This is a genomic window from Lysinibacillus capsici (assembly GCF_020217405.1).
Classification (GTDB): Bacteria; Bacillota; Bacilli; order Bacillales_A; family Planococcaceae; genus Lysinibacillus; species Lysinibacillus capsici.
The window spans coordinates 980416-1038086 of record NZ_CP084108.1; the positions used below are offsets into that span (position 1 = coordinate 980416).

The window sequence follows — 57671 nt, forward strand, 5'->3', positions numbered from 1 at the left end:
ATATGAAGGAGAACAAGTAAAGGACGAGCACGTTCCTGCCTATTTGAAAAAATGGGATACAACCTTAACCGTGGATTTACTAGAAAAACACCAAGCCTTCTTTAAAGAAGCACAGAGATAAGGAGTTATAGCAGATGAGTAACTATAAATTATTGACGCCAGGTCCATTGACAACAACTGAAGCGGTGAAACGAGAAATGTTAAAAGATCGTTGTACATGGGATGACGATTATAAAAATGTGACACAAGTGATTCGAAAGCAACTCTTAAAATTAGCAAAAGTTGATGAAGCTGATTACACTACAGTACTAATGCAAGGAAGTGGAAGCTTTGTAGTGGAGTCTGTACTAACAACTGTAATTGGTGAAAATGATAAGATGCTGATACTAACAAATGGTGCTTATGGTGAAAGAATTGTTGAAATGGCCAAAGCCTTAAAGTTACAGCATGTTGTTTATAGTGTTCCTTATGATGAACAGCCATCCTTGTTAGAAGTTCAAGCCTTCCTTGAAAGAGATAGAAGTATTACTCATGTAGCTATCGTACATTGTGAGACGACTACTGGTATTTTAAATCCTATTAAAGAAATTGGAGAAGTTGTTCATTCGTTCAACAAAACGTTTATTGTGGATGCCATGAGTAGCTTTGGAGGCGTACCAATGGATTTATCAAGCTTGCACATTGATTTTTGTATTAGTAGTGCCAATAAATGTATTCAGGGTGTCCCAGGCTTTGGTTTTGTTATCGCGAATACAATAGCGCTCGAAAAATGCAAGGGACAAGCTCGAAGCGTTGCATTAGATTTGTATAGTCAGTGGGAAGTAATGAAGCAAGATGGGAAATGGCGTTTCACATCGCCTACTCATGTAGTGGCAGCTTTTGCGAAGGCAATTGAAGAGTTAAATGAAGAAGGCGGAATTCATGCCCGCTACAAACGCTATGCGTATAATAATCAACTACTTCGCTCTCGCTTGTCAGTGCTGGGATTTAAAGCGTATATTTCGGAGGAGCTTCAATCTCCAATTATTACAACATTTTTATTCCCGTATAGAGAGTTTTCTTTTGAGCATTTTTATCAGGAAATAAAAAAGGCAGGTTTCGTTATCTATCCAGGTAAGCTGACGGATGTCGATACATTCCGTATTGGCAATATTGGTGATATTCATGAGGAAGATATGCTTGCATTGTGTGAAATCATTGAAAATTATATGGTGGTGAAAAACAATGAAAATTGAGACGGTTATTTTGGACTGGGCAGGCACAGCAGTTGACTTTGGTTGTTTTGCCCCTGTTAATGTTTTTTTAACAATTTTTGAAGAAGCTGGTGTGACAGTTACACTGGAAGAGGCTCGTAAACCAATGGGGATGCTGAAAATTGATCATATCCGCACCATGCTAGAAATGCCAAGAATTAAAGCAGAATGGCATCGTGTACATGGACAATCCTTTACTGAAAAGGATGTACATGTATTGTATAATCATTTTGAAACAAAATTAATGGAGTCTTTGGCGAACTATACAGATCCTATCCAGCACGTGAAAACAACAGTACAGCAATTAAGAGATGCAGGTATTCGAATAGGCTCTACAACTGGCTATACAGATGCAATGATGGAAGTAGTGACAAAACATGCAGCTGACAAGGGCTATCAACCTGATTTTCTTGTAACACCAACACAGGTTGGTGATAAAGGGCGACCATATCCATATATGATTTTTAGAAATATGGAGGCATTAGGTTCGCAAGCGACGAAGCAAGTTGTGAAGGTTGGCGATACAACATCAGATATAAAGGAAGCCTTGAATGCAGGTGTTTGGGCTGTTGGCGTTATTATTGGAAGCTCAGAAATGGGACTATCCGAAGAAGAATTCAATGCCCTATCTTCAGAAGAACAGCAACAAATCATAGCGAAAACAAAATGTGTTTTTGAAGAATCTGGCGCTCATTATACAATTGAAACAATGGCGGAGTTGCCAGCATTAATTGAAACGATCAGTGCTCGGTTAAATGTGGATAGACAATTAGAATATAAATAAAAATTAACCTCGGCAGAAGTAATAAACTGCCGAGGTTGTTTTTAGTCGCGCTCATATGGGATTGAATCTGGTATTTCCGCAAATGGATTCTTTTCATTAATACGGTCATAAAACATAATGCCATTTAGATGATCTAATTCATGCTGAAAGGCGATAGCTGGCAAGCCCTTAAGGCGCATTTTTTTCTCTTCACCATCAATTGTTTTAAATTTTACTGTGATGCGTGCATGGCGAGGTACATACCCAGGAATATTACGGTCAACAGAAAGACATCCTTCTCCTGCTGATAGGTATGTGTTTTCAACAGAATGGCTAACGATCTTTGGATTTATGGCTACAAAGCTTAATTGTTCACCAGCCTCATCTTTTAAATGAAGGGCAAACATGCGCTGTAAGCTATTTACCTGATTGGCAGCCAAACCTATGCCACTACGCAAATTATATTTTTCTGCCATTTCAGGATCTTGGCTGTTGATTAAATATTGAAGCATATCCTCAGCAAGCTTTTTTGTTTCTTCAGTTAAAGGGAATTTAACTTCCTCTGCTTTTGTGCGTAAAGTCGGATGACCTTCGCGGATAATATCATCCATTAAAATCATAATAGTAATCTTCCTTTCAACTTTGTAGTGCTTACTAATAAGTATACATCACGTTTTCGTACAATCACATGAAAAAAGTCCTTATTTGAATATACTCAAAAAATTTTTCTAATGCTATTAGATTTTCGAGAATGGGGTATTCTACTAGGGGAAAACCTGTTGGAAAACGTAAGAGTTGTATGGTATGAGTAAGGTGTTGTAATACAGAATTTGAATATTAGTAATACAGTATAGGACAGCGGTGTTTGATTGTTATTCTAGAAAAAATCTTTGTATATAGCAGTAATAGATGATTGACCGACAGTATTTTATTCAGTATACTGAGTGTCAAGAATAAGTTGTACTAGTTAAAAAGGTGATTTATTTTAATACAGCTGAAAGGGAGATGTGACAAATGAGCAAGAAAAACAATAATATTTTTGATGCTAAACAAACGCTAACTGAAATCGAAGATAAGTTTGAAATGTTTCAAATTTTGAATGAAGAAGGCGAAATTATAAATAAAGAGGCAGATCCTAAATTATCAGATGAGGAACTAGTTGAGTTAATGACACGTATGGTTTACACACGTATTTTAGATCAACGTTCAATCTCATTAAATCGTCAAGGACGTTTAGGCTTCTATGCACCAACTGCGGGTCAAGAAGCTTCACAACTTGCTTCTCACTTTGCATTAGAACAAGAAGATTGGATTTTACCAGGTTACCGTGATGTGCCACAAATTGTATGGCATGGCTTACCTCTTGAAAAAGCATTTTTATTCTCACGTGGGCACTTCATGGGGAATCAGGTTCCTGAAGGTGTAAACGTTTTAGCTCCACAAATTATTATCGGTGCACAATATATTCAAGCTGCTGGGGTAGCACTTGGTATTAAAAAACGCGGGAAAAAAGCTGTTGCAGTAACTTATACAGGTGACGGTGGTTCTTCTCAGGGAGACTTCTATGAAGGCATTAACTTTGCAGGTGCATTTAAATCTCCAGCAATCTTCATTGTACAAAATAACCAATATGCAATCTCAACACCTCGTGAATTGCAAACAGCTGCTAAAACAATTGCACAAAAAGGTGTAGCAGCAGGCTTACCAAGTATTTTAGTAGATGGAATGGATGCGCTTGCAGTTTATGTAGCAACTCGCGATGCTCGTGAGCGCGCGGTTAATGGTGAAGGTCCAACATTAATTGAAACAATGTGTTACCGCTATGGTCCTCATACAATGGCTGGGGATGACCCAACTCGTTACCGTACTTCTGATACAGATAATGAATGGGCTCAAAAAGATCCTCTAGTTCGCTTCCGTAAATACCTAGAAGCAAAAGGGATATGGGATGAGAAAAAAGAAGAAGCAGTAATTGAGCGAGCGAAAGAAGAAATTAAAGAAGCAATCAAAAAAGCAGATGCTGCTCCAAAACAAAAAGTAACAGAGTTAATGGAAAATATGTATAAAGGCGAAATGCCTTCTAATCTAAAAGAACAGTATGAAATCTATAAAGAGAAGGAGTCGAAATAACCTATGGCACAAATGACGATGATTCAAGCAATTACAGATGCACTTCGCACAGAATTAAAGAATGATGAAAACGTTCTTGTATTCGGGGAAGATGTAGGTGTCAACGGTGGGGTATTCCGCGCGACAGAAGGCCTACAAAAAGAATTTGGGGTTGACCGCGTATTTGATACACCATTAGCAGAATCAGGTATTGGTGGCTTAGCAGTTGGCCTTTCTCTTCAAGGATTCCGTCCAGTTCCTGAAATTCAATTCTTCGGTTTCGTTTATGAAGTTATGGATTCAATCAGTGGCCAGCTAGCACGTATGAGCTACCGTAGTGGTGGCGTGTACAATGCTCCAGTAACAATCCGTTCACCGTTTGGTGGTGGTGTGCACACACCTGAAATGCACTCAGATAGCTTAGAAAGCTTAATGACAGCACAACCAGGATTAACTGTTGTTGTACCATCAACACCATATGATGCAAAAGGTTTACTTATTTCTTCTATTCGTAATGACAACCCAGTTATTTTCTTAGAGCATTTAAAACTATACCGTTCATTCCGTGAAGAAGTACCTGAGGAAGCATACGAAATCCCACTAGGAAAAGCAGATGTAAAACGTGAAGGTACTGATTTAACAATTGTTGCTTACGGTTTAATGGTTCATGAAAGCTTAAAGGCTGCAGAAGAACTTGAAAAAGAAGGACATTCTGTAGAAGTAATTGACTTACGTACAATTCAACCAATCGATGTGGAAACAATTATCGCATCAGTTGAAAAAACAGGTCGTGCAATCGTTGTCCAAGAAGCTCAAAAACAAGCAGGTATCGCTGCGAACGTAGTAGCAGAAATTACAGAGCGAGCAATTTTAAGCTTAGAGGCTCCTGTTCTTCGTGTGGCTGCACCAGATACTGTGTACCCATTCCCACAAGCTGAAGGTGTTTGGTTACCAAACTACAAAGATGTAATGGAAACAGCGAAAAAAGTTTTAACATTCTAATAAAGCTTCTAAACTTGAACAACAGTAAATAGAAAGGATGGGTACACATGGCATTTGAATTCAGATTACCGGATATTGGCGAGGGTATTCACGAAGGCGAGATTGTGAAATGGTTCGTTAAAGCTGGAGATACAGTAAAAGAAGACGATATTCTTTGTGAAGTACAAAATGATAAAGCAGTAGTAGAAATCCCTTCACCAGTTGAAGGAACAGTAGAGGAAGTTTTAGTAGGAGAAGGGACAGTTGCCGTAGTTGGCGATGTTTTAATCCGATTAGACGCACCTGGCTATGAAGACTTAAAGCTAAAAGGTGACGATCATGCCGAAGCGAAAACAGAGGCACAAGTTCAAGCAACTGCTGAATCTGGTCAGAACGTAGAAAAAGCTCCTGCTAAAGAGGAAAAGGCACCAGAAAAAGCCCCTGAAAAAGCGCCAGAAAAAGTGGAGACAGTAGTTGATGAAACAAAACGTGTGATCGCGATGCCTTCTGTACGTAAATTTGCACGTGATAACGATGTAAATATTCGTGAAGTAAAGGGTACAGGCAAAAACGGTCGAATCCTTAAAGAAGATATTGAAAACTTCTTAGAAGGTGGCGGCACTGTAGAGGCTGAAACTGCAAATATCGAAACATCAGAAGAAACAGTTCAACAAGAAACGTCTACACCAGCAGCACCAGTAGTTCTTGAGGGGGATTTCCCAGAAACTCGTGAAAAAATGTCAGGTATTCGAAAAGCGATTGCTAAAGCAATGGTACACTCGAAACAAACGGCTCCTCATGTTACACTAATGGATGAAGTCGATGTAACAGCTCTTGTAGCACATCGTAAAAAATTCAAAGATATCGCTGCCGAAAAAGGTGTTAAATTAACATACTTACCATATGTAGTGAAAGCACTTATTTCAACTTTACGCGAGTTCCCAGAATTTAATCGCTCTTTAGATGATGCAACACAAGAAATTATCCAAAAGCATTACTATAACATTGGTATTGCAGCAGATACTGAAAGAGGCTTACTAGTACCAGTTATTAAGCATGCAGATCGTAAATCTGTATTTGCAGTGTCTAATGAAATTAATGAATTAGCGACAAAAGCCCGTGAAGGAAAGCTAGCACCACATGAAATGAAAGGTGCATCCATGTCCATTACGAATATTGGTTCTGCAGGAGGACAATGGTTTACACCAGTTATTAACCATCCTGAAGTAGCAATTCTAGGTATTGGTCGAATTTCAGAAAAACCTGTAATAAAAAATGGTGAAATTGTAGCCGCACCTGTGTTAGCATTATCATTGAGCTTTGATCATCGTATGATCGATGGAGCCACTGCGCAAAATGCTTTAAATCACTTAAAGCGTTTGTTAAGTGAGCCAGAATTATTATTAATGGAGGCGTAACAAAAATGGTAGTAGGAGATTTCCCAATCGAAACAGATACTCTTGTCATTGGTTCAGGTCCTGGAGGATATGTAGCAGCAATTCGTGCAGCTCAAACTGGCCAAAAAGTAACAATCGTTGAAAAAAATGTACTTGGTGGAGTGTGCTTAAACGTAGGTTGTATCCCATCAAAAGCATTAATTTCAGTAGGTCACCGTTTTGAGCAAGCTAAACATTCAGATGACATGGGAATCATCGCTTCTGATGTGAAATTAGACTTCTCAAAAGCACAAGCATTTAAAGACAGCGTTGTTAAGAAATTAACTGGCGGTGTTGAAGGCTTACTTAAAGGTAACAAAGTTGAAATTGTACAAGGTGAAGCTTATTTCGTTGACGCTCATTCAGTGCGTATCATCAATGGTGAATCTGCTCAAACTTACACATTTAACAATGTCATTATTGCAACAGGTTCTCGTCCAGTTGAAATTCCAACATTCAAATTCACTGATCGCGTATTAAATTCTACTGGTGCACTTTCTTTACAAGAAGTACCTGGTAAATTAGTTGTTATCGGTGGCGGTTATATTGGTACTGAGCTAGGATCAGCTTATGCAAACCTTGGCTCTCAAGTAACAATTATCGAAGGCGGAAAAGATATTTTAGCTGGCTTCGAAAAACAAATGACACAAATCGTGAAAAAAGGCCTTAAAAAGAAAGGCGTTGAAATTGAAGTTAACGCATCTGCAAAAGGCGTAGAAGAAACTGAAAACGGCGTAGTAGTAACTTATGAAGTTGGCGGAGAAGAGAAAAAAGTTGAAGCTGATTACGTGTTAGTTACTGTAGGACGTCGTCCAAATACAGATGAAATGGGACTTGCTGAAATCGGAGTTGAATTCGGTGAACGTGGTCTAATCAATGTTGACAAACAATGTCGTACAAATATTCCAAACATCTATGCAATCGGTGATATCGTAGCTGGTCCACAACTTGCACATAAAGCATCTTACGAAGGTAAAGTTGCTGCTGAAGCAATTGCGGGTGAAAAATCAGTAGTTGATTATCTTGCTGTTCCAGCGGTATGTTTCACAGATCCAGAAATGGCGACAGTTGGTTACAACGAAGAACAAGCAAAAGCTGAAGGCATCGAATATACTGCAGCGAAATTCCCATTCGCAGCAAATGGTCGTGCTCTTGCATTAAACCAATCAGAAGGTTTCGTGAAACTTGTTGCTCGTAAAGAGGATGGCTTATTAATTGGTGCTCAAATCGTAGGTGCTGGTGCATCTGATATGATCGCTGAAATGGGCTTAGCGATTGAAGGCGGCATGACTGCTGAGGATATCGCATTAACAATTCACGCTCACCCAACATTAGGTGAAATTACAATGGAAACTGCTGAAGTATTACTTGGCAACCCAATCCACATTGTAGCTAAAAAATAATTTGAATAAAAGAGTGTAGATAAAGCGGGGTCATTCGCTTATCTACACTCTTTTTTAGCCAATATTTTATTTTATATGAACAATTAAATTTTTATATAATCCTTTTCCCCTAACAGGCTTTAATGACAATGATAAGTAGCTTCTCACAGAAAATATTCCGTCATTATAGCTTTCAAATCGTATTTCTATCATTTACAAGCTCCTTTGATTATTCTGAATAGTCGATAAATGCTATAATGATAGCATTGTAGAAAGTAAGGGAGGATTTATTAATGGAGCTTAATTTAACGGGGAAAGTAGCAATTATAACAGGGTCAAGTAAAGGAATTGGCTATTATACAGCCATGCAGCTTGTTAAAGAGGGTGCACAGGTTGTACTTTGCGCTCGTGGTGAAAAACAACTGCAAGTGGCTGCTGGATGCATAAAAAATGAAACAGGCGTAGATGTTTTAATTGTTCCAACTGATATTACAAAAGAAAAAGATTGTAAGTATCTAATCGAGCGTACCGTCGAACATTATGGACGTGTTGATATTCTTATTAATAATGCAGGTACAGCTTCAGCGAATCCCTTCGAATCGGTGAGTAGTGAGCTGTGGCAGGCAGATTTAGATTTAAAGGTATTTGGAGCTATTCATTGTTCAAAATATGCTGCTCCATATATGCGAAAGGCTGGGGGCGGTGCCATCGTTAATGTGACTGCCGTGATGGCTAAAACGCCACCTGCAAGCTCACTTCCAACTACTGTAAGCCGTGCTGCGGGGCTTGCCTTGACAAAAGCGATGAGCAAGGATTTAGGGAAGGACAATATTCGTGTAAATTCTGTATGTATAGGACTTATTCGTAGTGATCAAATCGAAAAGAAATGGAAAAAGGAAGAACCTAATTTATCGTGGGAAGAATATTCTCGTAAAGTGGGGCAAGCAATTCCGCTTGGTCGTGTAGGTGATACGCAAGAAGCAGCAAATGTTATCACTTTCCTAGTATCTGATGCGGCGAGCTATGTTACAGGAACAGCTGTTAATATTGATGGTGGCTCTGGTCACGCATTATAGACTAGTAAAAATCCACTATACTAATAGAAGTATAGTGGATTTTTAAGAATATTTATCCTTCTTCATTAATAACCACATTTTTACCACGTATTTTCATAATCAGTGGTATAAGTAACCAGGAAATGGCAATCACTAAAAATAGTAATGATAAAGGCTTTGTTATAAAAATAGAAAAGTCTCCATTCGAAATGGTTAATGCACGGCGCATATTATTTTCAATCATCGGCCCTAGTACTAAAGCAAGTACTAATGGAGCTACTGGATAATCATATTTAGCAAATAGATAACCAAGTACCCCACAAGCTACTAATAAAAATAAATCAAACGTGGCAAATTGTACAGCATAAACGCCAAAAATTGAAATGGCAATAATAATAGGCAATAAATATTTTTTAGGTGTTTCGATGATTTTGGCAAAAATGCGGACTAAAGGCATATTCAATGCTAGTAACATTAAATTTCCAATGAACATACTGGCAATTAATCCCCAAGCAACTTGAGGATGCTCATCAAATAATAATGGACCTGGCTGAATATTATACATAATAAGTGCACCCATTAAAATTGCAGTAGTACCTGAGCCAGGAATTCCTAAAGTTAGTAATGGGATCATTGCACCGCCTGATGCAGCATTGTTCGCTGATTCTGGCCCAGCTACACCCGCAATATGACCTTTTCCGAATTGCTCGGGTGTTTTACTGAATTTTTTCTCGGTAATATAAGAAAAGAATGAGGCAAGTGTTGCGCCTGCGCCGGGTAATACGCCGATGAAAAAGCCTAATAAGGAGCCGCGAGCAATAGGAACAGCACTATCCTTTAAATCTTGCTTTGTTGGGAATACACGATTAATTTTGGCTAATTGACCATCCTCTTCTTCTTTTTCAAGAATGGTTTTAAATACTTCGCCTAATGCAAATAAACCAACAGCGATGGTTAAAAATTCAATGCCAGAGAACAACATTGGCTGACCAAATGTAAAACGTTCGATACCTGATACGGCATCAATACCAACTGTCCCAAGCATAAGCCCTAAAACAGTCATAATTAAAGCTTTGGTAATAGAACGTCCTGCTAGGCCACTAACTGCTGCAAGTCCTAATAACATCAAAGAAAAGTATTCTGCGGGTCCAAATTTAAGTGCTAATTTTGACAATGGATTAGCCAATAATATCAGACCTAGTAGTGCTACAACACCCGCACAAAATGAGCCAATGGCCGCGATCGAAAGAGCACTTCCTGCACGGCCTTGTTTAGCCATTTGATAGCCATCCAATGTTGTCACAACTGATGACGATTCACCAGGCGTGTTTAATAGAATGGAGGTTGTTGATCCACCATACATGGCCCCGTAGTATACTCCTGCAAGTAAAATAATTGAGCTTGTAGCGGCAGCCTCAGTAGGTAGTCCAGCTGTAATGGTTGCTGTAACGGGTATTAATAATGCAACTCCACTCATTGGACCTATACCTGGAAGTACACCAACTGCTGTACCAATTATGACACCCACAAGAGCGAATAAAAGGTTTTGCCATTGAAGGGCAACTGCAAATCCATCAGCTAAAAATTGCAATGTCGACATATATTCACTCCTGTACTAGAAAATTGGGAAACTAGGCAATGATCCACCTAGTAAACTTGTAAATAAATAATAGATGCCTAGTGAAAATCCAGCTGCAATAATAATTGAATAAATAAGTTTAGTACGTTCCATTGTTTGGAAACTGATACACAAAAATAAAAATGTTGTTATCATATAGCCAATTTTTTCAAGGAAAAATACATACGCAAGAGCGCTACCTAAAATAATTAAGAACTTTTTGAGTTCTGTTGAAGATATTTTAGAAGAAGTAGTTGGTCCTCCTGTGACTCGCTCTCTCACAGCTTTTTTCCATGATTCATAAAATAATTGAAGACTTAATAAACCTAAAATAATACCTAAACCTAATGGAAAAATTTTGGGCCCAACTGTAGATCCATAAGCACTATCAGAAATCTGAGTTGCTTGAAAAATAAACAAAATGCTAAGTGTTAAGAGGATAATGCTAAATGTTTTATCAAATGTATAGCTCAACCGTTTTACACCTCCATTGAAAATAGAATAAAGTTACACAAGTAGTTCTATATTTAATGGAAATACTTGTGTCTTTTTTAAAAAACGACTCGTTATTTTTGCATACCAAGAGCTGTTAGTAGTTCAATGATTATTTTATTTTGATTGTCTAGATAAGCTGTAAAATCTTGTGCATTACGATATTCTGCTTGCCAACCATTACGGGTCACCTCAGCTTGCCATTCTTTTGATTCAGACATTGCATGTAATTTTTCAGACCAATAGGCAATCGCATCTTTACTCATATTTTTTGGACCAAAGATACCACGCCAAATTGTAAATTCCTCATCAATACCAGCCTCTTTAAATGTAGGAACTTCTGCTAGCTCACCTTCTAAGCGTTCAGAGGAACTGACAGCTAATACACGAACATCTCCGGATTTAACATAAGTAGCAATTGTGGAGGCATCTGTTGCAATAACATCAGCATTGCCACCTAATAATGCTGTAACCGCCTCACCACCACCATCATAAGAAACATATTTAATTGTTTTTAAGTCAATTCCCACTTTATAAGCCGGAATAATTCCTACTAGGTGATCCATCGAGCCCGGTGCAGAACCACCTGCTAATGTGACATCTTTTGGTGAAGTTTTCATAGCATTTAATACATCTTCAAGCGTTTGGAAAGGAGAATCCTTTTTAACAACGATCGCGCCATAGTCCCGTGTTAATTGAGCTAAAGGTGTAGTATCCTTATAGCCAAATTTACTATTTCCTTCAGCCTTTTCATGATTTATAAGGATTGGTGGTGATTTAACCATTAACATATAATCATTATTGGCGTCCTTTGTAGCAAATGTTGCCATGAAGGCAGCACCACCACCACCTGGCTTGTTCTCAACTTGAATGGCCTTATCAATTAACCCTGTGTCACTCATTGTTTTTGCCACTGCACGAGCTGTTAAATCCCAGCCACCACCAGCACCTGATGGAGCAACAATGGTAATATTACTTTTCGGATAATCATTGGCATTCTTTCCCTCTGTTTTTTCTCCAGTTGATGCTGAACAGCCAACTAAACTAGTAAATAATAAGCCTGCTGCCATTATTTTAGAAATGTTCCTCCACATAAAAATCCCCCTTAAAAATAAAATGGTAGCGCTATCAATTTAGCGCTACCCATACTATAACTTAACTCTTAATTTTAGGAATATTGTGATAATAATGTGAATTAACAGCATTTTGTTCATAAAGTTTATGTGGAAATAAAGTATCGTCGCTCAGGACGCCCAACTGTGCCATAAGTCAGTTCGGTATAGACCTGCTTTTGTGTAACTAAAAATTCTAAATAACGACGAGCGGTGGAACGGCTGACACCGATATTCTTTCCCAATAGCTCAGCTGTACTACCATTCTCAATTATGCTTAAATGGTTGATAACATGATTCATTGTTGTTGGATCTATCCCTTTTGGCAATAATAACGGTGTTTCTATAGGGGTGGATGAACCTGCTTTTGGCCAAAGATATTGAATTTTTTCTTGTGTAAATTTCTCATTATTTTTCAGCAATAGATACTTGTAACGGAATTTTTCTATACTCTCTTTTAGCTGTTCGAATGTAAATGGCTTTAAAATGTAATCAGTAACATTTTTCCGATAAGCTTTCTGTACTATATGTGCCTCTGTAGCTGCGGTAATCAAAATAATACTACTTGTTGGGCTCACTTCTTGGATTTTATCAATTAAATCTACTCCCAGTATATCTGGCAAAAAGACATCGAGTAATATAAGGTGTGGTGAAAATGATTCAAGCCAATCTAAAGCTTCTTCTCCCGTGCTTGCCCGTGCAATTACTGTAAAGCCTTCAATTTTTTCTAAAAAACGACAATGTACATCTGCTACACGTACATCATCTTCAATTACTAGCACTTCAATATTGTTCATGGATCATAGTCCCCCTTTTGCTAATAGATACGATAAATAGGGCACCTCCTAAATCTCCTTCTTCAAGAGCAAGAGTACCGTTTAAATCATGGATACTGGAAATGACTTTCCTTAATCCATAGCCTCGATGTTTACTATCTTTCGTAGAAATATTTTCTGAAAATAGTACGTCTAGTTTTTCTTGTGCTAAACCTTGTCCAGAGTCCTCGACCTCAAAGATGATTTCCTCTCCATTATCAAATATAAAAAGCCTAATAATTGGTTGTCGCTCTTTGTTTTTTTCAACCTCTTCAAAAGCATTGGTTAATAAATTTCCCATAATAGAAATAATTAAGCTTTTTTCGATGCTCTCAGGAAATGTTTCTAAATAACTATCTTCATCAAAAACCAACTTGATCTTTAATTCACGTGCACGATTAAAAAATCCGATAATTAAACCATTTAAAAAAGGGTCTTTTACACGCTTTGTTATAAATTGGGTTAGAGAAGAATGTCCTTGTACCTCTTTATGAATAATAGACAGTGCTTCATCAGATGCATGTAATTGAATAAGGCCGGATATTGTGTAAAGGACATTATTAAACTCATGTGTTTGGGCACGTAAAGCCTCTGTATATTGTTTTACTTGTGATAATTCGATAGCCATTTGCTCTATTTCTGATTGTAATCGGAAACTTGCAACTGCGCCGACAACTTGACCATTCACCTTCATAGGTACACGGTTAACAATAATTTCATGACCGTTAACAATCATCAATTTATCAAGTTGTTTTTCACCCTTCATTAATACGTTAAGCAGATGTGTGTTTGGTATATGCTGTTCGATATTATCGCCAATGATAGAAGCTGAATCCGTTAAATGTAAGATTTTTGCGGCAGCATTATTTAGGGTTGTAATTTCACCTTTCTGATTTACCGTAATAATAGCTTCACGAACTGATTCAATTAAAGTATTTTTTTCTGTTAATAGACTGGCAATTTCACTTGGCTCCAGATTAAAAATTTGCTTTTTAATGTTTCGGGATAAAAAAATAGAGCCGATAATACCGATGCCTAGGGCAATAACCATTGTATAAAAAATATTATCAAGATATAAAAAATATAAGCGATCTAATTCACTAGTTAAGTAACCAATTGAAACAACACCAATAATCGATCCATTTGAGTCTAAGATAGGTGCTTTACCACGAATGGATTGTCCCATTGAACCATTTGCAATGGAAATATAAGACTCACCGTTGATTAATGCTCGGTCATTATCATCTCCGACCATCGATTTACCAATACGGTCAGCGATAGGATGGGTGTAGCGTATGCCATTTTTATCTCCGATTACAACATAAGTAGCTTTTGCAGCAAGCATAATCTCTTTGCTAATTTTTTGCAGACTTTCGGAAGGATTATTTGTATCAAACGCTTTAATTACATCCCCCCTGCTAGCCGTTGTTTCAGCCAAATATAGTGCCCGGTTCCCAATTTGTGTTTGCAATGCATCAGATATGGTCATATAAAAGAGGATGCCTGCTAAAATGACAATAATAAAAATTAAAAAACTGCTGTAATAGGTAAAGCGTGCTTGGAGTGTTAATGTTTTAAAGATAATAGTGAATCCCCCTTTGTGTTTGTTTTGGAAATTTTAGTTATTGATAACACGAGTAATCTTTTGTAATTTTCGATTATATAAAAAAATTTTGAAATTTGCTAGATGATCATTAAAAAAGTAATTTGAAGTGGATAGGCACAATATAAAAATTGATAAGTCATAATCATAAAAAGTAAAATCATGAAGTTCTTGTAGAATAGGACTTTGAATACTGTTTCATAGAATTGCTTGGGTATTTCTGTATTTGATTATTATTTTTCTAAAATTATAATAGACAGAAAATTCCTACAGATGTAGAATGAACGATATAGGGGGTGAAAACTGGCGAAATGTTGAACGGGAATTTTGCTGCGTTGTTGTTACGAGTTGTTCGGATTATTGTGCAAATTGGTATACTTACTATTTTCTATTACATGGGGGTTGGCATTGTTTCTTATTTGCACATACCTCTTCCGGGAAGCGTCATAGGATTACTTTTATTAGCACTTTCACTCAATTTTAAAATTATTAAAGTTGAATATATACAAGATGGAGCAGGTTTTTTAATTGGCATTTTAACGTTGTTTTTCATTCCAGCAACGGTAGGTGTTATAGATTATCCAGAGCTCATGTCAATCACTGGTCTGCTCATTATTTTAGCAGTTATTGCTAGTACATTAATCTCTATTTATGTAACAGGACTGCTGACACAACTCATCGAGAAAAGAGAATTGGCCAAAAAAGAAAGCTCGAAGACTCCTGTGGAAGAAGGAAAGGGGGAATTAACTGTTGATTGAAGTAACAGTTGTCCTTAGCACCATTATTATGTTTATTTTATTTACAAAGCTCTATCAACGATTTCCCCATCCTATCATGATTCCTTTGGTCACGACTACGATTGTCAGTGCAGTGGTTTTACTTGTGTTTGATATTCCATATTCAACTTATATGCAAGGTGGGGAATGGCTTCAGAAAATGCTTGGACCTGCTGTTGTGGCACTTGCATATCCTCTCTATAATCAACGGGCAATTATTATGAAATATAAGTATTCTATTTTATCAGGACTTCTAATCGGCATGATAACAGGCTTAGTGACAATTTTTGTGTTACTAAAATGGATTGGTGTAGAACCTAGCTGGATGCTGACAGCCTTACCTAAATCGTTAACAACGCCTGTTGGGATGCAGGTGAGCGAAACGATTGAAGGCATTCCACCTTTAACTGCTGTTTTCGTTATGATTGCAGGGTTTGTAGGGGCCATTATCGGACCGCTAGTCATTAAGTATGGCAAAATCGACTCTGCTGTGAGTAGGGGAGTGGCAGTAGGAAGTGCCTCACATGGGGTAGGTCTTGTGAAATTAAGAGAATATGGGGAACAGGAATTATCAGTTGGTTCATTATCAATGGGCTTAACGGCTGTTATCGGAGCCTTCTTCTGCCCTTTATTTGTATATCTATTTTTATAATAGAATCGTGGAAAAAGGAGCTGTCTCAAAAACGAATGGAACCAAATTCTTTGTTGTAAAAAAATAGTTATTTCTAGAAGCAATTATTCATTGTGAAAATGAATTTAAAAACACTTCAGATAGTATTCTATTATAGCTATTTTGTAAATGAAGAGAATGTTTTCTAGCTGTGTTCAACAAAAAGAATATACTCACATTTTAAATATAAAAGCCAGCTCTTCTTATTGAAGAGCTAGCTTATATTTTTTAGAAAATTGGCTTACGTTCTTTGATAACACGGATTGTTTTTAATGTTGTATCCTCTGGTCCTTGAACGGGTAAACCTGCTTCAATATTCATTTGAATATAATGAATATTTTCTTGAGTAATTATTTCCCCGGGAATAAAAATAGGAATCCCAGGAGGATACACCATAATAAATTCTGCACAAATACAGTTATCTGCTTCTGCAAGGGGAACGACTTCTGTATCTGCATAAAAAGCATCACGCGGAGACATGGCAAGAGCTGGAATTTCCGGCACATTTACTAAAGCCTCTGTTATAGCCGCTTCAGAATCAAATGCTTTTGACATACGAGTTAAAGCATTTATTAAAAGATTAATTTCCTTTTTTGTATCTCCTAAAGTCACTAAACATAAGATATTATAAAGGTCAGACAATTCTACTTCAATATTGGCATTATAACGCAACCATTCCTCAGCTCGATGACCAGAAATACCTAAATCTTTCACACTAATCAGAAGTTTTAATGGATCCATATCATAAGTTGCAGAAGAGTGTAACTTTTCCTTGCCAGCACACTTTAAATGTGGTATCTGATTGATGCGTTTACGAGCATCCTTTGCTAAACGTAATGCATCGTCAATTAAATCGTATCCATGAATGGCTAGCTGACGTCGAGCTGTGTCAAGTGAAGCAAGTAATGGATAGGATGTCGATGTAGTCGTTAACATAGAAAATACAGCTTGTACACGTTTTGCAGAAACAAGACCCTCACGTACGTTTAAAATAGATGTTTGTGTCATAGAGCCACCAAGCTTATGAACGCTTGTTGCTGCCATGTCAGCACCTGCTTCCATAGCTGAATATGGAAGGTCATCATGGAATTTTATGTGTACACCATGTGCTTCATCTACTACTACAGGAATATTACGGTCATGAGCAATCTCCACAATACGCTTTAAATCAGCTGTAAAGCCAAAATATGTTGGATTAATAACAAGTACTGCCTTTGTATCTGGGTAAGCATTTAATGCTTTTTCAACAGCTTCAGGGGATATGCCATGAGAAATCCCATATTCGCTGTCAACTTCAGGATGAATAAAAATTGGAATGGCACCAGCGAATACAATCGCCGACATAATAGATTTATGAACATTCCGTGGCACTAGAATTTTATCACCTGGACCGACGACGGTCAGAATCATCGTCATGATGGCGCCACTAGTACCTTGAACGGAAAAGAATGTATGATCAGCACCAAAGGCTTCAGCTGCTAAGTTTTGCGCTTCTTTTATAGCACCCTTTGGTGAATGTAAATCGTCTAGTGGAGCAATATTAATTAAATCAATTGATAAAACGTTGTCGCCGACGAATTCACGGAACGCAGGATCCATCCCTTGCCCTTTCTTATGGCCTGGAATATGGAACTGAATGGGATGTCTGTTCCGATGTTTTAGTAATACGTCGAACAAAGGAGTCTCTAATTGTGACAACGCAGGTACCACCTCACTTTATAATATCTAAGAAAACAAATGAATTATAGCACCTAACGACACGAAAAAATAGGCTTTTCCTAAAAAATAAAAGGATTTTTTTCTGGGTACCGAGAAAATAGTATTGAACGAAAGGGGAGGTACTATGAATTGGAATACACGTGTGACGGATCTTTTACAGGTTAAATACCCAATTATTCAAGGGGGATTAGCCTATTTAGCATATGCTGATTTAGCCGCAGCTGTGTCGAATGCTGGTGGTTTAGGGCAAATAACGGCTATGAGTTTACGAGATCCTGAATTATTACGAGCAGAGATCCACAAGGTACGAAAATTAACAGATAAACCATTTGGCGTAAATTTTGCGATTGGCATGCATGGTACAGGCTATGAGGATATGGTGCGCGTTGCAATCGAAGAAGAAGTTCCAGTTGTTACAATGACGGGGGGAAATCCAGCGCCTATATTTAATTTGCTGGGAGGCACAGCGATAAAAAAATTAGTACTTGTAGCTGCTCGTAGACAAGCTCAAAAGGCTGAACAGCTCGGAGCAGATGCTGTAATGGTTGTGGGTCAAGAGGGTGGCGGTCATCTGGGGCGTGATGATGTCGGTACAATGGTTCTTGTTCCCCAAGTGGTTGACAGTGTAAGTATTCCTGTCATTGCTTCTGGCGGAATTGGCGATGGGCGCGGCTGGATGGCTGCTCAAGCATTGGGAGCTGAAGGCATTGAAATGGGCACTCGTTTTATAGCAACACGAGAGTGTGTTGATGCTTCACAGGCTTATAAAGAGGCACTAGTTGCAAGTACTGAGGCAGATACAACCATTATTAAGCGCTCAATTGGTGCACCAGCTCGTGCATTACGCAATGACTTTACTACAAAGATTTTGGAAATTGAGGAAAAAACACCAACATATGAGGCGTTGAAAGAATATATAAGTGGTTCAGCAAATAAACGCTTTATTTACGATGGTGATAAGAATCAGGGCTTTGGCTGGGCTGGACAAGTGACTGGAATGATTCACGATATCCCAACCGTTGATGAGCTTATTAAGCGAATGGTTGCAGAAGCTGAAAGTATACGGTTAAAATGGGGGCAATAACGTAAAGGTGGTTTTGTCGAATGGAATACTCTTATCCGTTTTCAACTGATTGGTCCACAGAGGAGATTGTGGATGTTATTCAATTCTTTGAGGGAATTGAGAAAGCTTATGAAAAGGGCATCAAGCGTGAAGTGATGCTCGCTAAATATCGACGCTTTAAAGAGATTGTTCCTTCTCAAGCGGAGGAAAAATCAATTTTTCGCGAATTTGAAGAGGCGAGCGGCTACATTAGCTATCCAGTCGTAAAACAAACAAAGGAAGCCGAAGATGGAATGATTATAAAAGTTACCCCAAGAAATGGCCGTTAAAAAAAGTGGATGTGAGATCAACTCACATCCACTCTTTATTTTTTTGTGTTAAAAAACGACATAATGCATAAACTACATCAATAAAAAACTTTATAAGGTTAGCCTATTTTCCAACAATAATGTTGTAAAGAGGAAGTAAGCTGTTAAATGTGTCCTCTATTAATTGATGTAATTCGCTTGCTGTTAATTTGGTTGCTTGTTCTTTTGCAATATGACGGCCAATTAAGAATTCACCCTTTTTGACATCTCGTAGACGAATAAGAAGTTCTTCAAGCTTGCCTTCTTTTGCCAATTCGAGAGAAACTGCCTCAGGGGACATATGATCTCCTGACACGATAAAATCATCTGGAAGCTGTTCAAATAAAGATTTATGAGCTAGTAAACGCTCAGCCATAACATTTTTTTGAGGCGCTTCATAAATAATAGCTAAGACGATGAATAAATGTGTGTGCCATAGACCAATCTGAAAGTGAGGCAATGATTTATAACCTCTTTTATAAGGTGCGAAGGCAACCCAGCTATCTTTTGGAGGGTTAACAGTTCTTCGAGCATGTTTAGCCACATGCGGGAAGAATTCTTCACCTAATTGACTAGAGAAATAAGCAGAAAAATCTTCACCTAGCTGATTGAATTTTGGACGTACATGTAAATTTAAAGCATCCATTCTCTGTTCTAAACCGTCTATTGTAAAAACCTTAAAGTCTTTGTTTGTCCACTTTATTTTTGGCAATTTTATTTTACTCCTTTCGTTTTATAAGGTTTATTTTACGCTGAATTTGGGAAAAAATCTTATAACAAGAACTTTATCAAATGAGCAAAGTTTTTGTGGAAAAATTAAAAAAAGGAAGTGTTGTTTATGAAACCGTTCGTAAAAATTATACGTAAAGTTGACATTGAAAAGCAATATGAGCACATTTTACAATTAGAATTAGATTATGAATTAGCTTCGCTTTTTGCAGCAATGAATGAAAAAAATGATATGGAAATTGAAAAAAGTAAAAAACGTCTGGCAGAAATTCAGATGGAACTTGAAAGTTTGCACGCCTATGCGTAATCAAAATCTAATACCCATTTAAAAAATCACTTGCTGAATATTCCGACAGCAGGTGATTTTTATTGTGACAAAGGGTAAAATAGAAATTATATCATAAGGTAGTACTAGGTTTTATATAGCAAAAGTTGTGAAGTAGTGGGAAAAGGTATCATAAACATACGGGAGCGATTAATATAGAAGGCCTTTTCTTATATTCGAAGGGTGGGTTATGAGTGGATTTACAACAAATTGATAAATTTGCAAAAGATATTATTTTTGAAGCTGGGCGACGTATTCGGGAGGCTTTTTCGTATAATCTAGTAATTGAGACAAAATCAGGTGCAAATGACCTCGTTACCAATATTGATCGAGAGACGGAGTTATTCTTTATTGAGCAAATTAAAGCTTTTGATCCAACCCACAAAATTCTAGGGGAAGAAGGAATGGGCGAACAGGTTAAATCACTAGACGGTGTAGTTTGGATTATTGATCCAATTGATGGAACGATGAATTTTGTTAAACAGCATCGTCATTTTATGATTTCTATCGGTATTTTTGTCAATGGCGTAGGAAAGTTAGGTTACATATTTGATGTCATGCGGGAGGATTTATTTAGTGCCATCGAGGGGCAAGGGGCATGGTATAATGATTCACCATTGCGTAAACTACAGTCTGTTACAATGGAGGAGTCAGTCATTGGCATAAATGCACATTGGGTCGCACCTAACCGACATATTCACCATGAAAAAGTGATTGATATGGTTCGTAAAGTTCGAGGTACACGGTCCTATGGCTCCGCAGCAATGGAAATTGCATTTGTTGTAAGTGGCAAATTAGATGCCTATGTCTCTATGCGTTTAGCACCATGGGATATTGCAGGAGGAACCATCATTGCTCAGGAAGTTGGAGCAGTTGCTACAAATCTACATGGTGAAGGCTTTGATTTCCTTCATCAGGATACATTTATTATTGCTAATCCCGCTATTCATAAAGAATTATTAGAAAAATATATAGTGCCATATGAATAAAAAGGAGCCGTCTATTTATTAGACAGCTCCTTTTTATGTTCTTTAAAGTAAACCTTGCGCACGTAGTTTACGCTTCATTTTAAAGGCTGTCATGAAAATGACACAAGTAGCCACAATACCAGCTATTACACCAAATACATTACTAGCTGCAACAGAGTAGCCAATAGAGCACATTGCTAATACAGCTGCCAATGCATAGATGGCCATTACGATTTTTGCACGATTCATAGCCTAGCCTCCAATATTAAAAATTTGTCGATCAAATATATTTTTTTAGAATGATGGAAATTCTAATAAGGACATTTCTATCCTTCTTGTGCTATAATATCACAGTTAAACATTCGAAAAAAGAATATGGAGTGGAATAATGACAAACTTACGTCAAGATCTTCGCAATATCGCAATTATCGCCCACGTTGACCATGGTAAAACTACTTTAGTCGACCAACTATTAAAACAATCAGGTACATTCCGTTCAAACGAACATGTTGAAGAACGTGCAATGGACTCTAATGATATTGAACGCGAACGTGGTATTACAATTTTAGCAAAAAATACTGCAGTAAACTATAACGGAACTCGTATTAACATCCTTGATACGCCTGGACACGCCGACTTCGGTGGTGAGGTAGAACGTATTTTAAAAATGGTAGATGGCGTTTTACTAGTTGTCGATGCGTATGAAGGTTGTATGCCGCAAACACGCTTTGTACTGAAAAAAGCGTTGGAACAAAAGTTAACACCGATTGTAGTTGTAAACAAAGTTGATAAAGACTCAGCTCGCCCATTAGAAGTAGTAGATGAAGTATTAGAATTATTTATCGAGCTAGGCGCTGATGATGATCAATTAGATTTCCCTGTTGTGTATGCATCAGGTGTAAACGGTACAGCTTCTCTTGATGCTGATCCAACAAAACAAGAAGAAAATATGCAATGTCTATTTGAAAAGGTAATTGAAGCAATTCCTGCACCAGTAGACAACTCAGCAGATCCATTACAATTCCAAGTGGCATTACTTGACTACAATGATTATGTTGGTCGTATTGGGATTGGACGCGTATTCCGCGGAACAATTGAAGTAGGACAACAAGTTGCTTTAATGAAGTTAGATGGGACTGTGAAACAATTCCGTGTTACGAAACTATTTGGTTTCTTTGGTTTAAAACGTGAAGAAATCCAATCAGCAAAAGCTGGTGACTTAATTGCTGTTTCAGGGATGGAAGACATCAATGTTGGGGAAACAGTATGTCCGGTGGAACATCAAGAAGCTTTAACACCATTACGTATTGACGAACCAACATTACAAATGACTTTCTTAGTGAATAATTCACCGTTTGCAGGTCGTGAAGGGAAATGGGTAACTGCTCGTAAAGTAGAAGAGCGTTTACGTTCACAACTTCAAACGGACGTATCTCTTCGTGTAGAAGATACAGATTCACCAGATGCATGGACAGTTTCTGGTCGTGGTGAGCTACATTTATCAATTCTTATTGAAAATATGCGCCGTGAAGGCTTTGAACTACAAGTATCAAAACCTCAAGTTATCATTCGTGAAATTGATGGTGTAAAATGTGAACCATTTGAACGTGTACAAATTGATGTTCCAGAAGAAAATGTAGGTTCGGTTATTGAATCGATTGGTACGCGTAAAGGTGAAATGTTGGATATGGTGAACAATGGCAATGGCCAAGTACGTTTAACATTCCTTGTTCCTGCTCGTGGTTTAATTGGATATACAACAGAATTCATGTCTATGACGAAAGGTTTTGGTATCATTAACCATACATTCGATTGTTACCAACCATATATTCCAGGCCGTATTGGTGGACGTCACCAAGGTGTTCTTGTATCAATGGAAACTGGTAAATCGACAACTTATGGTATGATGCAAGTAGAGGACCGTGGTACACTATTTGTTGAGCCAGGTACTGAAATTTATGAAGGTATGATTGTTGGTGAAAATACACGTGATAATGATATCACTGTAAACATAACAAAAATGAAGCAAAAAACGAATGTTCGTTCTGCGACAAAAGATGCAACAAACGTTATTAAAAAGCCACGTCTATTAACACTAGAAGAAGCATTAGAGTTCTTAAATGATGATGAGTATTTAGAAATCACTCCAGAATCTATTCGCCTTCGTAAACAAATTCTAGATAAAAATGAACGTGAAAGAATAGCGAAAAAACTAAAAAACGCTGAACAATAATTTTTTGCTTCCACGAAAGGAAGAGGAGTCTTGGATCTGAAGTCCGCTTTATTGGGTGAACTAAATGTTATTCAAGTTGCTGCACAGACAGGTACAGATGAAACAACACGAGTTTATGGGAGAATGGCTGGTATCACTAGATTTTTATATGAAAATTTACCAAGCTATGAAATAGCAGGTTATGTTGTATTTCTTCTTGTATTTGTACTTTCTGCCATTGTCTATAAGCTAGGCTTTGCCAAGAAATTAAAGTTATCTCAAAATATTATTATTTATGCGTTCCTATTTTTAGGTTGTATCATGCTTACATTCTTCGCTCTATTCTTGCCAATGATTGAAGGTCTGATTGTAGCGGCCTTAATTCTAATTGTCTATAAAACAAGACTATGGCGTGAAAAAAGAGAAGAACAACAAGCTACCAATCAATAACAATTACGTACTTTATAATAAGAACTTTTTATTTGTTATAAACAGTCTTAGCGGTTTTAATGCTAAGGCTGTTTTTTTGTATGTTTCCCCTGTAGTCAAGCTGAAGAAAACACCCACACTCTACACAAATTAAAAAATGATAGGCACCGAAATCTTCTTATGTGAATAAGTTAATGTCGATAGGCTTATTTTCAACACATCAAGGAGGAAAGGGAATGCGTTGGCTTACAAAAGGTTTATTATTAGGTGTCATTGCTTTGTTACTCCTTTCTTTGACGGCATGTAATAAAGCAGAGCTAGAAAAAGTCAAAGTAGGAGAAGTAACTCGTTCAATTTTCTATGCGCCTCAATATGTAGCACTTGAGAAAGGTTTCTTCGAGGAGGAGGGTCTTTCGGTTGAGCTACAAACGATTGCAGGTGGCGATAAAACGATGACGGCGTTACTGTCAGATGGAATTGATATAGCTTTAGTTGGGTCGGAGACGTCTATTTATGTCACATTACAAGGTGCAAATGATCCTATTCAAAATTTTGCACAGTTAACACAAACGGATGGTACCTTTTTAGTGGCAAGAGATAAGATAGATAATTTTTCGTGGGATCAATTGAAGGGCTCAACGTTTTTGGGGCAACGTAAAGGTGGAATGCCACAAATGGCAGGTGAATTCGTGCTGAAAAAACATGGCATCGACCCTGTAAATGATTTAACGCTCATTCAAAATATTGATTTTGCCAACATTGCTACTGCTTTTGCATCAGGTACTGGTGACTATGTTCAATTATTTGAACCTACTGCGAGTGTCTTTGAGAAAGAAGGAAAAGGTTATATTGTAGCTTCGTTTGGAACGGAGTCTGGTAATCTTCCTTACACGTCCTTTATGGCCAAAAGTAGTTATTTAAAGGATGAAGCTTCAACTGTTCAAGCTTTTACAAATGCATTGAAACGAGCACAGGATTTTGTGCAAAATGAGAGTGCTGCTGAAGTAGCAAAGATTATTCAACCGTATTTTGAAAATGTAGATATAGAGATAATTGAAACGGTAATTGAGCGATATAAAGCACAAGGCTCTTATGCTACTGACCCAATCCTTGATGAAGGAGAGTGGGATAACTTGCAAACAATTATGGAGGAAGCAGGTGAACTTCCTCAACGAGTGGAGTATGAAAAACTTGTGAACACTACTTTTGCCAAAAAGGCTGCTGAGTAATATGGAATTTTTACAGCTGGAGAATATTCACCATAGTTATTTTTCAAGTACACAGGCAAAGGAAGTATTACGTGATATCAGTTTAGCCATTCATGAAGGAGAGTTTGTTTCGTTTATTGGGCCGAGTGGCTGCGGTAAAACCACATTATTATCAATTATTGCAGGCTTATTCCCTGCCACTGAAGGCAATGTTTATATAGATGGTGAAAAGCTATCAGCAAGTAATCAATCAAGCATTGGCTATATGCTTCAGCAGGATTATTTATTTCCTTGGAAGACCATTGAAGAAAACGTCACAATTGGCTTGAAAATAATGGAGAAAAGTCATAAAACACATAAAGTAACGGCCAATGCGTTATTACAGGAAGTAGGATTACCGCATGTGGGGAATAATTATCCTCGAGAATTATCAGGGGGTATGAGGCAACGTGTCGCCCTTGCCCGTACCTTAGCTGTAAACCCAAAAATTTTATTATTAGATGAACCATTTTCTGCATTAGATTATCAGTCGAAATTAAAGCTTGAGGATTTAGTGGTGGAAACATTAAAAACTTATAAAAAGACTGCTATTCTTGTGACACATGATATTGGTGAAGCAATCGCGATGAGTGAGCGCGTAGTTCTATTTTCTGCAAATCCGGGGACAGTTCACAAGGTGTTTGAAATACCTAAAGCCCTTAATGAACTATCACCTTTTGATGTAAGACAGCATCCAGCCTATGCAGATATTTTCCAAACTATTTGGAAGGAGCTGGAGAGCCTTGGATAATACATTATTTAAACAATATCAGCAATTGTTAAAAAAAGAAAAACGCTATGTTCGAGTGTATCAGCTTATTATTTTACTGCTATTCTTTGGAGGATGGGAACTGCTTTCAAGATTAGAATGGATTGATCGGTTAATTTTTAGCTCGCCAACTCATGTATGGCATACATTTATTGAAAAAGTCAGCGATGGTTCTTTAACATTGCATGTGAGTGTTACATTAATGGAGACCGTAATTGGCTTTTTAGCGGGAACTTTATTAGGAACATTGATAGCTGTTGTCTTGTGGTGGTCTCCGTTACTATCAAAAGTACTCGATCCCTATCTAGTAATTTTAAACGCGATGCCAAAGGTTGCGCTTGGTCCGATTTTGATTGTTGCACTTGGTCCAGGTTATTTTTCCATCATAGCTATGGGTGCATTAATATCCATCATTATTACAACGATTGTTGTATATACGGCATTTAAAGGTGTCGATCCAAATTATAGTAAGGTTTTACAAACCTTTGGAGCGACAAGATGGCAAATCTTTCGTGAGGTCATTTTGCCAGCCTCATTTCCTACGATCATTTCGACCTTGAAAGTGAATGTTGGTTTATCATGGGTAGGGGTTATTGTAGGGGAATTTTTAGTAGCTTCAAAAGGACTTGGTTATTTAATTATCTATGGCTTCCAAGTATTTAATTTTAACCTTGTCCTTATGTCACTTCTGATCATTGCCTTTTTTGCTACCATTATGTATCAAGTTGTAGAATTAGTTGAAAAGACGATTATTAAAAATAATGCATAGTAGAAAAAAGAGGTGTCTCAAAATAGAGGCACCTCTTTTTAATCTGTTCTTTAGTTAAAATTCTTTATCCATCTGGGGTGAAGTGCGATAAAAACGGAAATTGCCTGTTTCCATTCGTGCTACAGTATTTTCCGAAATGCGATCATGACAAATATTGCACATATAAGTATGAATTGGTCGATTACGCAATTTTTTTGCTAAAGGTAAATTATCGTCTAAATTATGAATCGTATCGCAAATAACGCATTTAACGCGCATTGCATTCCCTCCTATTCAGCGCGAATGGCTGATACGTTTTTAATAGGATTGTCAATATTTGAACCGTCTTTTAGTAATACATGGATGGGACCGTCTTCTAAAAGAGGCTTACCGTCTTGGCTATATTTTAAAATAAGTGTATAAGCTTCTTCAATTGTGAAAGGATATTCTTGACCATCTTTGCAAGTTAAGATGATTTTTGTCGCTTCTGGTTTAATTTCAGCATTCTTCAAGAAATGACTTAATTCGATACCAAATGTACCTGTCTCCATTCCTTTACGGTCAAATTTCCTTTCTGATTTTAATGTAGGTGGGAATGTTGCTCCTTCCATAATTTCACGTGACCAGTGTGCTCCTACTTCACGCATATATTTGACGTCAGCATCTTCCTCAACATTTTGAGTAGTGAAGTAAGTGTTTAAATCTAATTTACGATCATCGAAAATCCACACAGTAGGATCTAATGTTAGTTGGTATGTGACTGCACCTGTGATAGGAATTATTGTTTCCATAATAGAAATCCTCCTCAAATCTTGTATATCCATGACATAGTATAACGCTAATGCCTAGAGATAATAAAGAAATATAATTCGAATTCTCTATTTTCCAATGAAGACACTTGCATTTTTATCGACTAAAAGATAAACTTTATTAAGATAGAATCGAAGAAATATCAGATAATGGGGGCGTCCTCATGGATACGAAATCACAAACTTCTTTTCAAGAGAAGGCTTTGGAGCTATTAGTTGCTGATGCAGATAAGATTGCTCGCCTTATTCGAGTACAAATGGATCATTTAACAATGCCACAATGCCCTTTATATGAGGAAGTATTAGATACACAAATGTTCGGTCTATCGCGTGAAATTGATTTTGCTGTGAAGCTTGGATTGATTGAACGTGAAAAAGGCAAAGAAATTCTCGATTCACTCGAGAAGGAACTTTCTGTACTACACGACGCGTATACAGACAAATAAAAAGAAAAACTCAAACGCTTCTTTGCGCTTTGAGTTTTTTTACTAGAACGAGGTTTTCCGATGAGACAATACTTAAAACGCTATGCACAAAATTTTGATTACCCCTTATTTTTTACGGTCCTATTATTAAGTTTATTTGGGTTAATAATGATTTACAGTTCAAGTATGATGGTTGCTATTGCACAGAAAAAACAGGCACCTGATTATTTTTATCAAAAGCAAGTGACCAATTTAATGGTGGCATTTCTTGGCTTTATCATTACAGCATTTTTTCCATATAAACATTATGCGAATAAGAATATTATGTTGTTACTAACGGTCGTATTGGCGGTGTTATTCACATGGTTAAAATTATTTGGTCATGGGGCAGATGAAGTAGGCTCTCAAAGTTGGATTGCTATCCCAGGATTAGGGAATTTTCAGCCTTCGGAGTATGCGAAACTATTTATAATTTTATATTTTGCAGCTGCTTTTTATCGAAAAGCACAAAAATATACGTTTGAAAAGCTACAACCTACTGAAATTTTTTATCCAATTTTTCTGTGGATATTAGTGGTTGCTGGGGTAGCCTTTGAAACAGACTTAGGAGCAGTGATTATTCTATGTGGTATTGCTGTTTCGGTTGTAGCTTCAAGTGGTATTCCATTTAAAACATTTTGGAAATTTTTCGGTGTATTAGGTGCATTTGGTACAGCTATTCTTGGTATTCTATGGCTATTTAAGGGAGAGCTACTAACAGGAAATCGAAAAGGACGGATATTGTCTTACTTAAATCCGTTTGAATATGAGGATGGTAGTGGTCACCAAGTGGTGAATAGTTATTATGCCATTGGCGGAGGCGGCTTAGAGGGACGTGGTCTAGGTCAATCCATTCAAAAATTAGGTTACTTACCTGAACCACAAACAGATTTTATTATGGCCATTATTATGGAGGAATTAGGAATATGGGGAGTTTTAATTGTCCTAGGTGGTTTAGGATTTATTGTATATAAAGGTTTTTCGATTGCATTGCGAACAAAAGATCCATTAGCACGCATGATTGCGGCTGGTATTGCGAGCTGGATAGGCTGGCAATCGTTTATTAATCTTGGGGGTGTAACCGGGTTAATCCCGTTAACCGGTGTAACGTTACCTTTTATAAGCTATGGCGGTACATCTATAATCATTCTATCTTTAGCGATGGGAATATTGATCAATGTTTCTATGTTTGAAAAGGTAGAGAGGAAAAAAACACAATCATAAAGGGGGATACCTATGGAATCAATCAACAAAATTCTCGTAGCCAATCGAGGAGAAATTGCAATTCGTATTTTCCGTGCTTGTACGGAGCTGAATATCCAAACTGTTGCCATCTATTCAAGAGAAGATAGTGGTGCTTTTCATCGCTTTAAAGCAGATGAAGCTTATTTAGTGGGAGCTGGCAAGAAACCAATCGATGCTTATTTAGATATTGAAGGTATTATTGCCATCGCAAAAGATGCAGATGTTGATGCGATTCATCCAGGGTATGGTTTTTTATCAGAAAACGTGGAATTTGCACGTCGCTGTGAGGAAGAGGGCATTGTCTTTATCGGACCAACTTCTCAGCATTTAGATATGTTTGGAGATAAGGTCAAAGCACGTTCTCAAGCCATTGCGGCTGAGATTCCTGTTATTCCTGGTACAGATGGCCCAGTAGCCGATCTAGCAGAGGTAGAGACGTTTGCTAGCAATTATGGCTATCCAGTTATGATTAAGGCAGCACTTGGCGGTGGTGGTCGAGGGATGCGTCTAGTCCATACGCCAGAAGATCTTGCTTCCTCCTATGAAAGAGCAAAATCTGAGGCAAAGGCTGCTTTTGGTTCCGATGAAGTATATATAGAAAAAGCAATCATAAAACCAAAACACATTGAAGTACAAATTATTGGCGATAAACATGGCAATATTGTGCATTTATATGAGCGCGATTGCTCAATTCAGCGTCGACATCAAAAAGTGGTAGAAATTGCGCCATCTCATTCAATTTCACAAGAGTTAAGAAATCGTATTTGCGATGCAGCTGTGAAATTAATGAAGAATGTCTCGTACATAAATGCAGGGACAGTGGAATTTTTAGTCGCAGGAGAAGATTTTTATTTCATCGAGGTAAACCCTCGCATTCAAGTAGAACATACAATTACAGAAATGATTACAGGTGTTGATATCGTCCATGCCCAAATCAAGGTAGCGGCAGGCTATGGACTTCACAGTGAAGAAATTCATATGCCAAAGCAAGAAGACATGCCAATGATTGGCTATGCCATTCAAGCCCGTGTGACAACAGAAGACCCTGCAAATGACTTTATGCCAGATACAGGAAAGTTAATGGTTTACCGCTCAAGTGGTGGTTTTGGCGTGCGATTAGATGCCGGGAATGGATTCCAAGGTGCTGTCGTAACACCATACTATGACTCTTTATTGGTTAAAATTTCCACTTCGGGTATGAACTTTAAAGAAGCTGCTGCGAAAATGGATCGTAATTTAAAAGAATTCCGTATTCGTGGCGTTAAAACGAATATTCCGTTTTTAAATAATGTGGTGACACATGAGAAGTTTTTATCAGGAGCCTTTGATACTAGCTTTATTGATACAACACCAGAGCTTTTTGAGTTCCCTGTCCGTAAAGACCGTGGAACAAAGCTGTTAAGCTATATCGGGAATGTGACCTTAAATGGCTTCCCTGGTGTAGAGAAGAAATCAAAACCTATCTTTGTTCAGCCAAACCAACCTAAAATTGATCCTTTAATTGTACCACCAGCAGGTACGAAGCAGATTTTAGATACACAGGGAGCAGATGGCTTAGTCCAGTGGATTTTAGCACAGGAAGACGTACTACTAACAGACACTACATTCCGTGATGCACACCAATCTCTACTTGCAACACGTGTTCGTTCACAGGATATGTATCAAATTGCAGATGCAACAGCTCGCATGATGCATCAGTTATTCTCGCTGGAAATGTGGGGTGGGGCAACATTCGATGTAGCGTATCGCTTCTTAAAAGAAGATCCATGGGAGCGACTAGCGAAACTGCGTGAGCAAGTGCCGAACGTGCTATTCCAGATGTTACTGCGTGGAGCTAATGCTGTTGGTTATACAAACTATCCTGACAATCTAATCCGAGAATTTATCGCTGAATCGGCTTCATCAGGAATTGATGTATTCCGTATTTTCGATAGCTTGAATTGGATTAAAGGCATGGAAGTAGCAATAGATGCTGTGTGTCAATCAGGAAAAATTGCTGAAGCGGCAATCTGTTATACGGGGGATATCCTCGATGACAGCCGTGCGAAATATTCAGTGCAATACTATAAGGATATGGCGAAAGAACTTGAAGCATCTGGTGCCCATATTTTAGCGATTAAAGATATGGCTGGTTTATTGAAACCAGAAGCGGCGTACCGTTTAATTTCCGAGTTAAAAGAGACGACAAGTCTGCCAATCCACTTGCATACACATGATACTAGTGGCAATGGAATTTACTTATATGCTAAAGCGATAGAAGCAGGTGTTGATATCATTGATACAGCGCTTGGATCTATGGCAGGCCTAACATCTCAACCGAGTGCAAACTCCTTGTACTATGCAATGAAGGGCAGCAAACGTGAGGTACGAGCAGATATCGATGCATTAGAAAAATTATCGTACTACTGGGAAGATGTTCGTAAATACTATAAAGATTTTGAAAGTGGCATGATCAGCCCACATTCTGAGATTTACGTACATGAGATGCCTGGTGGTCAGTATAGTAACTTACAGCAACAAGCAAAAGCTGTAGGGCTTGGTGATCGATGGGAAGAAGTGAAACGCATGTATTCCCGTGTAAATCTACTATTTGGTGATATTGTTAAAGTTACCCCATCCTCAAAAGTGGTAGGTGATATGGCTTTATTTATGGTGCAAAATGATCTAGACGAAAATACGGTCTTAACAAGAGGGAAAACGATTGACTTCCCAGATTCTGTGATTGAATTCTTCCAAGGTTATCTTGGGCAGCCACATGGCGGGTTCCCAGAGGCATTACAACAAGTAGTGTTAAAAGATCGTGAAGCAATTACAGTTCGTCCAGGAGAATTATTAGAGCCTATTCAGTTTGATCAATTAGAGGTTGTACTAGAGGAAAAGTTAAATCGTCCAGTTACGAAAAAAGATGTACTGGCTTATGCACTTTATCCAAAAGTCTTTGAGGAATATGCGAAAACAGCAGAATCCTTTGGCAATATTTCAGTTCTTGACACACCGACATTCTTATATGGCTTAAAGCTTGGAGAAATTATTGAGGTCGAAATTGAAAAAGGTAAAACATTGATTATTAAACTCGTTTCAATCGGGGAACCACAACACAATGGAACACGTGTCCTTTACTTTGAGCTCAATGGACAATCGCGTGAATTGGTGATTCAAGATATGACTGTTGAGGTTGATGGCAATTTAGCGTTAAAAGCCGATCCAAGCAATCCAAATCAAATCGGTGCTACAATGCCAGGTACTGTGTTAAAAGTTGTTGTTTCTAAAGGTAGTCCTGTTAAACGTGGGGATCATCTGTTAATTACAGAAGCCATGAAAATGGAAACAACTGTCCAAGCACCTAAAGACGGCATTGTAAAAGAAGTATATGCGAGTGCAGGAGATGCGATTTCTACAGGGGATCTATTAATTGAAATTGAATAGATAGTCGTGAAAAAAGGTTATTAGATGCTTTTATTGCATCTATATAACCTTTTTTATTGTGTTAAGCGATAAATCATATACAATTTGATTACTTAATCAAAAAAATGTTTGGCTAATCAATCAGGAGGGTTCTATGGATAGCAATAAAAATACCTTTATTCAGGAAGCAAGAAAGCAGCAAATTATTGAAGCTACGATAACGACACTTGATGATATAGGCTATGTAAAGGCGAGTTTAGCACAAATCCCTAAACGTGCTTCTATTAGCACAGCATTAATTTCTTATCACTTTGTAGATCGACAAGATTTAATCAACCAAAGTCTGCAAGCACTAACCGAGCAATCCACAACTTTCATTTTGACAAAAACATATACTGCCAGTGATCCTGTCACACAATTAGCAAACTTCATAGAGGCGAGCATTGCTTATCAAGCGACACACCCAAAAGAAAATGCAGCATTATTAGAAATTGTCTTCAACGCTCGGACTGCACAAGACATCCCTTACTATAAACTGCCAGATGAAGAGGAAGACCCACTATTGACGGCATTATGTAATATTTTAGAAGCTGGTAAAAAACAGGGGACATTTAGTGTTCGCTCTGTCAATGTAATGGCAAAAGTAATTCAAGGAGCGATTGGTGAATACATGCTTATAGGGGGACCGCTTGCTATTGCGGCAGTGGATTACAGTCTCGAAGTAACAAATATTATATGGACAGCAATGAAAGTAGAGGGGCCAAAAAATGCTTAGAGCGCTATTCAACTGGATGTTAGTCATTGGTTTAATTTTATTAGGAGGCCGTCTCGTAACACTAATTTGTCGATATTTCGACATTCCCTTTACAACATTTTTTAAAGATTATGCACTAGTATCCATGATTATCTTAATTGTTGGAATTATAGGAACTGAAGCTATGAAGAAACAAAAATAGTCATAGAAAAAAGATTCGACACATCTTTGGTGGCGAATCTTTTTTAATGGGCTATTTCTTTTTCTCATTATAATTACTTCTAGCAACTAGCATGATCATATAGCATAATAAACCGAATAAAAGGGAAATAAATAATGAATGCAGTAAAGCTACCGTTAAATTCAGTTTAGTAAGGACTACTAACATACCTGCAATAACTTGTAAAACTACTATAGAAAAAGCAATTATCCATCCATAGTATATAACACGTTGATGTTTATATTCCTTTACAGCGTGCCAAGTTATGTATGCAATCCAAATGAAAATAATAAGAACAGCTAATCGATGTCCCATTTGCACCCATTCATACATATTATTCGGGGGTGCGAATGGTGTTTCATTATAGCAAAATGGCCAATCAGGACAAATTAAGCTCGAATCTGTATGACGAACTAGCGCCCCTGTATAAACGACTAAATAAGAATAAATTGTGACAGCAATTGTATGCCAACGTAACTTTTTACCAATAAATACGTTATCGGCATCAAATTTCCGATCGACTTCAAATACAATCATAGAGAGAAGAAGAACCGCGGCAAAGGAAATCAGAGATATCCCAAAATGAAGTGCTAAGATGAAATCACCTTGCCCCCATAATACTTGAGCTGCTCCAATAAGAGCTTGCGCGATTAAGAAAAACATTGCTAGGAAACCTAATAGTTTTACTTCGCGAATATGTCCGAGCTTACGCCATGTCCAAACGGTTAACACAAGAATTGAAATAGATACAACTCCTGTTACGAGACGATGTGAGAATTCGATAAGGACTTCTGGTGTAATCTCCTTTGGAATAAGAGATCCATTACAATCAGGCCAGTTTCGACCACAGCCTAGGCCACTATCTGTTTTGGTAACGAGAGCCCCACCTAGTAATATAAGGAGCATCCCTACTGTAGCGGCAACAGCAAACCACTTCAAATACCTGTTGTGTTGCATAAAATGAGTCACCTACTTTATCTATCAACATTACAAGCACGTAATGTTTCTGCTACTAGATAATATCGAAAATACGTATAAAAAACAACTTGTAAAGAGAAGGGACTACTAGATGTCGATTCCATTTCACAAATTGTTCATAATTTCGTGCTTTAACCTTCACAATTCATTTTAGAAAATGTTTTACTATAGATATGTTGTTTTTAATTATATTTCTAGACAAAACTAATTTTTACAACTTCATCTAAATTTCACTTAATGTCTAGAAATCAATCGCAAATTTCGCTATAGTTATTGTTAGCGGAATATGCTTACAAAAATGAAAGGAGAGGTATTATGTCAAACGGTCGTACACTGGCGGCTACTAGAAATACTGGTCCTGAAACAACATCTGTTGTAAAAGATTTCTTAGCACTAATAAAAATTGGAATCGTTAACTCGAATCTTGTCACAACGTTTACAGGGATGTGGCTGGCTTTTCAGTTTACTAGTAGACATTTCTTGCAAGAGCTTGATGTCATATTTTACACCATGCTGGGTGCGGCATTAATCATTGGTGGCTCAGGTGCAATGAATAACTTCATTGATCAGGATATAGATCCTATCATGAAAAGAACAAAGGCAAGACCGACAGTGACAGGCAGATTTAAGCCAAACTTTGTGTTGACCATTGCCCTCTCATTTTTAATTGTAGGTGAAATTTTGTTATTTGCGGCATCGTTTGCAGCCGGCATGTGGGGACTAGTAGGAATATTTGCTTATGTCGTTCTGTATTCAATGTGGTCAAAGAGGAAGCATGTTAGTAACACGGTTGTAGGTAGTATTTCTGGGGCTATTCCTCCTGTTATTGGATTCGCGGCGATTGAGCCTGCCTTAGGTCCAGGAGCACTAGCTTTATTCCTTATCATGTTTGCATGGCAACCACCACATTTCTATGCGCTTGCTATGAAACGGACTGAGGAATATCGTGCAGCTAAAATACCAATGCTACCTGTTATAAAGGGATTTAAACGTACAAAGTACTCAATGTTATTCTGGATTCTTTTATTATTACCGTTACCTTTCCTTTTAACAGAGCTTGGAATTGGCTTTTTAACTCTTGCTACTGCATTGAACTTGGGTTGGTTAATACTAGCTCTGAAAGGCTTTACAACAAAAGATGATATGAAATGGGCAAATAAAATGTTTATTTATTCGTTGAATCATATGACCATACTATTTGTAGCCATCATAATATTTGCGGTGTTTAGCTAAAGTTAGGGATTCTTTCTTTTTATAAGAATTCAGATAGACAGAACTGATGTCCTAGGTACACATGAAAATACAACAAAGAAAGAGGGGTTTAATTAAGCTATGATGAAAGGGCTTAAAAAATGGCGTCTTTTTTCACTTCTAGCAGTGATGATGGTTTTCCTTTCAGGTTGTGGTGAAGATTATCTTTCTACACTAAAACCATCTGGAGAAGTAGGTAAACAACAATTAAATTTATTACTGTTAACTACTGTAATTATGACGCTAGTAGTAGTAATAGTATCCGTTATCTATTTACTTGCATTCCTAAAATACCGTCGTGCACGCGTAGGTGAAAATGTTATACCTAAGCAAGTAGAAGGTAGTCATACTTTAGAAGTGATTTGGACAGTTATTCCGATTATTTTATTATTAATTATCGCTGTACCAGTTGTTACAACTACTTATAAATTTGCAGATGTTGCTGCAATGGATGAGGTAGATGAAGAAGGGAACAAAACAGCCCTAACGATCAATGTAACGGCAAAATTATACTGGTGGGAATTCGAATATCCTAACCAAGGTATCGTAACGGCTCAAGAGCTAGTGGTACCAACAGGTGAAAAAGTTTACTTTAATTTAAAAGCTGCCGATGTTAAGCACTCATTCTGGATTCCTGCTGTAGGCGGTAAAATGGATACAAACGTGGAAAACTTAAACAAATTCTACTTAGTATTCGATAAAGAATCAAAAGATCTTAAAGATGGCGTATTTTATGGAAAATGTGCTGAATTATGTGGACCTTCACATGCATTAATGGACTTTAAAGTAAAAACATTAAGCCCTGATGCATTTGATGCATGGGTTGATGCAATGAAAGCAACTGAAGGACAAACTGCTGACAAAGCTTCCACTGATCTTGGTGAAGCAACTTTTGCTAATAGCTGCTTAGGCTGTCATGCTATCTCTGGTTCAGGAGCAGGCGGTACACCAGGTCCAAACTTAACTACGTTTGGTGACCGTAACCGTGTTGCTGGTTTCTTAGAGCATAATGAAGAAAGCTTAAAAGCTTGGATTAAAAACCCTGAGGAATTTAAACCAGGTAACTTAATGATGAATGCTGAAGGCACTGCGCCTATCTACGGTGATTTATCTGATGAAGAAATTGAAGCTCTTGCAACTTACATCATGGGCTTATCAGTAGAAAAATAATTTTCGTTCTATGTAACAAATTTTGAGGGAGGTAAAAGTTGTGAGCTCATACACACAGAAAAAGGGCTTTGGAGCAGCTGTCTGGGATTACATCACTACTGTTGACCATAAAAAGTTAGCAGTGATGTATTTATTAGCCGGTACATTGTTCTTCGCTATCGCTGGTTTTGAAGCATTATTAATGCGTATTCAATTAATGAAACCAAATAATGATTTCGTATCAGCTGGTTTTTTCAATGAATTATTAACAATGCACGGAACAACAATGTTATTCCTAGCTGCTACGCCACTACTATTCGCATTTATGAACATGCTTGTACCATTACAAATTGGTGCGCGTGACGTTGCATTCCCGTTCCTTAACTCATTAGGGTTCTGGTTATTCTTCCTAGGTGCAGTATTCCTTCACCTGTCATTCTTTATGGGTGGCGCTCCTGATGCGGGCTGGACTTCTTATGCATCATTATCTTTATACTCTCCAGGACATGGTATTGATTTCTATGTTCTTGGTTTACAAATTTCAGGGGCAGGTACATTAATTTCAGGTCTTAACTTTATCGTTACGATTATTACAATGCGTGCTCCAGGTATGACATTTATGCGTATGCCATTATTCACTTGGACTGCTCTTGTATCAAGTGCCTTAATCTTATTCGCATTCCCTCCATTAACAATTGGTTTATTAATGATGTTATTTGACCGTATGTTCGGTGGTAACTTCTTTGACCATACAATGGGTGGTAACACAGTAATTTGGGAACACTTATTCTGGATCTTCGGACACCCAGAGGTTTATATCTTAGTATTACCAGCATTCGGTTTATTCTCTGAGATTATTCCAGCGTTCTCTCGTAAACGTCTATTCGGATACTCTTCAATGGTATTCGCTACAATTTTAATTGGTTTCTTAGGGTTCATGGTTTGGGCTCACCATATGTTTACAGTTGGTCTTGGGCCAACAGCAAACGCAATCTTCGCTGTTGCAACAATGGCAATTGCGGTTCCAACAGGTATGAAAGTATTCAACTGGATCCTAACTATTTGGGGCGGATCTATTAAAGTTACAACACCAATGCTTTATGCACTTGGATTCATCCCGTCATTCGTTGCGGGTGGTGTTACAGGGGTCATGCAAGCATCTGCACCTCTTGACTATCAATTACATGATTCTTACTTTATCGTTGCTCACTTCCACTACGTAATCGTTGGTGGTATCGTTACAGCATTATTTGGTTCAGCGCACTTCTACTGGCCAATTTTCTTCAACCGTATGTTAAACGAAACGCTTGGTAAAATTACTTTCTGGGTATTCTTTATCGGATTCCATTTAACATTCTTCCTTCAACATTTCTTAGGTTTGATGGGTATGCCACGTCGTGTATTCACTTACATGGAAGGTCAAGGTTGGGATCAATTCAACTATATCTCTACAATCGGTGCATTAATGATGGGTGTAGGGGTTATCTTAATGGTAATCAACTGCTTAATGTCTATTAAGGGCAAACCAGCAGGACGCGACCCATGGGGCGATGGACGTACTTTAGAATGGTCAATTCCACAACCAATTCCATTCTATAATTTCCGTCAAACTCCACTTGTTCGTGGTTTAGATCCATGGTGGATTGAAAAACAAGAAGGTAATAAAGAAGTAACATTTGCTGAGCCACTAGGTGATATCCATATGCCAAATAACTCAGCGATTCCATTCGTTATTTCATTAGGTATGTTTATTGCAGCATTTGGTGCACTTTACAATCCAGACGCAGATAAGCCATGGTCTATCTATGTATTAATCATTGGTTTAGCTATTACATTTGGTGCAATGATTGCTCGTTCTGTTAAAGACGATCATGGTTTCCATTTACACAAAGAAGAAATTCTTGAAATTGAAGAACATCTTTACGGCAAAGGAGGAAATAAATAATGGATTTCAATACTAAATTTACTCCTCATACTTGGCCAGATCATCCTGAACAAGCTACGATGGAAGGTAAAAATAAAGTCGTTGGTTTCTGGATTTTCCTTGCCTGTGAAGTTGTACTTTTCGCAAGTTTATTCGCTACTTATTTAGCGCTTAAGAACAAAGGGCCAGCTGGCATGGAGTTCACAACTCAAGGTTTATTTGAATTACCATTAGCATTTGCTATGACGATGTTATTATTAACATCATCACTAACATCTGTTTATGCAATTTACCATATGCGTAACTTTAACTTTAAAGGTATGCAAACTTGGTTAGCGATTACATTAGCTTTAGGTCTTGGATTCTTAGCACTTGAAATCTATGAGTTCAACCACTATGTGCACCTTGGTTTTACATTTAATCAATCTGCATTTGCAACAGCGTTTTATTCTTTAGTTGGTACACACGGTTTCCACGTAACTTTAGGTCTTGTATGGATTGGTACTTTAATGATCCGTAATGCTAAACGTGGATTAAACCTGTACAATGCACCTAAATTCTTCGTTGCTGCTTTATATTGGCACTTTATCGACGTGGTTTGGGTATTTATCTTCACAGTAGTATACTTGATGGGAGTGATCGGATAATGTCTTCACACGATACACCTATAGTTGCTAAGTCACAAGCACAGTATGAGTATGATCGTCATCATAATGCCGTTCATATGCGTAAACAAGTAATCAACTTTGCGATTATGATTTTCTTCACTTTTATCGCATTCGCAGTAGTTGCAGCTGATTTTTCTAAATACTTAATTATGCCATTCGTATTATTATTGGCTGGCGTTCAAGTTGTACTTCAACTTTATTCTTTCATGCACTTAGAAGATAAAAAAACTCACTTTGGTGGCGTTATTGGTTTCTTCATGTGGATGGGAATTTTAATCGCATTTACATTCTTCTTAGCATTTTTAACAATCATTTGGTGGTAATCACCAAAAAAGCACGTTCGTTATTTTGTACGAACGTGCTTTTCTTATGTTTTGAAGTTATTTAGGTATCAAAAGAGGCAAACTCTGTTAAACTTAACATTTGTTCACCTTTCGTTCATTGCAGTATAGCTGTAAGCGTTTTATAATAGGAGTACTGAAGTTTAAAGGAGTGCGTTCTATATGCCACTTAGTATATTTGGTTTCCAAGCATTGTGGAGCCCGTATTTAATAGGGGTTCTTGTTTTTATAACAATCATCTATTTTTTAGTCACAACAAAGTGGCGTAAGGATTTTAAAGTAAGCGAACCTTTGAAAAAAAGTGAAGCTATTTACTTTGTTTTAGCTATGATTACCATCTATATTATCAAAGGATCTCCTATCGATTTAATGGCTCATATTATGTTTACCATGCATATGGTGCAAATGGCTATTCTGTTATTGCTGGTCCCTATTTTCTTAATTAAAGGGATTCCTTGGTGGGTTTGGAAGGTGGCTATTGAGGCACCAGTAGTTAGAACATTGTTTAAAGTGCTAACATTACCAGTTGTTGCTGTTTTTGTATTTATTGGTCTATTTTCTTTCTATCATTTACCGTCCATATTGGATTACATTAAATTAAATGAAACATTACATGGTACCTATACATTTGTATTATTTCTATCTGCGGTGTTTATGTACTGGCCTTTAATTCAAAATATGCCAAATAGTAATCAAATGAAGCCTTTGCATAAATTGGCGTATATTATTGCTAATGCTGTTTTAATTACACCTGCTTGTGGATTAATCATCTTTGCCCCCAATGCAATGTATGAGACATACACAAACGGTGATGCATGGTTAAAGGCGATGGAGCTTTGTGTACCAGCCTCTACATTGTCAGGATTATCTTTATCTGGACCTGAGCTATTTACAGACATGAAACCAGTTGCAGATCAGCAATTAGGTGGCGTGTTAATGAAAATCCTACAAGAGCTTATTTTTGGTGTACTAATTGGTACAATCTTCACAAGATGGTATCGATCTGAGCAAAAAGATCCAGATAAAATCACTGCTGACGCTTTAGCTGCCCACCAAAAGAAGTGGGAAAGTCAACAGCAACATTAATTGAAGAATAGAAATTTACTTTGTGTAAGGGGTTTTGACAATGGAATTGCAAATTTTGCCTACTATTAGTACATCGTTTATCGTTATTAGTGCTGTACTAGTAGCGATAGGGTGGGGCTTAATTATAAAACGAAATGTAGAGGGACATAAGAAAGTGATGCTTGCCGCAGGTGTTGCGGCACTTATTTTCTTTATCATCTATGCGTCCCGTACAATCTTTATTGGAAATACAGCTTTTGGCGGTGGAGAAGAATTAAAACCATATTATACGTTCTTCTTGATTTTCCATATTATTTTAGCGACATCTGGAGCTGTGTTCGGTATCATTAGTATTATTTCAGGTTTGAAAATGAACATTAAATTACACAGACGAATTGGGCCAATTACAAGTATTATTTGGTTCTTTGTTGCCATAACTGGTGTATTAGTTTATTTATTATTGTATATTTTATTTGAGCCTGGTGAAACAACATCAGTAATTAAAGCTATTTTAGGATTTTAAAAAAATCTCCCTCCTTATTTCTGTGCAGGAGGGAGATTTTTTATAGTTGGTTGGAATAGTGAAAGCACTACGACAACTAGTAATGGACCAATTAATATTCCAATAAATCCAAAGATTTTAAAACCAATAAACATGGCAATAAAGGTATTCAAGGAAGAAAGGCCAATTTTATCGCCAATAATTTTTGGCTCAATCATTCGTCGGACTAGAAATTGTCCAATGGTTAGTAAAATTAAGACAGCAGCATATAAATAATCGCCAGCAAAGACCTGATAGATTGCCCATGGGACTAATAAAATAAATGAATCAAGAAAAGGGATAAAGTCTAAAACAACAAGTAGAAGTGCTAACAGTATAGGAAAGGGTGTTTTTAAAAAATAAAATGCAGCGAATGATATAGCAAAGATCCCTATACCTACAAGTAATTGAGCTTTCAGAAATCCAAATAATGCCAGCTTAACACGTTGGCCAATAAAGATTATTTTTTGATGGTAATGAAAAGGAACGGGCGTTAATAATTTGCGATTAATTGTTGGTAATTCTAAAAGCAACATATACAACACAATCCAATAGACAAATATATCAAAAAGACGTGTGGGAATATAAGTTAGTAACGTTGACCAAACATTGACGTTCGTTAAGGATAAAGAAAATTTTTCGATGGATGCTAAAGCTTTTGCAATCATAAATTGAATTTGTGACACTAGCTCTACAGGTAAATGATAGGTGTAATTGCTGAGCTTAGATTGCATTTGAATCCATAGGGCGGACAATTGATTAAGATAATCAGGTATATCAATGATAAAGGAAGAAAATTGTTTCCAGCTTATATAGAGGATAAGAGCACATAATAATAAAGATATACTTAGAAAAAACAAAAAAAAGAAGAAGACAACGATTTTCCGTTTTTTTCTAAACCGTTTACTCATTCGAACGATGATTGGTTCTAACAATAACGCGGTTAAGTAGGCAAGTAAAATTGGTAATGATATGGAGATGGACCAAAGGATCAGTATACCCATTGCGATAACAATAATGGGATGACGAAAAAAAGGACGATTAAAAAATGATAACATTTTTCTCACCTACATCTTGTAATAGATATAGGTAGTATGAGAAAAAAATTTTTTTTTACTCAAAATAAAAAAAGACTGGACCACCAGTCTTTTTACAACCATGAAGCTATTTATGCTTACTTGCCGTCACTTCAATGTACGAAAGATTAGCGTGCGTTAACAGGTTCAAAGTTATTTTTATTTGTAGGCTCGATTGAGAATTGATCTAACTCTAATTTAACCTTTTTTAAGATTTCTTCACATTTTTTTACAAGGTGTGCTGGATAAACCTCGTCATCACCATATTCAACACCATGTGGATAATAGTATTTACCAAGGACTGGTTTCATTAATGTAAGGATGGCATCGTGTGCACCTACGTCACCAGAAATAGCATATGCGAATACGCGTAGGTAATAACGACCTTCACGAGTATCGAATCGTTTATCGAATGTCATACGCTCGTAATCCCAGCCGCCATCACATTCTAAACCATGTTTTTTCATAATGCTGACAAGTAGCTCTTGATCAGCTGTTAAATTTTCAAGGTTAGTATTTTCAAAATACATGTATAGTCCTCCTTTAGGTTCTCGTACAAAGTATACGCTCATTTTTATAATAGAGCATATTCGACATTGTTGCAATGACAACATTGTGTCAACCCAATCACAATTGATATAATAACTTACAATAATGGTGATGAAAAGGAGTCCTGTATGAAAGCTTTATTCCGCATTTTAATGGTTTGTGGTGCAGTTGCATTAATTGGCTTTATGTTTTTTAATACCCCTAAGGAAAATGAGCCTCTAGAAGGCCCGAATATCAATTCGAATATCATACCTCAAACACAGCTAAAGCAGGAACCTGCAATAGGCGCAATGACACGTCCACAAACAGGTATATCCACATTGATAGGAAAAGGTACACAAACTGTTTTAGAACAATATGGGGAGCCTGCAAGAAAAGAGCCATCTTCATTTGGTTATCAATGGTGGGTCTACAATGAAGATGTTTCAACTTTTTTTATGATTGGCATTGATAATAATATTGTGACACAAATTTACATAGCAGGAAAAGAAATTGATGCATTTCCTTTTAAAGTGGGCCAAAAACGTGATGAAATATACAGAATGACGATCATTGATTATGAGGTAGCCGCCACTGTAGGCGAAAATATTTTCATTTTCTCGATGAGTGAAGAAGATATGCAAACAAGGCTGCTTATCAAATTTGATGGTCTTTACGCACAACTTTACATAGATAGGGAGACAAGTGAGTTGCAAGGTATTCGATATACAGACAGTGAAACACTTGTCCTTCATCAGCCATATGAAATGAGCTATCAAGGGGAGCTTGTTAGACGTACTCCTCCTTCCTCTTTCTTACAGCAAGAAATTGATGTTGCTAGCGCTAAACAATTAGACGATTTGCTAAATGTAACAAGAGTCCATCATGATTTACTTCCTTTAGAAATGGATGAATCCTTAGAGGAAGTAGCAAGAATGCATAGTGAGGACATGAAAGTGCAAAATTTTTTAGCGCATGAATCTCCAACCTATGGCGATCTAAAAAAACGATTACAAACGCAAAAAATCGAGTATAGTGAAGCGAATGAAAACCTAGCAACTGCTTATTTTGATGCGATTGAAGCCATGCATGGCTGGACAAATTCTCCTGAACACAGAAAAGTTCTTTTGAATGATCGATACACCCGCGTTGGTTCTGGTGCCTTTGTAGATTATTATACGCAAATATATCTTGAACCTACTACACAAGAACTGGATAGAGAAGAACAAGATAATGAAGAGACGAAAAATGAAAAACAAGATAGCGAAGATTCTACAGATAAATCAAATCAAACCTTACCATAACAGAATAATATTCAGATGAAGACGAGCTTTCAACAAACGGGCTTGTCTTCATTTTTTATGTGGAGTTTCTCCCTCTTTTAGGGCTCTACATTTTTCGTCACACCGTTACAAACGCCGTCATATGATAGAGAACTGAGAGGGGGAATGAGGTTTGCAATTAGCAGAATTATTAAAAGACTGGCCATGTAGCGTGACGGGAGGATCTATACGGACAGAAATTACTGGTGTAGAGGACTATGCGCAGGCGGTACAACCTGGTGATATATTTATTGTGCGAAAAGGAAAAAAAACATCGGGAAGTCGGTTTGTCAAAGAGGCATTGGCACGTGGGGCTGCTGCCATCGTTTCAGAAGAAAGTATCTCTTTGCCAATTATAGATAAAGAAATTCCGTTTGTATGGGTTCCGAATACAGCATTATTTTTATCGTATGCAAGTGCGAAGCTTGCTGCTTTTCCAGCAGAAGCTTTAACTGTTATCGCCATTACAGGTACAAATGGAAAGACGACAGTGAGCCATTTTGTCAGTCAGCTTCTAAATGCACTACATAAACATGCAGCAGTTATTGGAACAGTTGGCTTTTTCATCAATGGTGAGAAACAACAAACGGCTTATGAGCAATTAACAACATTGCAAGCTAAAGAATTACACCCCATTCTTAAGCAATGTGTGCAGAAAGGTGTGACCCATGTTGTATTAGAGGCTTCTTCAATGGGGTTACAGCAGCATAGGCTCGATCATTGTGACATTGACTGTGGTGTATTTTTAAATTTATCAGAAGATCATTTAGAAGATCATGGAGGGTTAGAAGCTTATAAACGTGCCAAGAAACGTTTAGCAGATTTATCAAAAAAGCTAGTATTAAATGGAGATGATAATTTTTGCCGTTCTGTTGGCATTTATGATAAGAAAAAATCTTGCTCATTTGGTTTTGATAATCACAATGATTTACATATCCAAATCGTCAGTGAATCAGTAGGCAAAACCGTACTTTGTTTACAGACTTCCGCGAGTGAGCATATTGTAGAAATTCCTTTTGTCGGTAAATACCATGTGCAAAATGCTGTTGCATCCTTAATGGCTGTATGGCGCTTAGGTGTCCCTATGGAAGATATAGTTGGACATATGTGGTCATTAAGGCTACCAGAGGGCAGGCTAGAGAAGATTGAAAATCCATTAGGAATTGATGTTTATGTAGATTATGCCCATACAGCAGAAGCTTTACAAGCGGTATTGCAAACCTTTGATCACTCTAAAACAATTTACCTTGTCTTTAGTTGTGGAGGAAATCGAGATAAGGCGAAACGCTTTGCAATGGGGGCAGTAGCAAGTAAATACGCTGATGTTATTTATTTAACGACAGATAATCCACGTGATGAAGATCCTATTGTGATTAATGAAAGTATTATTGCTGGTTTTACAGAGCAACAATATTATGAAATTTATTTAGATCGCAAACTTGCGATCCATCAAGCATTAGCAAAGGCAGAAAAGGGTGACATTGTCCTTGTTGCCGGAAAAGGGCATGAACAAACACAGCAAATTAAAAATCAAAAGTTCCCTTTTTCCGATCAACAATGTGTTAAAGACTATTTTGCGAGTTTAATTACGGACGACGCTGAATAACGAAGAAAGATCCTGTAGCAATAGCAAGCCTGCGACCAGTCTCATCTTCAATATCACATTCCATGACAAGCGTTTGGCGTCCCTTATGAACAAAACGACCACGTGCAATCAATTCTTTATTTGTGGTGGTAGCAATATACGATACATTCATATTCGTAGTTACTACATTATAGCCCTCAGGCACAGAGCGCGAAGCAAGCCCCCCCATAGCGGCATCAGCAATCGTTGCAACAATACCTCCATGGGGCACCTTTATCGTATTGTGGATGACCGGTGTAATAGGGATACGGACCTCACTGACCTCAGTCTCAAATTTACCTACCATATGTAAAGTAGCATTAATATAACGACGGTGAATGCCCTGCTGTTTCTCCCGTAGGCCCTTTAAAAGATGTAATAAAACTTCTTCATCTTCCTCGGTACTGTCTTGTAAAATCTCGGCCACTAACTGTTCAACCTGATCCTTAGATGTTGTCATCATTTGGAAAACCTCTTTCATTAAAATTATCATTAATGTAAAATTACCATAAAATCTGTTATGATGGGAAAGAGATTGGGGGAATTAAAGATGATGATGACCTCTGACTGGGTAATCATTTTGGATGAGGCGGAAGCGCTTTGTGAGATGATTCTTTCCTCAGAACCTGCGATGGCGCTACAACAAGCGTATGAAGCTGTATATAGTGATGCACAAATTGTAGAGGCTATATATGCATTTAATCGCATGAAAGAGCAGTACGAAGATGTACAACGTTTCGGAAAATATCATCCGGACTATCATACAATTATGAAGTCGATTCGCCAACAGAAAAGGGCACTTGACTTAAATGAGAAAGTTTCAGCCTTAAAAATTGCTGAAAACGATTTTCAGGATTTACTGGATGAGATTAGCCTATTAATAGGAAAAACGGTCTCTGAAGCGGTAAAAGTTCCTGTTAGTAATCCATTCTTTGCATCTGGTTCATCTTGCGGTGGTGGATGTGGCTCGGGCGGTTCATGCTCTTGCTCAGCGTAAATAGGATGTGTATATAACATATCTCTTCTAGACTGTAGACAACTCGAAGGCAACTGAGTTAGTTTACAGTCTTTTTTATAATTAAATTGAAGGAGGAAACATTAATGAAAACTTATCGAATTGCTGTAATACCTGGAGATGGAATAGGAAAAGAGGTTGTGCCAGCTGCAATAAAAGTTCTTGACCAGGCAGCGTTGTTAGATGGACGCTTTCAATTTGAATGGACAACCTTTCCATGGGGCTGTGAATACTATTTAGAGACAGGGAAAATGATGCCTGATAATGGTATTGAGCTGTTAAAACAGTATGATCAAATATTCTTAGGTGCAGTCGGAATGCCTAACTTGGTTCCGGATCATGTATCATTATGGGGTCTTCTCATTAAAATTCGACGTGAGCTACAGCAATCTATTAATGTACGACCTGCAAAGCTACTTCAAGGATTACCATCACCTTTACGACAACCAAATGATTTTGATTTTATTGTTGTAAGGGAAAATTCTGAAGGGGAGTATGCTGAAAGCGGAGGAAGAATACATAGTGGTCAAGATGAGGTGGCAATCCAAAATGCTGTTTTTACAAGAAAAGGTACGGAACGCGCAATGCGCTATGCATTTGAACTAGCCAAAACACGTAATGGACATGTGACAAGTGCTACTAAATCAAATGGGCTTACATATAGCATGCCTTTTTGGGATGAAGTGTTTACTCAAGTAGGAAAAGACTATAAAGAGGTAGGTCAAGCATCTAATCATATTGATGCACTAGCGGCATTTTTAGTGATGAAGCCAGAAAATTTTGATGTTATCGTAGCATCGAATTTATTTGGGGATATTTTGACAGATCTAGGCGGTGCCATTATGGGAAGCATCGGTATTGCACCTGCAGCAAATTTAAACATTGAAGGGCAATATCCATCAATGTTTGAGCCTGTCCATGGTTCTGCACCAGATATAGCTGGTCAAGGAATTGCCAATCCTATTGGACAAATTTGGACAGGTAAGATGATGCTCGATTTCCTGGGTTATCAAGATGTGGGAACAAGGATATTGAATGCTATAGAGCAAACATTAGCGCGGGGTATAAAAACGCCTGATTTGGGTGGAGTTTCCACACTACAAGAAGTAACTGATGCAATCTTAGATTATTTAACATAAGTATTACTGTAATGGAAAGTAATAATGGGGCTAACATTTACATGAAAGGGAAGCACATGCGTTCAGTGTGCTTCCCTTTCATTTCTTGTCTTATTTAGACTCTTGAACTTGTAATAACTCAACAGCAATATCCGGACGATCGGTAATAATGCCCTTTGCCCCATTATTGAGTAGTTTTTTCATCGTTTCTAGGTCATTGATTGTCCAATAGTGGACAGGTATATTGAGGTTGTTTAAAAACTGAATAAATTTAGGAGAATCTAATGCAATAACCCCTGACTTTGGAGGAATTTGAAAAACATCCACTTTAGGGTGATATAAATGTCCAAACTGACTTGAGAAGGAAGCAAATGCTTTTCTGACATCTGATTCACCTGCACCAAGGGCTACTTGATTTTGCGCATATAAATTAAAACGATCTATTTGCTCACCATAAAAGCTTGTCACAACAACACGATGTTCAGCTTGAAGTTCTTCGATTAAGCGCCAAAGTTTAGAAGGCATCAGACTCCCTTCATAAGTATCTGGAGCATCTTTGATATCAATATTGATTAACATGTTTGAATAGGTTTCAAGCAACTCTCGTAAAGTTACGACTTTCAATTTATCCTCTCGATATGGGAAATTTCCATCTAAATCTTCAAATTGATAGCCATGGTTCAAGGCATTGATTTCTGCCAACGTCATATCTGCAATGAGCCCATAGCCATCCGTTGTACGTTCAACTGTCTCGTCATGGAAAACAATAATTTCCTCATCTTTCGTTAGGCGAATGTCGATTTCAAAGCCATCAACACCTAGCTGTACAGCTTTTTCAAATGCAACCATTGTATGTTCTGGTGCTAAAAGAGCTCCGCCACGATGTGCAAGAATTATGGGGCGTTCAAATTGTAATGCTTGTTTACCTTCACGTTGCTGTGGTTTTGAAATAGCTTTACTGCCTGCCCAAGCTGCTGCACTTGCTGCTGCAATTGCAAGCGCAATTTTTGTTTTCTTACCCATATTCGTCCTCCTTAAAAATTATCCTCATATAAAAAGTTGTAGTGAATGCATTGTGTAATCAATAGTAGTAAGTACAGGGCCTACTATTAAAATTAGTTACTAGTATAAATGAATGATGATTTTTTTATGCCGATTTTTGCCATCCTATTTGAAAAACAATCGGGTTCATTTGAGGCATGACCATCTTTCAGCACTTTTCTGTTCCTGTAATGATGCTACAATTGAATTTAATTAAAACAACTGATTCATCTTCACGATGTTCAACGTCGTATGCTTTTCCATTATAACGGAAAATTGAGCGTTCTGTCAGCTAAACTCTGTTGCTATCATTTTCTGGTCTATGGTATTCTTTTATGTAAGAAATGAGGGAATCCACTATGAACGAACGACAAGGGCTAATCGTTTACGTCCATCAATTAAAACATGCGAAGTCACTTCGGAAATATGGTCATGTTCTTTATATTTCTAGAAGACAAAAATACGTAGTGCTTTACTGCGATCGTGAGGATATTGACATGATGACAACAAAACTACAACGCCTTCCATTTGTGAAAGACGTTGTGGCGTCTTATCGTCCTTTTGTAAAAACTGAATATGAAAATGCAAAACCAGATAAAGCAAAGGAATATGACTATAAAGTAGGTCTATAAACTTATGCCAATGGAGGTATATAGTTATTTAGTCTTAATATACCTATTAGGTATTGATAAAATAGTTTTGATTCCGAAAATATAGATGAGTGCTTTATTTCTACAACTACTGCTTTTCGACCGAGTTGTTCTATTTGTGCTTCAAACATTTTTTGTCGCTGTGTGGGCTGTTCTTCATTGTATGGGATGCCTTCTCGACAAATATAAATAGGCATGAATTTACTTTCGCCGACTGGTTTAAGGGCGACAGCTAAAGAAATCACCTTCTTGTCTTCTTTTGTAGATGTTAGTAAAAAGGCTTGATGAAAACGTTCCTGGTTGGTTTTAATAATTTCGAGTAGCTCGTATACATCACCATAGCCTTCACCTAATTCTATAAATTGTTGTGGCATAATAATTGCACATCCTTTCCAATATTCATAGTATCATGCTGCGGGAGGTCAAGCACATGAAATTTGCATTGAGCTTTTTTTCTATTTTAGCACTAATCATTACAGGAACGGTATTTTTCCAATACCATGCTTATTCATCTGATTTAGAAACAGGCATAGGAGATTTTCATTATTCTCAGGAAATAGAAATTGTCTATCGCGAAAATAGCTTAGATATTCGTCAACATTTTAAAAACCTACCAAATCAAAAGGTGAAAATTAAATGGCCTGAAAAAGCAACAAATGCTAGTTGCTTTATTGAAAATGAAAAAAGCTGTGATCGTTTATCAGATGAAGTTTCTTACTTTGCAAAAGGGGAGACAAAATCACAATCTGTGTCATACATAATTCCGATTGAGGGTGGCTTAAAAAATAAGATGCTCCTTCAAAATGTTTTTGCTACACTAATAAATGGTGAAGCATCCTATTCAATTGTTTCAATTTCTACAGACAGTAAGGTGAAAGGACAATGGGTTACAGGTTTGCCCCTAGTAGGTCAACAACAACTTGTACTTGTCAATTACACCATGTTTAGAGGAAACGGTACTGTTCAAGATTTATATTGGCAAGCTGGGGAGCTTAAAGCGCAAGAACAGACACCTGTGTTATCAATTTATGCCCAGCAAAAAGTCCCTAATGATTTTCTAAAGTCATTAGAAAATTTACAGCTTCTAAGTGATGAGCATATTGCAATTATTCAAGAAAAAAGTCCAGTAGCAGTTCATGACGAAAGATTGTTATTTTTACCAACGCTTACTGCACAAGCTGTAGAGCAAGAAGTAATTTTATCACAAATCAAATCACAATATAATTTTGTAGATTCCCCAGAATGGTTGCCTGAGGTTGTGGCATCCTATTTAATAAGCGATCCAATTGGTGGAGAAAAAACAAAGAAAATCATCAAGACATTAAATGATTACATGACGGATGCTCAACAACAAGCTTGGCAGGAAACATTGAAAAAGCTTGGAGATGAATCAATTTCACCAGATACAATGGACAAGTATTTATCACAGGTATTAGATGCCAAGACATCTTATTTTGCATTAAATGCAGCTCAGCAAAATGGAACCTATCCACTTTTATTTGAGGATGCACGTGATGTCTATGTGGATGATACATTGAAGGAAGATGTTCATGTTATTCTCTATGAGGGACAGGTGTTGTATACGGCAGATACATTATTGCCTTACCTTGGCTACTCAGCTGAGGAAGGAAAGAATGGCTATTATGTTAATAGCGAGCATCGTACATTCCGCTTCCCTAAAGAGCCTGGATTCTATGTATTCAATCAGCGTAGGTATTCATCAATCTCTGAACCAATCATAAAGATTGCTGATCATTATTATGTAGAAGAAGCTTGGTTACAGCGATTATTCCAAGTTGAATTGCAAAAAAAGGATGAGCGTATTCAAGTATTAAAACAAGAGCAACAATAACTTTTGCAGCGGAGGGCCAACCTTTCGCTGCAAAATACTTTATATAGACGAAAGTACGGTGAGATATTGATATGAGAGTTGTAGCAGGAGAGCGCAAAGGAATGCCGCTTAAAGCAATAGCGGGAAATACGACAAGGCCTACAACTGACAAAGTAAAGGAATCCATTTTTAATATAATCGGACCATTTTTTGATGGAGGTTTGGCGCTAGATTTGTTTGCTGGAAGCGGTGGTTTGGGGATTGAATCATTAAGTAGAGGAGCAGAACGTGCTATTTTTATTGAGAAAGACCCTAAAGCATTCCAGGTGCTACAAGAAAATATAAAAAAATGCCGTTATGAAGAATATACAGAGCTTTTTCGTATAGATGCAAAGCGCGCTGTGAAAGCGCTATTAAAGCGTGATATTACATTTAAACTCGTATTTTTAGATCCACCTTACCATCAGCAGGAATATTATGACCTCGTACAGATTTTGGTCGATAACAGTAAAATACAACAAGATGGTATTATTTTATGTGAACATGCAAAAGAGATAGGATTACCTCAAAATTTTGGGGAGTTTGTTTTAACAAGACAAGAAACCTATGGCGGAACAATTATTTCTGTTTATCGCTGTACAGAGGAAGAGGGAGAATAAATTGTCTGAAAAAATTGCTGTAGTTCCTGGAAGTTTTGACCCTGTAACATTCGGCCATTTAGATATAATTAAACGTGCGGCCGATGTGTTTGATATCGTATATGTAGCAGTATTAAACAATTCAGCAAAGAATCCTTTGTTTTCTGTAGAGGAACGTATGGCTTTGATGGCTGAAGTGACAAAAACCTTACCTAATGTTCGTATAGAGAGTTCTTCAGGCTTATTGATTGATTATGCTAAGGAAAAAAAGGCGAAGGCAATTGTTCGTGGCTTACGAGCAGTTTCAGATTTTGAATATGAGATGCAAATTACTTCTATGAACCGTTTCCTGGATGAAACAATCGAAACATTTTTCATCATGACGAAAAATCAATATTCATTCCTAAGTTCTAGTATAGTAAAAGAGGTTGCGAAATACGGTAGTGATGTTAACGAGCTAGTCCCTACATGTGTCGTAAAGGCTTTAAAAGAAAAATATGGTTTTACACAATAAGGATGAAGAGGATGTCAAGAGAACGATGACATCCTCTTTTTGATATTTAGAGCGAGTGTTATTTTAGAAAAAATAAAGCATAAATAGTTGGTACAATGATTATGCTAAGGAGGCGGAATTTAATATAAGGTCGTACAGAAAGTTTTGCAGATTTGGCGATAACAAAAATTTGTAAGTGAATACTTATACTTTGCATCGTTAACAAAATTACAACAAGTAAATGGGTATACGGAAGATCTGGAAATGCTGTAACTGTCATTTTAAGACCGTTCGTTACCTCCAGAACAGCTGCTATGGAAAGCTCAATCGTATAGGGAAGCTTTGGTATCAGCTGATCTAAGCCTTGTTGTACAATGGTTTGAATCGTTGTGAAAAAGATGATGGTTGTACCAACTAGCAGAATGGTTGGGGCTGTTTCTTTAATACTTTCCGAAAATGGAGCACTATAGAGTGGTGTGTTGTGTACGGAGATAGTAGGTGAATCAGTTTTGCGAAAGAAAAAGTAGCCAGTTACTAGGCAACAAATATTAAACGTATGTAGTAAACATAAAAACAACCATCCAAACGTATTACTGTGTAGTAAATCAAGGCTTACAAAACCTAATACAAAAAGTGGACTAGGTGCATGACAAACAGCTAGCAAGAAATTTGCCTCTTTAGGGTGTAATTGACCACTATTTTTCAAATAAACAATAGTGGTTGCGCCAGTTGGATAGCCTCCAAGGGCACTAATAACGTAGGCTTGTACGTATAAGGAAGCCCTTTTTGTTTTGGTACGCATAGGAGCTGTTAAACGCAGAAGCCATTGTGTTAACACAAGATACGGCAATAAGTACGGGAAAAGTGCTTCCATGAAAAGATTTAAGCCTAAATCTGTACCACTGTGAGCGGTTTGTGGGAATAACAAGAGTAAGAGAATTAGAATCACGCAGAGCACTATTTGAATTGTAGCAAACATGTTATCATCTCGTTTCAACTTTTTGTCATTCACATAGGCAAATGCTAAAATCAATATATGTGAGAAAGGCAAAAACATGAACGTATGGTTTTGCAAGCGTCCTAGGAGGTGTTTTCAAGTGAAGAAAAAAATTAGTACTTATGCAGTGTTGATAGTCGTGATTTGTTTTATGATGTTATACCGACTAGACGCGTATATTATGAAACCTGGAAGTGCCTATGATGTCAGTAAATTTGTTACTGTGGATAGTAAAGAGGCAGATAGTGAGGGGTCATTAAGTTTAATGACAGTTGCTATGCAGCAAGCCACACCATTTTCGTATTTGTGGGCGAAAGTCCAAAAATATCAAAAGCTAATGGATATTGAACAAGTACGAAATCCTTTAGAGGATGATGAGGAATATAATATTCGACAGTTAAAGTTAATGTCTGATTCACAATTTAATGCCAAATATGTAGCCTTCCAAAGAGCAGGGCTAGAGACAAAGGTTCTTTTTAATGGTGTATTCATATTAAATGTTTTAGACGGAGGAGCTTCGGACGGTATTTTAAAAGCTGGTGATGAAATTGTCGAGGTTGATGGTCAAAGAATAACTAGCCAGCAAATGCTTGTGGATCTATTAAAACCTAAGCAGCTTGGCGATAAGGTAACCATTCAATTTATACGTAATGAAGAACAACATCAGGAGACTATTACACTAAAGGAAATTCCTAATGCCCAAGAACATAGAGCAGGTTTAGGTATTTCCTATACTGAAAGCAAATCGATTGAAACTAATCCGAAAGTGACGATGAAAACAGAGGATATCGGGGGACCTTCTGCTGGACTGATGTTTACACTTGAAATATTAGACCAATTACTTGATGAAGATTTAACAAAAGGCTATGCAATTGCTGGTACAGGTGAAATGCTAATAGATGGAATCGTTGGCAGAATTGGTGGAATAGACTATAAGGTTATTGCCGCTGATCGTGACGGCATGGAAATCTTTTTTGCACCAGATGATGAAATCTCTCGAGAAATGAAAGCGAAGTACCCAGAGCTAGAATCGAATTATGCAACGGCTGTCAAAACGGCAAAAGAGATTAAAACAAAAATGAAAATCGTTCCAGTGAAGAGCGTTGACGATGCTATCAATTATTTAAAGCAACTTCAACCAAAATAATATAAAGGGATGCTAAGAGGACTTTAGCATCCCTTTTGATGTCTTTAGCAACGAATCGGCGGTGTTTGATAATCCTTCGGCAGTGTAAGATCCTTTGTTCCTTGCTCGATACTTAGATTATAAAGCTCTGCTGCATGTATATCGATAGCTAGCATCGCATCGTTTGTAGCTGCAACGCGACTGATTAAGGGTAATTCTATATTCTTTTTTTGCTGACCTAAATAAGCTTGTCCCATCGAACTCATACCCAATAGCCGAATAAAAGAGGGCGTGTTAAAACTTTGAAGCTGCTTTTTGGTAAACCCTGTATAGATATGTGTTATCATCCGTTGAAGGCGGGTCCAAGTATAACGCTTAGATTTTATTTTTTCCATAAAGCTATAAAATGTAGAACTGGTTTTGGCTGCTTTTACAATTGCGTTTTCTATGCCCTCTGTTACTTCTGCATAACGAGTAAGTTCTGAAGGGGTATGTCTTATAATGGTGAACTGTAATAACGGCCAAAATGTTTCCCAGCTTGCAAATTGGTTATACTTTGTATGCCAGTCAGTTAAATAATCAAAAGTAGCAGTAGGAACAACATTTTGTACACTTTGTAAAGAATTTGTAGAGGCAAGGGCTTTACGTATGCCAGTGGCACTGGCGATCGATGCATCTTCTTTTAATGCATCATGATATCCTGCTGCAACGCGAGGAATTGTTAGTGGTTTAATGTTGCTGTTAAGTGCCCTCGCTGCTTCAAGATAATGAAAGCCCAATATATTATTTGGTTGTGCAAGATCGATGTATGGAGCAGGGTACATCTGAGAAAGCTGTTCATAGGCGTAATGAAGGCTTTTTGGGTAGCTTGCACCTGTTTTAAGGCTGTCTTTAATGAACAGGTCATATTCTGCACGGTGGCTGTCAATCAGCTCGAAAGTGTTTAGAAAGGGCTGAATAGAGCCGTCTTCACTTCCAAAGGCAAAAGAGTTGCAACCAACAGCACTTAATAAGGAAATGGCTCCTTTTGCGAAATCTGTAGCAGGTGCTGTACTATAGACATAAGGCAGTTCAATAACAATATCTACACCGCCAGAAAGCGCCATTTTAGTACGTGTCCATTTATCTACCATGGCAGGTTCTCCACGTTGTAAAAATGTGCCGCTCATAACAGCAATTACGAGATCTGCCTGTGCTGCTTTTTTAGCCTGTTCTAAATGATAAGCATGTCCGTTGTGAAAAGGATTATATTCAACAACAATTCCAACTGCTTGCATGCTTCTCCCCCTTATAATTTGTGTCTTTATTTTAAACTGTTAGGAGTAAATACACTTCTCATAGTATATAATTATAGGTGGGTTTTAAAGTGGTGACAAGAAATTATCTTGACATCTATTTTTACACATTATATAATCAACATTGTTGTCTCGAGGTGATTAAACGAATGAAATGGTCAATTCATCAATTATCTAAATACCGCCAAAACGGGATGCCAATCGATGCCTTTGTCCAGCTGGACGAAGTGATGGAGCGAAACCAGGATATTCGAGCAATTTCGCCCGTTCATGTAAAAGGGCTATGTACTTTTGGTGCATCGCAAATGACATGTCAGTTAACTGTGACAGCAACGTTAACACTACCATGTGCTCGCACATGGGAGGATGTTGAGTTTCCAATTGAAGTTGAGACAGTTGAAATTTTTAGCTGGATCGACGAAGATAAACGAGGAGACGATGACGGAGACATTCACTATATTGACGGTGAAGTCATCGACATGAAACCGGTTCTTGAGGAATTAGTTTTGCTTGAGGTACCAATGCAAGTGTTCAAGGAAGATTCTGAAGGACAAGTGCATGGTGGTAAAAATTGGTCTTATGCAACAGATGAAGACGTAGAGCTACACAAAAAAGCTGACGAACAAAAAGTGGATCCAAGACTAGCTGCTTTAGCTAAGTATTTTGATCAAACAGACGAATAGACGATCTGTAAGGAGGTGCCATCAATGGCTGTACCATTTAGAAGAACTTCTAAAACTGCAAAAAGAAAGCGTCGTACGCATTTCAAATTATCTGTACCTGGTATGGTAACTTGCCCTAACTGTGGTGAGGCTAAATTATCACACCGTGTTTGCAAAGCTTGCGGACAATACAAAGGTAAAGAAGTAGTAAGCAAATAATACAGTGTTTGCTCACTTAAAAGGCTAGTAGAGAGACCATGGCTCTTTACTAGCCTTTTTGTTTGCTTAAAAAGACGGAATATTGCGTTGATTATGAAGTTCTTTACAATAGTGAAATAATTGTGTGATACAATTTATTCATTGCGACAAAGGGGGTAGTAATATGTCTTATACGATTGGCAATCATGATGGCATTATGACGTTTACCATTAACCGTGAAGAGAAACGGAATGCTGTCAATGATGAAGTGATGAACGGTCTTCAAGAAGTCATTACGTATATTCGTGGGCATGAAGATGTGCGTTTCTTAGTAGTGACTGGTGCTGGCGATAAATCGTTTTGCTCAGGAGGGGATTTATCTGAGTTTCATTCACTGGAAACAGAGGATGAGGCATTTGGTATGTTAAGTAAGATGGGGAAAATATTATATGACCTTGCTACGCTTCCAGTACCAACTATAGCACTTATAAATGGTGCTGCTGTTGGAGGGGGCTGTGAGATTGCAACAGCTTGTGATTTTCGTTTAGTAGCTAGCCATGCGAAATGTGGATTTATTCAAGGAACACTAGCCATTACAAGTGGCTGGGGTGGTGGTACATAT

General features: G+C 37.5%; 62 protein-coding genes (2 of these 62 only partly in view). 43 read left to right on the forward strand and 19 right to left on the reverse strand.

What is annotated here, in order from left to right:
- The 3 genes in view from LCP48_RS04560 to phnX are tightly spaced (at most 13 nt apart) and all read left to right on the forward strand, a layout consistent with a single transcriptional unit that may run on beyond the window.
- Window positions 1-121 carry the 3' portion of an extracellular solute-binding protein gene (locus LCP48_RS04560; RefSeq protein WP_004224719.1) on the forward strand. The gene continues 866 nt to the left of window position 1, outside the view, so the window shows 121 of its 987 coding nt (coding positions 867-987); its start codon lies beyond the left edge, outside the window; the stop codon is at window positions 119-121.
- A gap of 13 nt (window positions 122-134) precedes the next feature.
- Window positions 135-1235, forward strand: a complete 1101-nt coding sequence (phnW, locus tag LCP48_RS04565) for a 2-aminoethylphosphonate--pyruvate transaminase (RefSeq protein ID WP_004224720.1) — start codon at window positions 135-137, stop codon at window positions 1233-1235.
- Window positions 1225-2037 carry a phosphonoacetaldehyde hydrolase gene (phnX, locus tag LCP48_RS04570; RefSeq protein WP_004224722.1) on the forward strand — a complete coding sequence of 271 codons (813 nt, stop codon included), beginning with the start codon at window positions 1225-1227 and terminating at the stop codon, window positions 2035-2037. The genes phnW and phnX overlap by 11 nt, the downstream gene beginning before the upstream one ends.
- A gap of 41 nt (window positions 2038-2078) precedes the next feature.
- Here phnX and def read toward each other — a convergent pair whose 3' ends face one another.
- Complete coding sequence (def, locus tag LCP48_RS04575) at window positions 2079-2636, reverse strand: peptide deformylase (protein WP_004224729.1); 558 nt, start codon at window positions 2634-2636, stop codon at window positions 2079-2081.
- A gap of 394 nt (window positions 2637-3030) precedes the next feature.
- Here def and pdhA point away from each other — a divergent pair, with 394 nt between their 5' ends.
- From pdhA to LCP48_RS04600, 5 genes are all read left to right on the forward strand, one after another.
- Window positions 3031-4146: a pyruvate dehydrogenase (acetyl-transferring) E1 component subunit alpha gene (pdhA, locus tag LCP48_RS04580; protein WP_004224731.1), complete on the forward strand. Its 1116-nt coding sequence runs from the start codon at window positions 3031-3033 to the stop codon at window positions 4144-4146.
- A 3-nt stretch (window positions 4147-4149) separates the two neighbouring features.
- Window positions 4150-5127: an alpha-ketoacid dehydrogenase subunit beta gene (locus LCP48_RS04585; protein ID WP_004224734.1), complete on the forward strand. Its 978-nt coding sequence runs from the start codon at window positions 4150-4152 to the stop codon at window positions 5125-5127.
- 47 nt (window positions 5128-5174) lie between these two features.
- Window positions 5175-6524: a dihydrolipoamide acetyltransferase family protein gene (locus tag LCP48_RS04590; protein ID WP_004224736.1), complete on the forward strand. Its 1350-nt coding sequence runs from the start codon at window positions 5175-5177 to the stop codon at window positions 6522-6524.
- 5 nt (window positions 6525-6529) lie between these two features.
- Window positions 6530-7945: a dihydrolipoyl dehydrogenase gene (lpdA, locus tag LCP48_RS04595; protein ID WP_004224738.1), complete on the forward strand. Its 1416-nt coding sequence runs from the start codon at window positions 6530-6532 to the stop codon at window positions 7943-7945.
- 272 nt (window positions 7946-8217) lie between these two features.
- Window positions 8218-9000 carry an SDR family NAD(P)-dependent oxidoreductase gene (locus LCP48_RS04600; RefSeq protein WP_004224740.1) on the forward strand — a complete coding sequence of 261 codons (783 nt, stop codon included), beginning with the start codon at window positions 8218-8220 and terminating at the stop codon, window positions 8998-9000.
- Between the two features lie 52 nt (window positions 9001-9052).
- Here LCP48_RS04600 and LCP48_RS04605 read toward each other — a convergent pair whose 3' ends face one another.
- The 5 genes from LCP48_RS04605 to LCP48_RS04625 form a co-directional block, all read right to left on the reverse strand.
- The gene (locus LCP48_RS04605) at window positions 9053-10579 is read right to left on the reverse strand and encodes a tripartite tricarboxylate transporter permease (protein ID WP_202342386.1); all 1527 of its coding nucleotides are present in this window, start codon (window positions 10577-10579) and stop codon (window positions 9053-9055) included.
- A gap of 15 nt (window positions 10580-10594) precedes the next feature.
- Window positions 10595-11071 carry a tripartite tricarboxylate transporter TctB family protein gene (locus tag LCP48_RS04610; RefSeq protein ID WP_004224745.1) on the reverse strand — a complete coding sequence of 159 codons (477 nt, stop codon included), beginning with the start codon at window positions 11069-11071 and terminating at the stop codon, window positions 10595-10597.
- A 92-nt stretch (window positions 11072-11163) separates the two neighbouring features.
- A complete protein-coding gene (locus LCP48_RS04615) occupies window positions 11164-12183 on the reverse strand; it encodes a Bug family tripartite tricarboxylate transporter substrate binding protein (protein ID WP_004224746.1) in 1020 nt (339 codons plus the stop codon).
- Between the two features lie 125 nt (window positions 12184-12308).
- Entirely contained in the window at window positions 12309-12998 is a 690-nt protein-coding gene (locus tag LCP48_RS04620) for a response regulator (protein ID WP_225340749.1), read from the reverse strand.
- Window positions 12985-14505: an ATP-binding protein gene (locus LCP48_RS04625; RefSeq protein ID WP_225340750.1), complete on the reverse strand. Its 1521-nt coding sequence runs from the start codon at window positions 14503-14505 to the stop codon at window positions 12985-12987. Before LCP48_RS04625 ends, LCP48_RS04620 begins: the two co-directional genes overlap by 14 nt.
- Before the next feature lie 425 nt (window positions 14506-14930).
- Here LCP48_RS04625 and LCP48_RS04630 point away from each other — a divergent pair, with 425 nt between their 5' ends.
- Both LCP48_RS04630 and LCP48_RS04635 read left to right on the forward strand, forming a co-directional pair.
- A complete protein-coding gene (locus tag LCP48_RS04630; RefSeq protein ID WP_004224751.1) occupies window positions 14931-15377 on the forward strand; it encodes a CidA/LrgA family protein in 447 nt (148 codons plus the stop codon).
- A complete protein-coding gene (locus LCP48_RS04635) occupies window positions 15370-16047 on the forward strand; it encodes an LrgB family protein (protein WP_225340751.1) in 678 nt (225 codons plus the stop codon). Before LCP48_RS04630 ends, LCP48_RS04635 begins: the two co-directional genes overlap by 8 nt.
- 246 nt (window positions 16048-16293) lie before the next feature.
- On the opposite strand, the gene LCP48_RS04640 is transcribed toward LCP48_RS04635, so the two are convergent.
- A complete protein-coding gene (locus LCP48_RS04640) occupies window positions 16294-17763 on the reverse strand; it encodes an aminotransferase class I/II-fold pyridoxal phosphate-dependent enzyme (protein ID WP_004224764.1) in 1470 nt (489 codons plus the stop codon).
- A 145-nt stretch (window positions 17764-17908) separates the two neighbouring features.
- Between LCP48_RS04640 and LCP48_RS04645 the strand changes: the two genes are divergently transcribed.
- Complete coding sequence (locus LCP48_RS04645; protein ID WP_004224765.1) at window positions 17909-18868, forward strand: NAD(P)H-dependent flavin oxidoreductase; 960 nt, start codon at window positions 17909-17911, stop codon at window positions 18866-18868.
- 20 nt (window positions 18869-18888) lie between these two features.
- A complete protein-coding gene (locus tag LCP48_RS04650) occupies window positions 18889-19176 on the forward strand; it encodes a UPF0223 family protein (protein WP_004224766.1) in 288 nt (95 codons plus the stop codon).
- A 103-nt stretch (window positions 19177-19279) separates the two neighbouring features.
- On the opposite strand, the gene LCP48_RS04655 is transcribed toward LCP48_RS04650, so the two are convergent.
- Window positions 19280-19906, reverse strand: coding sequence for a YktB family protein (locus LCP48_RS04655; protein ID WP_004224767.1), 627 nt, complete (start codon window positions 19904-19906; stop codon window positions 19280-19282).
- Window positions 19907-20032: 126 nt separating this feature from the next.
- On the opposite strand from LCP48_RS04655, the gene LCP48_RS04660 reads away from it, so the two are divergent.
- Both LCP48_RS04660 and LCP48_RS04665 read left to right on the forward strand, forming a co-directional pair.
- Window positions 20033-20230 carry a hypothetical protein gene (locus tag LCP48_RS04660; RefSeq protein ID WP_004224768.1) on the forward strand — a complete coding sequence of 66 codons (198 nt, stop codon included), beginning with the start codon at window positions 20033-20035 and terminating at the stop codon, window positions 20228-20230.
- Window positions 20231-20442: 212 nt separating this feature from the next.
- Window positions 20443-21237, forward strand: coding sequence for an inositol monophosphatase family protein (locus tag LCP48_RS04665; RefSeq protein ID WP_004224769.1), 795 nt, complete (start codon window positions 20443-20445; stop codon window positions 21235-21237).
- 42 nt (window positions 21238-21279) lie between these two features.
- On the opposite strand, the gene LCP48_RS04670 is transcribed toward LCP48_RS04665, so the two are convergent.
- Window positions 21280-21465, reverse strand: coding sequence for a DUF5325 family protein (locus tag LCP48_RS04670; RefSeq protein ID WP_004224770.1), 186 nt, complete (start codon window positions 21463-21465; stop codon window positions 21280-21282).
- 139 nt (window positions 21466-21604) lie between these two features.
- On the opposite strand from LCP48_RS04670, the gene typA reads away from it, so the two are divergent.
- The 5 genes from typA to LCP48_RS04695 all read left to right on the forward strand — a co-directional run bounded on the left by typA (window position 21605) and on the right by LCP48_RS04695 (window position 26642).
- Window positions 21605-23449 carry a translational GTPase TypA gene (gene typA, locus LCP48_RS04675; protein WP_004224771.1) on the forward strand — a complete coding sequence of 615 codons (1845 nt, stop codon included), beginning with the start codon at window positions 21605-21607 and terminating at the stop codon, window positions 23447-23449.
- Between the two features lie 30 nt (window positions 23450-23479).
- Window positions 23480-23878: a YlaH-like family protein gene (locus LCP48_RS04680; protein ID WP_004224772.1), complete on the forward strand. Its 399-nt coding sequence runs from the start codon at window positions 23480-23482 to the stop codon at window positions 23876-23878.
- 215 nt (window positions 23879-24093) lie between these two features.
- A complete protein-coding gene (locus tag LCP48_RS04685) occupies window positions 24094-25086 on the forward strand; it encodes an ABC transporter substrate-binding protein (protein ID WP_004224773.1) in 993 nt (330 codons plus the stop codon).
- Window position 25087: 1 nt separating this feature from the next.
- Window positions 25088-25855 carry an ABC transporter ATP-binding protein gene (locus LCP48_RS04690; RefSeq protein WP_004224774.1) on the forward strand — a complete coding sequence of 256 codons (768 nt, stop codon included), beginning with the start codon at window positions 25088-25090 and terminating at the stop codon, window positions 25853-25855.
- Entirely contained in the window at window positions 25848-26642 is a 795-nt protein-coding gene (locus LCP48_RS04695) for an ABC transporter permease (protein WP_004224775.1), read from the forward strand. Before LCP48_RS04690 ends, LCP48_RS04695 begins: the two co-directional genes overlap by 8 nt.
- Window positions 26643-26696: 54 nt before the next feature.
- On the opposite strand, the gene LCP48_RS04700 is transcribed toward LCP48_RS04695, so the two are convergent.
- Together LCP48_RS04700 and LCP48_RS04705 are read right to left on the reverse strand one after the other, a co-directional pair.
- Complete coding sequence (locus LCP48_RS04700) at window positions 26697-26900, reverse strand: YlaI family protein (RefSeq protein ID WP_004224776.1); 204 nt, start codon at window positions 26898-26900, stop codon at window positions 26697-26699.
- Window positions 26901-26911: 11 nt separating this feature from the next.
- The gene (locus LCP48_RS04705) at window positions 26912-27412 is read right to left on the reverse strand and encodes a molybdopterin-binding protein (RefSeq protein WP_004224777.1); all 501 of its coding nucleotides are present in this window, start codon (window positions 27410-27412) and stop codon (window positions 26912-26914) included.
- A gap of 182 nt (window positions 27413-27594) precedes the next feature.
- On the opposite strand from LCP48_RS04705, the gene LCP48_RS04710 reads away from it, so the two are divergent.
- The 5 genes from LCP48_RS04710 (at window position 27595) to LCP48_RS04730 (ending at window position 33500) form a co-directional block, all read left to right on the forward strand.
- Window positions 27595-27876 (forward strand): Fpa/YlaN family protein, encoded by a 282-nt coding sequence (locus LCP48_RS04710; protein ID WP_004224778.1) that lies wholly within the window; start codon window positions 27595-27597, stop codon window positions 27874-27876.
- Window positions 27877-27936: 60 nt separating this feature from the next.
- On the forward strand, window positions 27937-29118 hold the full coding sequence (locus LCP48_RS04715; protein WP_004224780.1) for an FtsW/RodA/SpoVE family cell cycle protein: 1182 nt from the start codon (window positions 27937-27939) through the stop codon (window positions 29116-29118).
- A 12-nt stretch (window positions 29119-29130) separates the two neighbouring features.
- Window positions 29131-32565, forward strand: coding sequence for a pyruvate carboxylase (pyc, locus tag LCP48_RS04720; protein WP_225340752.1), 3435 nt, complete (start codon window positions 29131-29133; stop codon window positions 32563-32565).
- 133 nt (window positions 32566-32698) lie between these two features.
- On the forward strand, window positions 32699-33319 hold the full coding sequence (locus LCP48_RS04725) for a TetR/AcrR family transcriptional regulator (protein ID WP_004224782.1): 621 nt from the start codon (window positions 32699-32701) through the stop codon (window positions 33317-33319).
- The gene (locus LCP48_RS04730) at window positions 33312-33500 is read left to right on the forward strand and encodes a hypothetical protein (protein ID WP_004224783.1); all 189 of its coding nucleotides are present in this window, start codon (window positions 33312-33314) and stop codon (window positions 33498-33500) included. The genes LCP48_RS04725 and LCP48_RS04730 overlap by 8 nt, the downstream gene beginning before the upstream one ends.
- 51 nt (window positions 33501-33551) lie before the next feature.
- Here LCP48_RS04730 and LCP48_RS04735 read toward each other — a convergent pair whose 3' ends face one another.
- Complete coding sequence (locus tag LCP48_RS04735; RefSeq protein WP_004224784.1) at window positions 33552-34475, reverse strand: COX15/CtaA family protein; 924 nt, start codon at window positions 34473-34475, stop codon at window positions 33552-33554.
- 336 nt (window positions 34476-34811) lie between these two features.
- Between LCP48_RS04735 and cyoE the strand changes: the two genes are divergently transcribed.
- The 7 genes from cyoE (at window position 34812) to LCP48_RS04770 (ending at window position 41417) form a co-directional block, all read left to right on the forward strand.
- The gene (gene cyoE / locus LCP48_RS04740; RefSeq protein WP_004224785.1) at window positions 34812-35729 is read left to right on the forward strand and encodes a heme o synthase; all 918 of its coding nucleotides are present in this window, start codon (window positions 34812-34814) and stop codon (window positions 35727-35729) included.
- Window positions 35730-35828: 99 nt separating this feature from the next.
- Window positions 35829-36917, forward strand: coding sequence for a cytochrome c oxidase subunit II (gene coxB / locus LCP48_RS04745; protein ID WP_004224786.1), 1089 nt, complete (start codon window positions 35829-35831; stop codon window positions 36915-36917).
- 40 nt (window positions 36918-36957) lie between these two features.
- A complete protein-coding gene (gene ctaD, locus LCP48_RS04750; RefSeq protein WP_004224787.1) occupies window positions 36958-38841 on the forward strand; it encodes a cytochrome c oxidase subunit I in 1884 nt (627 codons plus the stop codon).
- The gene (locus tag LCP48_RS04755; protein ID WP_004224788.1) at window positions 38841-39467 is read left to right on the forward strand and encodes a cytochrome c oxidase subunit 3; all 627 of its coding nucleotides are present in this window, start codon (window positions 38841-38843) and stop codon (window positions 39465-39467) included. Before ctaD ends, LCP48_RS04755 begins: the two co-directional genes overlap by 1 nt.
- Window positions 39467-39811 carry a cytochrome C oxidase subunit IV family protein gene (locus LCP48_RS04760; RefSeq protein WP_004224789.1) on the forward strand — a complete coding sequence of 115 codons (345 nt, stop codon included), beginning with the start codon at window positions 39467-39469 and terminating at the stop codon, window positions 39809-39811. Before LCP48_RS04755 ends, LCP48_RS04760 begins: the two co-directional genes overlap by 1 nt.
- A gap of 180 nt (window positions 39812-39991) precedes the next feature.
- The gene (ctaG, locus tag LCP48_RS04765; protein WP_004224790.1) at window positions 39992-40915 is read left to right on the forward strand and encodes a cytochrome c oxidase assembly factor CtaG; all 924 of its coding nucleotides are present in this window, start codon (window positions 39992-39994) and stop codon (window positions 40913-40915) included.
- Between the two features lie 40 nt (window positions 40916-40955).
- The gene (locus LCP48_RS04770; RefSeq protein ID WP_004224791.1) at window positions 40956-41417 is read left to right on the forward strand and encodes a DUF420 domain-containing protein; all 462 of its coding nucleotides are present in this window, start codon (window positions 40956-40958) and stop codon (window positions 41415-41417) included.
- A gap of 14 nt (window positions 41418-41431) precedes the next feature.
- Here the strand turns inward: LCP48_RS04770 and ytvI are convergent, their stop codons facing one another.
- Together ytvI and LCP48_RS04780 are read right to left on the reverse strand one after the other, a co-directional pair.
- Window positions 41432-42493 (reverse strand): sporulation integral membrane protein YtvI, encoded by a 1062-nt coding sequence (ytvI, locus tag LCP48_RS04775; protein WP_009373494.1) that lies wholly within the window; start codon window positions 42491-42493, stop codon window positions 41432-41434.
- A gap of 146 nt (window positions 42494-42639) precedes the next feature.
- Window positions 42640-43041: a YugN family protein gene (locus LCP48_RS04780; protein WP_004224795.1), complete on the reverse strand. Its 402-nt coding sequence runs from the start codon at window positions 43039-43041 to the stop codon at window positions 42640-42642.
- 147 nt (window positions 43042-43188) lie between these two features.
- Here LCP48_RS04780 and LCP48_RS04785 point away from each other — a divergent pair, with 147 nt between their 5' ends.
- Window positions 43189-44343 (forward strand): CAP domain-containing protein, encoded by a 1155-nt coding sequence (locus tag LCP48_RS04785; protein WP_004224796.1) that lies wholly within the window; start codon window positions 43189-43191, stop codon window positions 44341-44343.
- Between the two features lie 151 nt (window positions 44344-44494).
- On the forward strand, window positions 44495-45967 hold the full coding sequence (locus LCP48_RS04790; RefSeq protein WP_004224798.1) for a UDP-N-acetylmuramoyl-L-alanyl-D-glutamate--2,6-diaminopimelate ligase: 1473 nt from the start codon (window positions 44495-44497) through the stop codon (window positions 45965-45967).
- Here the strand turns inward: LCP48_RS04790 and LCP48_RS04795 are convergent.
- Window positions 45948-46448, reverse strand: coding sequence for a PaaI family thioesterase (locus LCP48_RS04795; protein WP_004224799.1), 501 nt, complete (start codon window positions 46446-46448; stop codon window positions 45948-45950). The two genes, LCP48_RS04790 and LCP48_RS04795, sit on opposite strands and share 20 nt — an antisense overlap.
- 87 nt (window positions 46449-46535) lie before the next feature.
- Between LCP48_RS04795 and LCP48_RS04800 the strand changes: the two genes are divergently transcribed.
- Window positions 46536-46982, forward strand: a complete 447-nt coding sequence (locus tag LCP48_RS04800; RefSeq protein WP_004224800.1) for a YlbF/YmcA family competence regulator — start codon at window positions 46536-46538, stop codon at window positions 46980-46982.
- 104 nt (window positions 46983-47086) lie between these two features.
- Window positions 47087-48139: a tartrate dehydrogenase gene (locus LCP48_RS04805; protein ID WP_004224802.1), complete on the forward strand. Its 1053-nt coding sequence runs from the start codon at window positions 47087-47089 to the stop codon at window positions 48137-48139.
- Between the two features lie 90 nt (window positions 48140-48229).
- Here LCP48_RS04805 and LCP48_RS04810 read toward each other — a convergent pair whose 3' ends face one another.
- A complete protein-coding gene (locus LCP48_RS04810; RefSeq protein ID WP_004224804.1) occupies window positions 48230-49141 on the reverse strand; it encodes a glycerophosphodiester phosphodiesterase family protein in 912 nt (303 codons plus the stop codon).
- A 377-nt stretch (window positions 49142-49518) separates the two neighbouring features.
- Here LCP48_RS04810 and LCP48_RS04815 point away from each other — a divergent pair, with 377 nt between their 5' ends.
- Complete coding sequence (locus tag LCP48_RS04815) at window positions 49519-49791, forward strand: YlbG family protein (RefSeq protein ID WP_004224806.1); 273 nt, start codon at window positions 49519-49521, stop codon at window positions 49789-49791.
- Window positions 49792-49793: 2 nt separating this feature from the next.
- Here the strand turns inward: LCP48_RS04815 and LCP48_RS04820 are convergent, their stop codons facing one another.
- On the reverse strand, window positions 49794-50183 hold the full coding sequence (locus tag LCP48_RS04820; protein WP_004224807.1) for a DUF7147 family protein: 390 nt from the start codon (window positions 50181-50183) through the stop codon (window positions 49794-49796).
- A 56-nt stretch (window positions 50184-50239) separates the two neighbouring features.
- On the opposite strand from LCP48_RS04820, the gene LCP48_RS04825 reads away from it, so the two are divergent.
- From LCP48_RS04825 to coaD, 3 genes are all read left to right on the forward strand, one after another.
- On the forward strand, window positions 50240-51661 hold the full coding sequence (locus tag LCP48_RS04825; RefSeq protein ID WP_004224809.1) for a hypothetical protein: 1422 nt from the start codon (window positions 50240-50242) through the stop codon (window positions 51659-51661).
- Window positions 51662-51732: 71 nt separating this feature from the next.
- Window positions 51733-52299, forward strand: coding sequence for a 16S rRNA (guanine(966)-N(2))-methyltransferase RsmD (gene rsmD / locus LCP48_RS04830; protein ID WP_036219467.1), 567 nt, complete (start codon window positions 51733-51735; stop codon window positions 52297-52299).
- A 1-nt stretch (window position 52300) separates the two neighbouring features.
- Window positions 52301-52792 (forward strand): pantetheine-phosphate adenylyltransferase, encoded by a 492-nt coding sequence (coaD, locus tag LCP48_RS04835; RefSeq protein ID WP_004224812.1) that lies wholly within the window; start codon window positions 52301-52303, stop codon window positions 52790-52792.
- A gap of 58 nt (window positions 52793-52850) precedes the next feature.
- Here the strand turns inward: coaD and LCP48_RS04840 are convergent, their stop codons facing one another.
- Window positions 52851-53750, reverse strand: a complete 900-nt coding sequence (locus LCP48_RS04840) for a hypothetical protein (RefSeq protein ID WP_009373505.1) — start codon at window positions 53748-53750, stop codon at window positions 52851-52853.
- A 118-nt stretch (window positions 53751-53868) separates the two neighbouring features.
- Here LCP48_RS04840 and LCP48_RS04845 point away from each other — a divergent pair, with 118 nt between their 5' ends.
- Entirely contained in the window at window positions 53869-54915 is a 1047-nt protein-coding gene (locus tag LCP48_RS04845) for a SepM family pheromone-processing serine protease (protein ID WP_004224816.1), read from the forward strand.
- 44 nt (window positions 54916-54959) lie between these two features.
- Here the strand turns inward: LCP48_RS04845 and LCP48_RS04850 are convergent, their stop codons facing one another.
- Window positions 54960-56171: a nucleotidyltransferase gene (locus LCP48_RS04850; protein ID WP_004224817.1), complete on the reverse strand. Its 1212-nt coding sequence runs from the start codon at window positions 56169-56171 to the stop codon at window positions 54960-54962.
- Between the two features lie 167 nt (window positions 56172-56338).
- Between LCP48_RS04850 and LCP48_RS04855 the strand changes: the two genes are divergently transcribed.
- The 3 genes from LCP48_RS04855 to LCP48_RS04865 all read left to right on the forward strand — a co-directional run.
- Window positions 56339-56872, forward strand: coding sequence for a YceD family protein (locus tag LCP48_RS04855; protein WP_004224818.1), 534 nt, complete (start codon window positions 56339-56341; stop codon window positions 56870-56872).
- Between the two features lie 24 nt (window positions 56873-56896).
- A complete protein-coding gene (gene rpmF / locus LCP48_RS04860; RefSeq protein ID WP_004224819.1) occupies window positions 56897-57070 on the forward strand; it encodes a 50S ribosomal protein L32 in 174 nt (57 codons plus the stop codon).
- 163 nt (window positions 57071-57233) lie between these two features.
- Window positions 57234-57671: the 5' portion of an enoyl-CoA hydratase/isomerase family protein gene (locus LCP48_RS04865; RefSeq protein WP_004224820.1), read on the forward strand. The gene runs 330 nt beyond the window's last position; the window shows 438 of its 768 coding nt (coding positions 1-438); it begins with the start codon at window positions 57234-57236; the stop codon falls past the right edge of the window.

Bases quoted from the DNA above. Each gene is read 5' to 3' on its own strand.
- phnW (WP_004224720.1), top strand. From the start codon at position 135: ATGAGTAACTATAAATTATTGACGCCAGGTCCATTGACAACAACTGAA.
- phnX (WP_004224722.1), top strand. From the start codon at position 1,225: ATGAAAATTGAGACGGTTATTTTGGACTGGGCAGGCACAGCAGTTGAC.
- def (WP_004224729.1), bottom strand. From the start codon at position 2,636: ATGATTTTAATGGATGATATTATCCGCGAAGGTCATCCGACTTTACGC.
- pdhA (WP_004224731.1), top strand. From the start codon at position 3,031: ATGAGCAAGAAAAACAATAATATTTTTGATGCTAAACAAACGCTAACT.
- LCP48_RS04585 (WP_004224734.1), top strand. From the start codon at position 4,150: ATGGCACAAATGACGATGATTCAAGCAATTACAGATGCACTTCGCACA.
- LCP48_RS04590 (WP_004224736.1), top strand. From the start codon at position 5,175: ATGGCATTTGAATTCAGATTACCGGATATTGGCGAGGGTATTCACGAA.
- lpdA (WP_004224738.1), top strand. From the start codon at position 6,530: ATGGTAGTAGGAGATTTCCCAATCGAAACAGATACTCTTGTCATTGGT.
- LCP48_RS04600 (WP_004224740.1), top strand. From the start codon at position 8,218: ATGGAGCTTAATTTAACGGGGAAAGTAGCAATTATAACAGGGTCAAGT.
- LCP48_RS04605 (WP_202342386.1), bottom strand. From the start codon at position 10,579: ATGTCGACATTGCAATTTTTAGCTGATGGATTTGCAGTTGCCCTTCAA.
- LCP48_RS04615 (WP_004224746.1), bottom strand. From the start codon at position 12,183: ATGTGGAGGAACATTTCTAAAATAATGGCAGCAGGCTTATTATTTACT.
- LCP48_RS04620 (WP_225340749.1), bottom strand. From the start codon at position 12,998: ATGAACAATATTGAAGTGCTAGTAATTGAAGATGATGTACGTGTAGCA.
- LCP48_RS04625 (WP_225340750.1), bottom strand. From the start codon at position 14,505: ATGACCATATCTGATGCATTGCAAACACAAATTGGGAACCGGGCACTA.
- LCP48_RS04630 (WP_004224751.1), top strand. From the start codon at position 14,931: ATGTTGAACGGGAATTTTGCTGCGTTGTTGTTACGAGTTGTTCGGATT.
- LCP48_RS04645 (WP_004224765.1), top strand. From the start codon at position 17,909: ATGAATTGGAATACACGTGTGACGGATCTTTTACAGGTTAAATACCCA.
- LCP48_RS04650 (WP_004224766.1), top strand. From the start codon at position 18,889: ATGGAATACTCTTATCCGTTTTCAACTGATTGGTCCACAGAGGAGATT.
- LCP48_RS04660 (WP_004224768.1), top strand. From the start codon at position 20,033: ATGAAACCGTTCGTAAAAATTATACGTAAAGTTGACATTGAAAAGCAA.
- LCP48_RS04670 (WP_004224770.1), bottom strand. From the start codon at position 21,465: ATGAATCGTGCAAAAATCGTAATGGCCATCTATGCATTGGCAGCTGTA.
- typA (WP_004224771.1), top strand. From the start codon at position 21,605: ATGACAAACTTACGTCAAGATCTTCGCAATATCGCAATTATCGCCCAC.
- LCP48_RS04685 (WP_004224773.1), top strand. From the start codon at position 24,094: ATGCGTTGGCTTACAAAAGGTTTATTATTAGGTGTCATTGCTTTGTTA.
- LCP48_RS04690 (WP_004224774.1), top strand. From the start codon at position 25,088: ATGGAATTTTTACAGCTGGAGAATATTCACCATAGTTATTTTTCAAGT.
- LCP48_RS04700 (WP_004224776.1), bottom strand. From the start codon at position 26,900: ATGCGCGTTAAATGCGTTATTTGCGATACGATTCATAATTTAGACGAT.
- LCP48_RS04705 (WP_004224777.1), bottom strand. From the start codon at position 27,412: ATGGAAACAATAATTCCTATCACAGGTGCAGTCACATACCAACTAACA.
- LCP48_RS04710 (WP_004224778.1), top strand. From the start codon at position 27,595: ATGGATACGAAATCACAAACTTCTTTTCAAGAGAAGGCTTTGGAGCTA.
- LCP48_RS04715 (WP_004224780.1), top strand. From the start codon at position 27,937: ATGAGACAATACTTAAAACGCTATGCACAAAATTTTGATTACCCCTTA.
- pyc (WP_225340752.1), top strand. From the start codon at position 29,131: ATGGAATCAATCAACAAAATTCTCGTAGCCAATCGAGGAGAAATTGCA.
- LCP48_RS04725 (WP_004224782.1), top strand. From the start codon at position 32,699: ATGGATAGCAATAAAAATACCTTTATTCAGGAAGCAAGAAAGCAGCAA.
- LCP48_RS04730 (WP_004224783.1), top strand. From the start codon at position 33,312: ATGCTTAGAGCGCTATTCAACTGGATGTTAGTCATTGGTTTAATTTTA.
- LCP48_RS04735 (WP_004224784.1), bottom strand. From the start codon at position 34,475: ATGCAACACAACAGGTATTTGAAGTGGTTTGCTGTTGCCGCTACAGTA.
- cyoE (WP_004224785.1), top strand. From the start codon at position 34,812: ATGTCAAACGGTCGTACACTGGCGGCTACTAGAAATACTGGTCCTGAA.
- coxB (WP_004224786.1), top strand. From the start codon at position 35,829: ATGATGAAAGGGCTTAAAAAATGGCGTCTTTTTTCACTTCTAGCAGTG.
- LCP48_RS04755 (WP_004224788.1), top strand. From the start codon at position 38,841: ATGGATTTCAATACTAAATTTACTCCTCATACTTGGCCAGATCATCCT.
- LCP48_RS04760 (WP_004224789.1), top strand. From the start codon at position 39,467: ATGTCTTCACACGATACACCTATAGTTGCTAAGTCACAAGCACAGTAT.
- ctaG (WP_004224790.1), top strand. From the start codon at position 39,992: ATGCCACTTAGTATATTTGGTTTCCAAGCATTGTGGAGCCCGTATTTA.
- LCP48_RS04770 (WP_004224791.1), top strand. From the start codon at position 40,956: ATGGAATTGCAAATTTTGCCTACTATTAGTACATCGTTTATCGTTATT.
- ytvI (WP_009373494.1), bottom strand. From the start codon at position 42,493: ATGTTATCATTTTTTAATCGTCCTTTTTTTCGTCATCCCATTATTGTT.
- LCP48_RS04780 (WP_004224795.1), bottom strand. From the start codon at position 43,041: ATGTATTTTGAAAATACTAACCTTGAAAATTTAACAGCTGATCAAGAG.
- LCP48_RS04785 (WP_004224796.1), top strand. From the start codon at position 43,189: ATGAAAGCTTTATTCCGCATTTTAATGGTTTGTGGTGCAGTTGCATTA.
- LCP48_RS04795 (WP_004224799.1), bottom strand. From the start codon at position 46,448: ATGATGACAACATCTAAGGATCAGGTTGAACAGTTAGTGGCCGAGATT.
- LCP48_RS04800 (WP_004224800.1), top strand. From the start codon at position 46,536: ATGATGATGACCTCTGACTGGGTAATCATTTTGGATGAGGCGGAAGCG.
- LCP48_RS04805 (WP_004224802.1), top strand. From the start codon at position 47,087: ATGAAAACTTATCGAATTGCTGTAATACCTGGAGATGGAATAGGAAAA.
- LCP48_RS04810 (WP_004224804.1), bottom strand. From the start codon at position 49,141: ATGGGTAAGAAAACAAAAATTGCGCTTGCAATTGCAGCAGCAAGTGCA.
- LCP48_RS04815 (WP_004224806.1), top strand. From the start codon at position 49,519: ATGAACGAACGACAAGGGCTAATCGTTTACGTCCATCAATTAAAACAT.
- LCP48_RS04820 (WP_004224807.1), bottom strand. From the start codon at position 50,183: ATGCCACAACAATTTATAGAATTAGGTGAAGGCTATGGTGATGTATAC.
- LCP48_RS04825 (WP_004224809.1), top strand. From the start codon at position 50,240: ATGAAATTTGCATTGAGCTTTTTTTCTATTTTAGCACTAATCATTACA.
- rsmD (WP_036219467.1), top strand. From the start codon at position 51,733: ATGAGAGTTGTAGCAGGAGAGCGCAAAGGAATGCCGCTTAAAGCAATA.
- LCP48_RS04840 (WP_009373505.1), bottom strand. From the start codon at position 53,750: ATGTTTGCTACAATTCAAATAGTGCTCTGCGTGATTCTAATTCTCTTA.
- LCP48_RS04850 (WP_004224817.1), bottom strand. From the start codon at position 56,171: ATGCAAGCAGTTGGAATTGTTGTTGAATATAATCCTTTTCACAACGGA.
- LCP48_RS04855 (WP_004224818.1), top strand. From the start codon at position 56,339: ATGAAATGGTCAATTCATCAATTATCTAAATACCGCCAAAACGGGATG.
- rpmF (WP_004224819.1), top strand. From the start codon at position 56,897: ATGGCTGTACCATTTAGAAGAACTTCTAAAACTGCAAAAAGAAAGCGT.